Here is a 57,113-nt window from a genome sequence, read left to right as displayed (position 1 = left end):
CCCGGCAGGCGGGGGAGCTGAAGGATCGAAGCGATAGGCCTCGCCGTGATAGTCGGCAGCCCTCGCTGTAAAATCCGGGCCGTCAGAGCGCCGCCACGCCACCGCCGTGCCCAGCGCCAGCGGCATCGGCAGCACCAGCCCGTCATTGTAATCGACATGATCGCCGATCAGGTTGACCCGGCCCGGCGCAAAGGCGACGCCATCAGGCGCGTGGCCGAAAGCGGCGGCGAAGGCCTCGCGGGCGCGGCTGTTGGCGGGGCTGGGGGCGGGGCTCACGGCGTCACCGCCCGCAGCCGCTCGGCGGCCTGCTCGGGGGTGAGATCGCGCTGGGTCTCGGCCAGCAGTTCGAACCCGACCATGTGCTTCCTTACTGTTGCGCTCCGTAACAGGGGTGGGTGGAAATGCGCGTGGAGCCGCCAATGCGCGTGGTCCGCGCCAAGCCCATGCGGCGCGCCGTGCCAGCCCATCGAATAGGGAAAGTCGACCCCGAACAGCCCGTCATAACGCCGCAGCAAGCGCCCGAGAACCGCCGCCAGATCGGCGCGGGCGGCATCGCCGAGGTCTTCCATCCGGGCAAGGTCTCCGCGCGCGATCACCAGCGTCTCGAACGGCCACGCCGCCCAGTGCGGCACCACCGCGAGCCAGTGCTCGCTCGCCTCGACCACGCGCTCGCCCGCCGCCAGCTCGGCTTCCGCCACCGCCGCCAGCAGGGGCGTGCCGGTGCGCGCCAGATGCTCGCGCTGGCGGGTGTCCTCTTGGCTGACGATCTGCGGCACGAAGTCGCTCGCCCAGACCTGCCCGTGGGGATGGGGGGAGGAGGCACCCATCATCGCGCCCTTGTTCTCGAACAGCTGGACGTGCGCCCAGTCCCGCCCGAGGCTGGCCGAAAGGTCGGCCCAGCAATCGACCACCGCGCGCCGCCCGGCATCATCCATCCGCGCAAGGGTCTGCGAATGGTCGGGCGAATAGCAGATCACCTTCGCCTCACCGCGCGCCGGGGCGGTTTCGAACAGGTCGTGCGCGGAGTCCCCTTCGCCGATGCTCTCGTGCAGCAGTGCGGGAAAATCGTTCGGGAAGACAAAGGTCGCAGCGTAATCAGGGTTGGGCGTGCCGCTGGTGCGGGCATTGCCGGGGCACAGGTAGCACGCCGGATCATGGCGCGGCGCATCGGCGGGGGCAGGCTCGGCCTGTTCGCCCTGCCAGGGCCGCTTGGCGCGGTGGGGGGAGACGAGGATCCACTCGCCGGTCAACAGATTGCGCCTGCGGTGGGGGAAATCGCTGAGGCTCATGCCTGCGCCTCCAGCCGGAAAATGGCGACGCTTTCGGCCTTCTGCACCGGCATTGGCAGACCGGCATGGGCCAGCCAGCTACCGGCAAAGCCGACGGGTTCCTGCTTCATCTGCATGAACAGTTCGGCGCGCGGGATGCCGTGACCGCGCTGCTGGGCGATGGCGAGCAGGCTGACATCCCACTGCGCGCAGGCGGCGGCAAAGGGAAGGCGCAGCGGCTGCGGGCGGCGATCCTGCGGCGGCGCGGTGCGGATCGCGAACAGCAGGGTTTCGCCCTCGGCGCTATGCGCCTGCCAGCGCAAGCCATCCGCCCCTTCGCCCAGATCGATGCGGCTGCCATGCAGGACGTGCCGCCAGCGCTTGTAGAAGGCGATCCAATCCGCCAGTTCCTCTCGCTCGGCATCGGAAAGGGTGTCGGGATCAAGCTCCACGCCCAGATGGCCCATGCAGGCCACCGCCGCGCGGAAGGCCATGCCTTGCCCGCGCCCGGTGGCATGGGCGGGGCTGGCGCCGATATGCGATCCCATGATCTCGGGCGGGAGGAAGGCGAGGAACCCGCGCTGCATCCCCACGCGCGCGACCGCATCGATATTGTCGCTCGCCCAGAACCGGTGGACATAGGGCGCAAGCCCCGCATCGGAACGCCCGCCGCCCCCTGCGCAACCCTCGATCTCGACCGCGGGATGCGCGGCGCGAAGGCGCGCGAGCAGATCATAGGTGCCGCGCGTCTGAGCCATCCCGCCCGAGGGCGCGTGGTCGCGGTTCTGATCCCACTTGAGATAGGCAATCGGTGCATCGGCCAGCACCGCATCGAGCCGCGCGAACAAATGATCGCGCACGTCAGCGCGGCGCATATCGATCACCAACTGGTTGCGCGCCTCGGGCCGGTCGCGGCCGGGCAGGGCCAGCGCCCAATCGGGATGCGCGCGGTAAAGATCGCTGTCGGGGCTGATCATTTCGGGCTCGACCCACAGGCCGAACTCCATCCCCATGCCCTCGACCGCGCGGGCAAGCGGGGCGAGGCCATCGGGGTAGGTGACCGGATCGGGCTCCCAGTCGCCCAGCGCAGTGGTGTCGTCCCGGCGGCCCTTGAACCAGCCATCGTCGAGCACGAAACGCTCGATCCCGACGCTCGCACCCGCACGCGCGAGCCGTTCGATCCGGGCGACGTCGTGATCGAAATAGCACGCTTCCCAGCTGTTGAGGTGCACGGGGCGCGGGCGCATCGCACCGCCCGGCCATTGCAGCATCGCGCGCACCGCGGCGTGGTGCTGCTGCATCGCGCCGTTGCGGCCGTGCGTGGAAATGGCGAGGATCGCGGGCGGGGCGTCATAGGCCTGACCGGGGGCGAGGGTGACTTCCCCCGGCGCAAGGCTGGCTTCGGCAGCGAGCGTCCAGAAACCTTCGTCGTCGTGCTCGACGGTCAGGGCGCTGTCGCCCGACCACGCCAGTTGCACCGCGTAGACCAGCCCATTGTGCCAGCCTGCGTCACTATCGAGCACATAGGCACCCGGCGGCCCGCCATGGCCCGAAATTCCGCGCCGCGCGACACGCTGCCAGCTGTGGCGCGGCATGGGCTCGCGGCATTCGGCAAGCTCGGCATTGTGGCGACCCTGCCACGAGATCAGCGTCTCCGAGGTGGCGGGGAGGGGAAGTTGCAGGCTCGCCGCCGCGTCGATCAGCACAGGCGCGCTGCCGTGATTGACGACTTGCGCGGCAAAGCGGAAGGCACCGCCTGCCAAACGTTCGATGGTCAGCCGGTATGCAAGGCCCGAGGTGCTGTCCTGCGCGTTGGCGGTGATGGCGTTTGCGTCGCCTTCCACGTCAAAACTGTCCGCCACCAGCAGCACCGCCTCGCCCGATGGCGCGCGCGCCCTGACCACTGCCGGGCCGAACCAGCCGAGGCCAGCGGGCGGCACCAGCGGGGCGGTGATGTCATCATTCAGCGCAAAGCTCGCCGGACCGCGGCAATCGGCGAGCGGCGGCAGCGCGCCGGGGTCGACCCGCGCGCCGCAATGCCGCCACAGCAATCCGCGGCGCGGATCGTGTTCGAGCACGAGGCTCGCCTCGTCACTGTGCAGGCAGACAAGTTTCGCGGTCATCACGCCCCCGCCGGTTCGGTGTTCAGGGCATCGCCCGAGCGCCAGCCCTCGCGCACCCACAGCACGGCCAGCGCGGCGACGAACATACAGCCGCCCGACACCCGCAGCACATTGCGCGGATCGCCGCCCAGCACGCCGTCGTAAAAGCCGAGACCGATTTGCACGAAGCCGAGGTCGACCGCGCTCATCACGAAGGCGAACAGCAGCATCGGGACGACGATCATCATGTTGAAGATGCCCATATAGACCCCGACCCGTTCAGGCGGGATGGCGTTGGAGAGAATGACATAGGGATTGCCCATGATGCTGCCCCATGCAATCCCGATCCCGATCACGGCGGCAAACAGCATCGCCTTGTCGGTGATGCCGGGCAGCACGATCATGCTGATCCCGCCTGCCGCCAGCGCCAGCGCATGGAGCGGCCCCGCGCCGATCCGCCGCGCCACCGGCACCATCGCAAAGGCAGCGATGAAGGCCACCCCGTTGTAAAAGGCGGCCATTTCGCCATTGGTCAGCACCGCCTGCCGGAAGGCGGCGCTCGCGGGGTCGGCCGTGCCGTAGACGCTGCGGCCGATGGCATAGATGACATAGCCCCAGTATCCCGACATCGCGAACCACTGGAACAGCATCATGATGCCGAGCTTGCGCATCGGTGCGGGCATTTCGCGCAAGGCGCCGCCGATCTCGGCGAAAGTGGCGCCGATGCCCTTGGGCTGGCGCGCAATCCAGTCGCGCTGGCGCGCGGTCAGGGGGAGTTCGGGCACCCTTGTGACAGACCACAGGATCGTCGCCAGCGACAGCACCGCGCCCATCCAGAACACGGTGCGCACGGTGTAGGGAATATTGTGTTCGTCGACCCAGTCGCGGTCCATTCCCAACATCACCAGCGCGGTAGGGGTTAAGAAGGCAAACATCTGGGCAAGGCCGGTAAAGGCGCTCTGGGTGAGGAACCCGGTCTGGCACTGCTGCGGGTTGAGCCGGTCGGCAACATAGGCGCGGTAGGGCTCCATCGTGGTGTTGTTCCCCGCATCGAGGATCCACAGCCAGGCCACCGCCGACATGATCGAGGCCGACAGCGGCATGAAGAACAACCCCACCGCGCACATGATCGCTCCCACAAGGAAATAGGGCGTGCGCCGCCCAAAGCGGGACAGCGTGCGATCACTCAGCGCGCCGACGATTGGCTGGATGATCAGTCCGGTGATCGGCCCGGCCAGTTGCAGCAGCGGCAATTCGGCCTCGTTCGCCCCGAGGAACGAATAGATCGGCCCCATGTTGCCCTGCTGCAATCCGAAACTGAACTGCAGCCCGAAAAACCCCAGATTCATGCTCAGAATCTGACTCAAAGTCATATTCGGCTTGCTGTCGTGCTGCATTTTCCCTCTCCGTCCCGGCTTTTGCCTAGGTTATTCTGCAATCGATTGCAACAACTGTTGCAGGAGCCTCTCTTGCGCCTCTGCATGGGCGCGCGGGGGGCGGTTGCGGGGGTTACAGCGGGGTGAGCCGGATCGCTGCGCCGCCGCCGGGGGCGAGCCACAAGGTCATGCTGTCGGCGGCGGTGATGTCGCGGGTCTCGTAGGCGATTTCGTGGCGCGCTTCGGTGCGATAGTCGGCGGTGCGCGTGTCGCGGAAGATCGTAGCGCGATAGGTGCGGCCGGGTTCGAGGAAGCCGAAGCCGAGCGTCACCTCGCGCCCCGTCGCATCATTCACACCGCCGACGTACCAGTCAGCCGAATTGCGATCCTTGCGCGCGAAAATCGCATAGTCGCCCACCGCGCCGGCGATCAGCTTGCTCGCCTCCCAGTCGGCCGGAACCTTGCTGATGAAATCGAGCTCCTTGGGGAACTTCTCGAGGTTCTCGATCAGGTCGGCGGCCATCTGGATCGGAGAATAGATCGCGAGATACAGCCCCAGCTGCTTGGCGCGGGTCGAGGCGAGGTCGCTGCCGCTCGGGCTCCGCAGGGTGAGGACGCCAGGGGTGAAGTCCATCGGGCCGGACAGCATCCGGGTATAGACCAGCGTCGGTTCATGGTCGGGGCCGTTGGCGAACTGGCCCCAGGCGTTGTATTCCATCCCGCGCGCGCCTTCGCGGGCGACCCAGTTGGGCCAGGTGCGCCTGAGGCCGGTGTCCTTGACCGGCTCGTGCGGGTTGACCGCGATCCGGTACTTCGCCGCCGTTTCGACCACGCGCTGGTGGTGCTGCACCTGCCGCTGGCCATCGTGCCACTCCATCCGCACCTCGCCGGGCCCATCGCCGGGCGCGATGATCCCGCCTGCGTCCGCCACATAGCCGGTCTTGACCACCCGGATCCCGAGCCGGTCATAGAGCTTCATCGCATCGTCCAGCTGCGCCTCGTAGACCGCAATATTGCCGCCGGTTTCATGGTGTCCGATCAGTGCCACGCCCTTTGTCTTGGCATAGGCGGCAAGCGCTTCAAGGTCGAAATCGGGGGTCGCCTCGGTGAAGCTGAATTCATCGCCGTGGCCGAACCAGTTGCCGTTCCAGCCCTTGTTCCAGCCTTCCACCAGCACGCCCGAAAAGCCGTGCTTGGCCGCAAAGTCGATATGTTCCTTGGTGCGCTGCGTCGTTGCCCCGTGGCGCTCGCCCTCGGCCCAGGTCCATGTGTTGGCGATCATGCCCCACCAGATGCCGATATATTTCTGGGGCTTGAACCAGCTGACATCGGTGAGTTTGGAGGGCTCGTTGAGGTTGAGTTCGAGATCGCTCTCGACCAGCCCGGCGGCGCTGTCGGTGATCCGCATCGTGCGCCACGGGGTGACGAAGGGCGTTGCGCGCGTCACCTTGGGCCCGCGCGACGAGGGGGAGAGCATGGTGCGGAAGGTCTGCCCCTCGATCCGCTTGAGCCAATAGGCCGAATAGTCGACCAGCGCGGCTTCATGCAGCGACAGGTGGGTGCCATCCTCCAGCCGCATGGTGATCGGCGTGTGCGCGGTGGCGACCGCGTCGATCGGGGTCTGCTGATAGACCTGCTCGTACCGGTTCCAGTCGCCCCCGGTGATCCACCAGGCGGTGCCCTTGGGGGCGATGGAGAATTCGGTCAGCTCCTCGGCGATCTTCATGGTGAGAAGGCCGGACTGTTCGGGCAGTTCGTAGCGAAAGCCGATCCCGTCATTGAACAGGCGGAAGCGGACATTCATCAACCGGCTGCCATCCCCCTCGGCCTGACGGAAGCTGACGAGCACTTCATTGTGCTGGTCGACCACGAAGCGACGCTCGCCCCAGGGCTGTTCCCATCGGGTGTTCGATTGCGCGGTTGTTGAGCCGGTGAGGGTAAAGCCGCGCACCATCGGCAGGCCGTCGGTCAGCAGGAAGCCGAGCTTGGAGGGCGCAATCAACAGCTGCCCTTTACGCGAAAGCGACCACACGGGCCGCGCATCGCCATCGGTGGTAACGGTGAGGGTCAGCGAGGTGTCCGGCGAGGTCGCGGTGACGACCGGCGGGTTTTGCTGCGCATAGGCCGGCTGCGCCATCATCGCGCCGAGCATGGCCGCGGCGAGCAGTGTTTCGCGATACGCCATCATCGTCTCTCCCTGATCCCGCCCGAATGGTTTTCGGGTCGTGCAATGATTGCGTGATAACCCATGAAAACAACCCTTGCAATCGATTGCAATAACTCGTGCATACGGTTTCACCGCATAAGCGCGCTGTCGGGTTGGATGTGCGGCAAATTTAGATTGACAGTCATTCGCAATAGCAACAGATGCGACGCAGAATTCTGACCTGAACCGGAGCATCAATGTCCCGCCCCTTCATGCCGATTCGCCGCCTCGCTGCGACACTTCTCGCCACCGCTGCCGCGCCCGCGCTGGCGGCCGGAGACGCTGCGGCCCCTGATGCCGCCGATCCGCAGGCGTCCGGCACCACCACCAGTCAGGCGACCTCGATCATCGTCACCGCCAGCCGCGACAATGATCGCCTGCCTGACCAATCGGGCACGCTGATCTTTGCCGGCAAGCTGGGCGACATTGCGGTGATGGATCAAATCCCGCCGGTGCCCTCGCGCAACCTGCGCGTCGCCTTTGCCGACATTCCGGGCCTGCTGGTGTCGGAAGTGTCGAACGGGGCGTGGGCCTCGCTGTCCTATCGCGGGCTGGGCGAGCCGCATGAAAGCTGGAACGTCCTTACTTTGCAGGACGCGGTGCCTGCTGTGCCGGATATGTATTCCTACCCTGCCGGCTACTTCATCCCGCCGCTTGAGATGGTCGAGCGGGTCGAGTTCATCCGCGGCGCATCGGGCCTGCTCTATGGCCCGCAGCCGGGCGGGGCGATCAATTATGTGATGCGCGGGCCGCGGCGCGAGGCCGGGGTCGAGGGGCAGGCGCGCCTGACGCTGGGCAGCTGGGATGCGCGGCAGGGGCTTGCCAGCATCGCCGCCTCGGACGGCACTTTCGCCGCGGACGGCTTCATCCAGTATGCCGAGGGCGATGGCCCGCGCCGGGTCAATTCCGATCACGAACAGACCACCGCCCGCCTGCGCGGCCACTACATGGGCGAGACCGTCACCGCGACCCTTTCGCTCGATTACTATCAGGGCCGCTTCGGCGAGCCGGGCGGCCTGTCCCGCGCCCGCCTCGAAGCGGACAACCGCGACGGATCGACCGCGCGCGACCGCGCCCGGCTCGAACGCTTTGCCCCGACGCTGGCGATCGACTGGCAGGCGGGCGAGAACACCCAGGTCACCGCGCGCGCCTTCTACAGCCGGTTCGAGCGCGAAAGCTGGCGGCAGGCAGGCGGCAGCTTCGGGCAGGTGACGCCCGATGCCAATGTGCTGATCCGCCAGTTGCAGGTGTTCGACACCGCCGGGATCGACTTGCGCCTCGCCCATGATTTCGGTGCGAACAGCCAGCACAGCTTCACCCTCGGCGTGCTCGGCCACACCTCGGATGCGCCGGTGTTTGTCGACAAGGGCGCAAGCAATGCCGACTTCACCGGCAGCGCCGGCCCGCTCGCCCGTGCGCAGCGCAGCGGCGACACCGCGGCGGTGTTCGGCGAGTTGAAGCTGGGCTTTGGTGACGTCCAGATCGTCCCCGGCTTCCGGCTCGAACGTCTGCGCCAGCGGGTGGTGGAGACGCTCGATCTCGCGCAGGGCAGCGCCACTGGCGGCGCGCCCGGTGCCCCCAATGGCACGCTCGGCAATCGCGAGGACACGCAGACCGTGCCGCTTTATGGCATCGGCATCACCTGGGATGCATCCGACACCCTGCGCTTCGTCGCCAATGCCAGCCGCGCGTTCAAGCCGCTCCAGTATAATGACGGCGTGACCTTCCAGGCCGGGATCGATTCCGCGGGCACCTTCGATGCCTCCTACGCCTTCACCGTCGAGGCCGGGCTTCAGGCCGAACCTGTGCCCCCGCTCAGGATCGATGCGAGCCTGTTCCGGGTCGAGTTCGAAAATCAGGTCGGCTTCCTCGCAGGCCCCCTCCCGGCCGATCCCCCGCGCGGGGCGGTGGGCGCAGGCGGGGCGCGGCGGCAGAATGTCGGATCGATGCGCAATCAGGGGATCGATCTCGCCGTCCGGCTCGATCTGATCGGGCCCGAGGGCATCGCCAAGGGCGAGAACACCCTGCGCCTGTCGACCAACCTGCAACTGCTCGATGCCGAGTTTACCGCTGGCGTTGCGGACGGCTTCACCCCGCAATATGCCCCCGGCCACCTGCTCCGCTCGGTGCTCGCCTATATCGGCAAGGACGGCTCGCGCGCGGCGCTGACCTTTACCTCGGTCGGCGATCAGGAGGGCGCGGACAACAACGTGGCGGACTTCTTCCTGCCCGGATACGAAGTGCTCGATGCCTCGGTCGAATGGCCGGTGGCGGGCGGGTTCACCATCGGGGCGGGGGTGAACAACCTGCTCGACGAGGAATATGCCAGCCGCGTGCGCCCGGGCGGCGGCGGCGGGTTCGATCCCGGCGCGCCGCGTCATGTCTTCGTCTCGATCGGCTGGAAGGGCTGACCGGCCGGGCACCTGCCCCCCATCCCTGAAACAAGGGGTGGCGCGGCGCCTGCGTCAATGTTACGCGCCCGGCCTGATTGGGTTTGGGGGCTTTGCATGACAGGCAGAATGGGTGCAGGTGCGCGCGGATTTTCTTGCGCGCGGGCGGGGTTGCGCGCGGTGGCAGCGGCCCATCTCGCGCTGGCGGCGACCTCGCTCGCGGCCGCACCCTGCGGGCCGGTCGAGCCGATCGCGGTGTCGCAAGTCCTCACCGGCACGCCTGCGCCCGCCCAGTGTGACGAGCGGGCGATGGGCTGGATCACCAACGACGAATACACCATCTGGCGCTGCGGCTTGCGCGTGCCCGAGGGCGCGTCCGGCGATGAAGCCGAGAGCGCCGATGACGCGCTGATCGTGATGCGCGGCGATGTGCAGGTGCATCAGCAACCCGATTTCCCCTCGCTGTGGGGCGATGCCGGGCTGGTGGTGCTGCGCGTCGATCTGACGGGCGACGACGTGGGCGAAACCGTGATCGCGGCGCACAACACCTCGGGGCAGGGCATGGGGATCGAGCACTGGACGCTGACCGTGCTCGGCCCGGACGGCAGCGTGCTGGCGCGCGAGGAGGAGATCGCCGATTGGGGCCCCGCGGCCTTCGTTCCCCGCGCGCCGCAAGACGGCAAGCGCCCGGCAGGCTGCGCGCTGCTGTTGACCGAATGGCGCGATGTCGAGGAGGCTGACGGGACGCCCACCAAGCACCTCGTCGGCTGGCGCGCGGCGCTTGGCAGCGATGCGGCACCGCAGGGCGATTTCGTCACCCGCCGCTATGACCGCAAGTTCGAGCGGGAGCGCATCCGCGATATCGAGCGCACCAATGGGCCGGAGCGTGATCCGGCGCGCTGGCTCAAGCGCCAGATCGCTGCCGCGCTGGCGTCGGAAATGAAGCCGTAACCCGCTTGTCCCCCGCAGGAGTAACCCAACCGATGCACAATCTTGTTCGCAGCCTGATCGGCGGCGCGGCCCTGCTGGCGGCTGCTCCGGCCCTGGCGCAGACCGCCCCGGCACAGGCCGATCTCAACGCAAGGCTGGAACTGGCGCGCGAGGTGTTCCAGCTGTGCGGGCAGGGCAGCTATTTCGAGCGGCGGATGCTCGATCAGGCCGCGCGCCTCAGCTTCGAAGGATCGGCAGAAGCCGCGCGGATCAAGGATGAACGCTACCCCGGCGAGGCCCGCAACGCCTTGCGCGCCGCCCGGATCGAGGCCGCGCGCGGGCTCGGCTGCGGTGAGGCGGCTGGGCCGGTCATCAAGGAAGGCTCTGACTGGGCCTATCTCGAACTCGCCAGCCTGCTGCTGGTGCTGCAATCGCAGGTCAATGCCAAACAGACCGATCTGACCCCCGAGGGACATCAGCTTTACAAGCTGGGGGTGGCGCAGCTTGAAAAGGCCTATCCGGGCCAGCTCCAGCAGATCAGTGGCACGGCGCTGCAACTGGCGGCCCAGCGGCAGCAGGCGCGCGGTCTGGCGCCGGTCGAACAGGGCATCGCCGCCAATCTCTATCGCGACGAGATCGACGCGCTGCTGGCGGATCTGCGCTTTCAGGTGGTGATGCTGAAAGCGGGGATGCAGCCGGTCTTGCGGTTCGACCGGCACGACACCGGATCGCAAGCGACCGGATCGCGGTTGGCCGAGCGGATCGAGCTTCTGCCCACCGCCGCCGCCCCCGCATACCGCCAGCAGGCGCGCTGGCGCGTGCTGGGTTCGCCGCGCGACATCTTTGTGCCGGGGAATATCGCCGGCCACGCCGGGGCCATGCTGGTGCGCGACCGCAGCGGCGCGATGATGGTGATGGTCTACGGAGAAGATGCAAGGTCGCTGCCGCGCAGCGAGGCGGCGGCCAAGCTTGTCGTCAAGGGATCAGCCCTGCCGCTCACCGTCGAGAATGTCTGGACGGCGAGTGAATGCAGCGGCTTTGAAATCTGCCTGCGCTTTGCCCCTGAGGCTGACGCCATGCTGGAAGCGAACACAGACTGGCAGGTCGCGCAGTTGCGGCTGACGCTGACAAATGACAGCCGGACGGCCATTCCCATCGAGTTCGACCGCGCCCAGTGGAACTGGGCCCGCGGACAGTAACTCAGGCGCGGGCCGCCGCGGCGGCGATAACCGCCAGCGCCTCGGCCTCGCTGATGACTTCGGCATATTTGGCCTGGAGGTCGAACAGGTTCGCCTCGTGCGGGGCCGGGTGGCGGTCGGCGCAGGCGTCGCGCACGACCAGCGGCACGAAGCCATATTGCATCGCATCGAGCGCCGAGGCGCGCACGCAGCCCGAGGTCGAATAGCCGGTGATCAGCAGCGTATCGATGCTTGCCGCGTGCAGCACTTCGGCAAGCCCGGTGCCGAAGAAGGCGCTGGGGTATTGCTTGGTGAACACCCGTTCGCCTGTCAGCGGGGTCAGTTCCGGCGGGAAAGCACCCAGCGGCGAGCCTTCGATGAAGGCCTTCAAGACCGGCGCCTTCTTGTAGAACACCCCGCCGTCCGAGCCATCGGGCTTGTACTGGACATTGGTGAAGACCACCGGCACGCCCGCCGCCCGCGCTGCCTCTGCCAGCCGGGCGTTGCAATCGCGCGCCGCGGCTGCGGTTTCCATGAACAGCGCCGACCCTTCGGTCAGATAGGCCGCCACGACATCGACAATCAGCAGGGCAGGGCGGTTGCCGGGCTGGAGCCGCCCTTCATAGACCCCCGCATAATTGTCGGACGCCGAGGGGCTGGTCATCAGATGATGCCCGCCGCCGCCAACCGCTCCAACTCAGCCGCGTCAAGGCCGAGCCGTTCCGCAAAAACCTCGGCATTGTCCTGGCCCGGTGCGGCGGGCGCGGGGCGGCGGATGGTGCTGGGGGTCTTGGAGAGCTTGGGGAAGGCGTTCTGCATCTTGATCTTACCCCGGTTCTGGGTCTCGACCTCGATGATCGCCTCGCGCGCCTGAAAATGCGGATCGGCGAGCATCTCGGGCGCCCGATAGACCCGGCCTGCGGGGATCGAATACTCGGTCATCAGCGCATCGACCTCGTCGACGGTCAGCGTGCCCGTCCACGCGTTGATGAGGGCGTCCAGTTCGTCCTGATGAATGCCGCGGGCAATGTGGGTTGAATAGCGCTCGTCGCTCGACAGTTCGGGGCGACCCATCGCCTGGCACAGCCGGGTGAAGATCGCATCGCCATTGCCGCCGATCATGTAGACCCCGTCCTTGCAGGTGTAGACATTCGACGGCGCGATGCCCTTGAGCACCGAGCCCGAGCGTTCACGGATCACGCCGTTGCGGTCATATTCGGGCACCAAGCCCTCCATCACCTGCAACACCGCTTCATAGAGCGCGGAATCGACCACCTGCCCCTCGCCGGTCTTTTCCCGGTGGTGGAGCGCGGCGAGCACGCCCATGCAGCCATAGGTCGCGCATAGGGTATCGCCGATGGAAATGCCCATGCGGCTCGGCGGACGGTCAGGCTCGCCGACGATGTAGCGCCACCCGCCCATCGCCTCGCCGATCCCGCCAAAGCCGGCGCGTTCGGAGTAAGGCCCATCCTGTCCGTAGCCCGACATCCGGGCGATGATCAGGCCGGGGTTCACCGCGTGAAGCTCCGCCGGGCTCATGCCCCAGCGTTCGAGCGTGCCGGGCTTGAAGTTTTCGATCAGCACATCGGCCTCGGCAATCAGCCGCTTGGCGAGCGCCTGACCTTCGGGCACGCGCAGGTTGCAGGTGACCGAGCGCTTGTTGCGCGCGATCACTTCCCATTGCACCTTCTCGTCGCCCTGACCCCAGTTGCGCATCGGATCGCCCGCGCCCGGCGGCTCGATCTTGACCACATCCGCGCCCATGTCGCCGAGCAGCTGGCCGCAGAACGGGCCCGCCAGCAACTGGCCCATTTCGACGACCTTGATCCCTTGAAGCGCGCCGCTCATTCCGCCGCCTCCCGCAAGGTGGTCCACACCGGCTGGACAGGGGCGGGGAGGCCGGTTTCAGCCTCGCAGTTGGCGCGAAGGGCGTCGATACCCGGGCCATAGTCGAACAGCGGGAGTTCGCCGCGGCTGGCCGACATTTCAGCGCGCAGAGCCTCGGTTGCGGCCGTATCGACCACACCCGCGCTGTCCACCACCACGCCATAGGCGCGCGCGCCCTCGGGGGTGACGAGGCCTTGCCGGATTTCGAGGCCGACCAGCTCGGGATCGCGCGCCAGCGGGTCGCCCCAGCCGCCGCCGCCCCAGGTGATGAAGTGGAGGAGGTCGCCCGCCTTCACCTTGACGCTCTCGACCTTGTTGCCGACGATTTCCTGCGAGCCATCGGCGCGCTCGAGCACCTTCCTCGCCCGCGCGCCGGGGTGGCCGCCGTTGACGCCCCACGGCGGCACGAACCAGCGGTCGTCATGGATCGCGATCTCGCCATCGGCGAGGAAGCGGTAGGTCATGTGGATGCCGTTGCCCCCGCGATGGAGGCCCGCGCCGCCGCTGTCGGGCGCGGTGGAATAGCGCTCGATCCGCAGCGGGAAGTAACGTTCGAGGAACTCGTTGGGGACATTGGTGAAGCCCGGCCACAGCGAGTGGCCGTCCGGCCCGTCGCCGAGCGGCCTGCCCGGAATGCCGCCGAAACCGATCTGGAACAGCTGGAACCAGTCGCGCGTCCCGTCCTCGCGCGCGTCCCAGCCCGAATAGAACAGGTGCGGCGAGGAGGAGAAGCCGGCAGCGTTGAGGAACTCCGGCGTCTTCTGCCCGAGCAGCCCGCCGAGAATGTCGAAGATGCGGCCCAGCGCATGGGTGCGGCCCGAAAGCGCGGCGGGGAAGTGCGGCTTCAGCAGCGAGCCTTCCGGGATGCGCACCTCGATCAGATCGTAGAACCCGTCGTTGAACAGGATCTGCGGATCGAAGACCATGATCATGTAGATGCCGAAGAACATCTTGAACATGTTTTCATTGAGGAAGAAGTTGATCGAGGCGGCCGATTGCGGATCGGTGCCCTCGAAATCGAGGATCACCTTGTCGCCCTCGCGCCACATGGTGCAGCGGATCTTGTAGGGGCCGTAGCCCTTGCCGTCGTCGCAGATGTAGTCCTCGAAGCTCACCGGCTCCTCGGCCACCGCCATCGCCAGCAGCGCCTTCATCGCCCGGTGGTTGCGGGCCAGAAGCTCCTGCGTGGCCGAGACATAGACATCATCACCGAACCGGTCGGCCATTTCGATCACGCGGCGCGCGGCGACGCGGCAGCTGGCGATCAGCGCGTTGAGGTCCGCCTGGCACCAGTCGGGCTTGCGCGTCTGGTGCATCACCAGCTTCATCAGGTCTTCGTTGTATTCGCCCTTCTTCCAGATCTTGACGGGCGGGATGCGCACGCCCTCCTCGAAGATCGAGGACGCGCCGATCGGCATTGAGCCCGGGACCGATCCGCCGATGTCGCTCTGGTGGCCGAACATCGCGGTATAGGCGAGCAGGCGACCATCCTTGAACACCGGCAGCAGCACCAGCCAGTCGTTCGAGTGGCTGACCGCCCCGCCGCAGGAATAGGGATCGGACAGGAAGATCATGTCCCCGTCCTCGATCGTGCCATCATACTGCTTGAGGAAACCGTCGATAAAGCTGCCGAACTGGCCGACGATCATCTTGCCGGCCGGATCGGAGATCAGCGGAAAGGCGTCGCCCTGTTCGCGGATGCCCGGCGACATGGCGGTGCGCACGAGGGTCGCGTCCATCTCGATGCGTGCATTGCGCAGCGCGTTCTCGATGATGTCGAGCGTCACCGGGTCGATCGCGACCTTGGCAAAGGGGGTGGTGTTGGGTTCGATGATGCGAGCCGGCATGGTCTTAGCCCTCCGCCTTGAGAGTAATCAGGATGTTGCCGACCGCGTCGACAGTCGCGCGACAATCGTGTTCGACCAGCGTGGTCGAATCCATCTCGGTGATGATCGCCGGGCCTTGGATCACATCGCCCTGCCTGAGCTTGGCGCGGTCGTAGATCACCGCCGGCCGCTCCTCGCCGCCGATCCACATCACGTGGTCGCGGATCTTGGCGGCGGCGGGGTTGCCATCGCCCTTGGGCAGCTCGGCCGCGGGCAGGGCAGGGGCTTGCCCTTGGGCGACCGCGCGCAGGTTCACGATCTCGTGCGGGGTGTCCATGTTGAAGGTGAAGAGCCTGAGGTGCTCCTCGTCGAAGCGGGCGAGGATGCCTTCGATCCCGTCCTTTTCGAGAATGTCCTGCGTGATGGTCAGCGGCACCTCGAAGGCCTGGCCAGCATAGCGCACGTCGATTTCGAAGAGCGAGGTGATCTGCTCTTCCGGGATGCCGTCGGCGAGCAGTTCGCCGCGGGTCTGCGCCGCCATTTCGTCAAGCACGGCGACGAGATCGGCGATGGTGGTGTCCTTGGCGAGCCGCGAGAAGCTGCGCGCGGTTTCGGTGCGCATTCGGGTCGTCGCATCGCCCAGCGCGCAGAGCACGCCGGGGGAGACGGGCGAGATCGCGGGCCAGCTGCCCATCAACCGCGCCACCGCATTCACATGGAGCGGCCCTGCTCCGCCAAAGCCCATCAGCGCAAACTCGCGCGGGTCGTAGCCCTGCTGCACCGAGATCATGCGCAGCGCGCCGAACATATTCTCGTTGACGATGTCGATGATCCCGCGCGCGGCCTCCATCAGCGTCACGCCGAGCGCGTCTGCAATGGTCTGCACCGCGGCCTTCGCGCCCTCGCGATCAAGCTTGAAGCTGCCGCCGAGAAGGTCTTCGGGGAGGTAGCCGAGCACCACGTTGGCGTCGGTCACGGTGGGGAGCGTGCCGCCCTTGTTGTAGGCGACCGGCCCCGGCACTGCGCCCGCGCTCTCCGGCCCGACGCGCAGCGCGCCGGTCAGCTGGGGAACGTGGGCGATCGAGCCGCCGCCCGCGCCCACGGTCTTCACGTCCAATGCCGAGGCGCGCACGGACAGGTGCCCGACTTCGGTTGTGCGCTGGCGGCGCGGTTCCAAGCCCTGGATCAGCGCGACGTCGGTCGAGGTGCCGCCGACATCGAGCGTCAGGATGTTCTCGAAGCCTGCATTCTTCGCCACCCACAGCGCGCCGGTCACCCCGCCGGCGGGGCCGGACATGAGGATGTTGACCGGGTGTTCTTCCGCCTTCTGGCTCGACATAAGGCCGCCATCGGAACGCAGCAGCGAGAGGCGGCCCTTCAGCCCTTCGGCCTCCAGCTTGGTGCGCAGGTTGGAGACATATTTCGACACCACAGGACGCACCGCGGCATTGGCGACGGTCGAGAGGGTGCGTTCATATTCCTGCATTTCGGGCAGGACTTCGTGGGAGAGCGAAACGGGGATGCCGGGCAGTTCTTCCGCCGCGATTTCGCCGATCCGCGCTTCGTGCGCGCCGTTGAGATAGGCGTTCATCAGCGACACGGTGAGCGCCTCGATCCCGTCCGCCTTCAGCTTGCGCAAGGCGGTGCGCACCGCATCTTCATCCAGCGGGGCGACCTCGCGGCCTTTGGCGTCCATGCGGCCGGGCACCTCGACCGTGTGCTCGAGCCTAGCGAGCGGCTGCGGCTTGGGCCACACGATCCACGCAGCAAGCCCGCCGGGCACGAAGCTGCGGGCGATCTGCATGATGTCGCGGTAGCCCTGCGTGGTGACGAGGCCAACCTTCGCACCCTTGCCTTCCAGCACCGCGTTGGTGGCGACCGTGGTGCCGTGGAGGAAGTAGGTGATGTCCTCGGCCCCGATCCCGGCACTCGCCATGATCGCCTTCACCCCGTTGAGAATGCCTTCCGAGCTATCATGCGGGGTCGAGGGGGTCTTGTGCCGCCAGAAGGCGCCGCTCGCCTCGTCGAACAGAAGCAAGTCGGTGAAAGTCCCGCCGACATCGACACCAAGCCTGTACGTCATGCTATGTCCTCTAACTTAAGCTGCGCGCGCAACGGCCGAGGGGAGTTCCCGTCCCAGCACGCCTGCAAACCACTTGTTCGCTGCAATCGCAGCCTCGAGATCAACGCCCATCGCCACGCCCGAACGCTGCATCATGTAGACGAGGTCTTCGGTTGCGATGTTGCCGGTCGCGCGCGGGGCGAAGGGGCAGCCGCCGAGCCCGCCGAGCGAGGCGTCGAACACCTGCACGCCCGCCTTCCAGGCCTCCCACGCATTGGCGATGCCGGTGCCGCGGGTGTTGTGGAAGTGCGCGCGCATCGGGATCCGGCCTGCGAGCAATTCGCCGAGCTTGGCGAAAAGCTCGCCCGCTTCCCACGGGGTGCCCGCACCGATAGTGTCGGCGAGCGCGATTTCCTCCGGGCTTTCCTCGGCGATGGCCTCCGCGATGGCGAGGACGGTGTCATGCGCCACTGCACCCTCGAAGGGGCAGCCGAAGGCGGCGCTGATGGTGACCTGTGCGCGGATCCCCTCGGCGCGGGCGAAGCGCAGCATTTCGCGGGTCTCGGCGATGCCCTGTTCGATCGTCTGGCCCTGATTCTTCTGCCCGAAGGTGTCGCTCGCGACGACCACGCAGCCGACCTGATCGACGCCCCGCTTGCCGCCCTCGCGGGTGGCCAGTGCGCGCAGCACGCCGCGCTTGTTGAGCACGAGGCCGACATAGGTGCAGTCCTTGCGGTCGGGCAGGCCTGCGATCACCGCCTCGGCATCGGCCATCTGCGGCACACGGGCGGGATGGACGAAACTCGCCACCTCCAGCCGCCGCGCGCCATAGCCGATCATGCGGTTGATGAGATCGAGCTTGGTCTCGGTCGCGATGATGTCGGGCTCGTTCTGCAAGCCGTCACGCGCGCCGACCTCCACCAGTTCGATTGCGCCTTGGGAATGGGGGGCTGACATCGTGAATCGCCTGTTGCCGCTGTGGGGGTGTGGGTGGTCAATTACCGGGTTTGTATACAATTGCAATGATGCTTGGCGCGCCAGAATATGTCGGAACCAGCCGGTTCATGCAGCGTTGTTATGCATCTTCTGCAAGTCCGTCATTCGCTGCCGGGCCGACCGCGCGGGCGAAGGAGTGGAACGCCCGGCGCAGGTGGCTCCCCATCACGGCGCGCGCCCAATCGGGGTCGCGCGCGGCGAAGGCGGCGACCAGTTCGTCATGGTCGCGGGCCGATTGCAGCAGGTCATCGCGCGAATAGGTGCGCGCCGTGCGCAGCACCACCGGCGCCTCGACCAGCCGCGCCAGAAGTTGTGCGAGGCGCGGCGAATGGGCGGCGTCGATGATCACTTCATGGAACGCCCGGTTGGCATCGAGGAACCGCGCCACATCGGGCTGCGCCTGATCGACCGCGGCTGTCAGCTCGCGGTTGACCGCGTCCAGCGCGGCGATCTGCTCGCGGGAAAGACGCTCGGCGGCGCGTTCGGCGGCGTGACATTCGAGCATCTGGCGCAGCGTGAACATCTCTTCGATGTCGTCCCGGCTCCAGTCGGCCACGAACAGCCGCTTGGTATCGGATCGCACCAGCAGCAGCTCGTCCTCCAGCCGCCGCACCGCCTCGCGCACCGGGGTGCGGCTGACCCCGGTGATCTGCGCCAACTGGTCTTCGGTCAGCTGCTCGCCGGCCTTGACCGCACCGCTCAGAAGGTGGGCGCGGATCTTGGCATAGGCCTGTTCGGAGGCGCGACTCATGGCTGCGGGCCCGGATGGAAGGTGGATGAGGTGCGAGGGGCCATGGGGTTCCTTTGTGCGGCGTGCCGTTTGGCCCTGCAAGCCTGTGCGGTGAGAAAAACACACTTCCTCCGCACTTAGCACAGCATTTGTGCAAAGTGCTTGACGGCGGCGTTTTGTATACAATAACGACGCACGCACTGGCAACAGGGGAATGCCGTGAAGCGTATCAAGGTCATTGTGCCGATCGCGATGGATGAAGCAGGCGTGGCCAACCGCGCCCAGCAGCTTCCGGCCGATTTCGTGCGTCCCGGCTTCGCGCCAACCTTCGAGGCCGTGCGCTGGGGCGCGGCGCTGGGTGATTCCTATCACGATACCCTGCTGATGGACTGGACGGTGTTCCAGGCCGGGATCACAGCCGAAGAAGAGGGCTATGCCGGGGTGCTGATCGACACGGTCAGCGATTCTGGTCTGTGGCCGCTGCGCTCGGCGCTTGCCATTCCGGTGGTCGGGCCGGGCGAGGCGAGCTTTGCTGCCGCCATGATGCTCGGCAAGAAGTTCAGCGTCATCACCATGTGGCCGCAGTGGTTCCCGCTCTATGAAAAGGTCTTGAACCAGCACGGCTGGGAGCACCGCTGCGCCTCGGTGCGCTCGATCGACACCCGCCCCGATGTCACCGAACTGCTCGAAGGCAAGGAGGAGGTCGTCTTCGCCAAGCTCAAGGCCGAAGCGATGCGCGCGATCGAGGAGGACGGCGCGGATGTGATCGTGCTCGGCTCGACGACGATGCACCAGTCCGCCGCCTACCTCCAATCCGAACTGCCGGTGCCGGTGCTGAACCCCGGACAGGTCGCCTACAAGCAATTGGAAACGCTGATTGAACTGGGTCTGACCCATTCCAAGACCGCTTTCCCCGCACCCGAAGTGCCGATGCACGCCAACATCCGAAAGGGCTGGTACTGATGAGCGAAAGCTGGACTGAGGGCGGCCCCGGCCAGACGCCGCTGCCCTATCCCTTCTACGTCGATATCGTCACCAAGCGTTACTTCGACGGGGTCGACAACAAGGTGATGGATCAGGTGCTCGATTGCTTCACTCCCGATGCGATCCTGACCGAAGTGACCAGCAACACCGTCCACAAGGGCCGCGAGGCGATCCGGGCGATGTTCGTCAAGCTCTTCGCCGATTTCGAGAGCATCTGGCACGGCAATTTCGTCCACACCGCCGACCCGCAAACCAACGCGGTCTGCTCGCAGTTCACCGTGCTGATCACGCCCAACGGGGGTGAGGAGCTGCGGTATGAAAACTGCAACCGCTTCTACCTCAAGGACCGGCTGTTTCACCGGGTCTATGTCTATATGTCGGGTGACAACCTGCTGAAGGAGGGCGAGGCCTGATGCAGTATGAACCCACCCTGTCGCGCGCCGATCTCGTCGACTTCGCGCTGAACAAGTACTTCGCCCGCGTCGATGCCAAGGACCTGGAAGCCGCGCTCGATTGCTTCCACGATACCGCGCTGTTCTGCGTCCAGACCGCCTTTACCCGCCACAGCGGCAAGGCCGAGATCCGCCGGATGTTCGAGGATTTCTTCGCGGCCTACGAAACCATCATCCACCGCGATTTCACCTGCACCGTGGACGAGGCCAATGGGCGGATCACCGCCTGCTTCACCGCCGAACTGCACGACCATGAGGGCGGCATCACGCTGCTCTACAACACCAATTTCTGGCGTTTCCGGCCCGGCCCGGAAGGCCCGAAGTTCCAGGAAGTCTATGTCTACATGAGCGGGGCCAACCCGCTCGTCTGATCCCCAGTTCCCATCTCTCACCTCTCGATCCCAAACAGGAGAGCCGCCTTATGAATATCCGTCTGGTTCTTGCCTCTGGCGCGGCTCTTGGCGCCATTGCCATGTCCTCGCCCGCGCTTGCGCAAGATGTCGCATCCGCCGATCCGGTGGCCGAGGAGGAGGAAGGCGCGATCATCGTCACCGCCCGCCGCCAGTCGGAAACGCTGGCCGATGTGCCCGCCGCGGTCACGGTGTTCACCGCCGAGGCGCTGGCCAAGACCGGGGTGCAGCGCGCGGATGACTTCATCCAGCTCACCCCCGGCGTCACCATCGTCACCGGCACCGCCGAGGCGGGCGACACCCAGATCAACATTCGCGGCATCAACGGCGCGCGCGATGCGGAAAGCTCGGTTGCGCTGGTGGTCGACGGCATCCTCAAGACCAACACCGCGCAGCTGAACCAGAACCAGGGCACGCTGCGGCAGGTCGAAATCCTGAAGGGCCCGCAAGGCGCGCTCTATGGCCGCAACGCGGCAGCCGGCGCGATCGTGCTCCAGACCCTGAAGCCCGGCGACAGCCTTGAAGGCGGGGTGCTGGTGCGCGCGGCGCAGGACAACACCTATCTCGGCAATGCTTACATCTCGACCCCGATCGGCGAGACGGCAGGGCTGGTGCTGTCGGCCAATTACTCGACCACCGACGGCTTCTTCCGCAACCGGTTCCTGAACAATTCCAAGACCATCGACGATCAGGAAGTGTTCGGCCTCGATGCGCGGCTAGTGATGGAAGTCGGCCCCAATACCGAAATCGACGTGAAGGCCCGCTATGCCGACCTGAAGGGCGCCTCGATCAACTTCAACGCCGCCTTCCACCTGCCCAACTTCGCTGCGGTCGATCCGGCCTTCTTCGAGGATGTGAACGAGCATCCCTTCGGCTTCTATTCGAACATCCGCCCCACCAACGACCAGACCACCTTCGAGGCATCGGCCAAGGTCGAGCATGAATGGGATGCGATCTCGCTGACCGCATGGCTGCTTTACAGCGATGTCGACCAGTCGCTGACGGCGGACGGCACCTCGGCCGACTTCGCGCGCTTCACCTTCCCGGGCGCGACACCGGCCTCGGTCGCGGCGGCCAATGCCTGCGCGGCGTCGACCACGGCGCTCGCCGGCTTCCCGCTCAATGCGCCGACCTTCATCGGCACCAGCCCGATCCCGTTCATCTTCAACCCGGCGACCGGATCGACCTTCGGCCCCTATAGCCCGACCACCTGCGACGGCACCCAGTTCCAGATCCGCCAGCAGGAAGACATCAGCGGCGAAATCCGCCTGGCCTCCAACGGCGACGGGCCGGTGAACTGGCAGCTGGGCGCCTACTACCTCCACATCAACCGCGAAGTCGGCGTCAGCCTTGGCGCGGACCTGGGGCAGGGGGTGCTGCGTCAGCTCTACAACGCGCCGGGCACCAGCAACCCGACGACCCAGCTCTACCACGATGCCTTCACCACCGATGTCTATGCGCTGTTCGGCGCGGTCGATGCCGACCTGTCGGATCGCTTCAACATCAGCGTGGCCGGCCGTTACGACATCGAAGACCGCAATGTGGCGAGCCTTGTGCCCGCCGTGCGCGATCCGATCACCGGCGGGCCGATCAACCCGGGTCAGACCGTGGTGGCCGGCAACGTCCAGCCGATCGCGCCGCAATCGGCGAGCTTCAAGCAGTTCCAGCCCAAGATCTCGCTGCGCTATGAGCTGACGCCTGACGTCAACCTCTACGGCAACTGGGGCATCGGCTTCAAATCGGGCGGGTTCAACAACCAGGGCTCGGCCGCGATTGTCGATCAGGCGTTCAACCAGTTCATCGGCACAAATGTCGACATCGACGATCAGTACCGCAAGGAAGTCTCGAGCGCCTTCGAAGCCGGGATCAAGGGCACGCTTGGCGATGGCCTCGTCACCTTCGACCTTGCTGGCTATTACACCAATATCGAGGATATGCAGTTCTTCGAGTTCTTCGTCGGCGGCTTCGGCCTGCTGCGCGTCGTCTCGAACATTGACGAGGTCGAGGTTTACGGCGCGGAGCTCAACCTGTCGGTCGAGCCGGTCAAGGGCTGGACGCTGTTCGGCTCGGCCAACGTCACCGAAAGCGAGATCATCGAAAACGCCTCGCGCCCGGTGACGGTCGGCAACAAGTCGCCCTATACCGCCGACTACACCATCAACCTCGGCACCCAGATCGATCTGCCGGTGAGCGACAGCGTCAACTTCGTCACCCGCGCGGATTACCGCATCACAGGGCCGACGTGGTTCCACACCCTGCAGGACGATACCAACCCGACCCTGTTCAGCGGGCTGCTGCCGGGTTCGGCGCTGGCGCTGCCGGCGGTGGTGGGCGATGCGGACTATTCGGTCTCGCAGCGTGATACCTTTGCCGTGATGGATCTGCGCGTCGGTCTGGAGGGCGATAACTGGTCGCTCACCGCCTATGCCGAAAACCTGTTCAACGAGAAGTATCTGAACGAGGTGATCACCGCGGTCGAATTCGGCGGGTCGTTCATCTCGCCCGGCGGGCGTCAGCGCTTCGGGGTGGAGCTGGGTTACAAGTTCTGAGGCAAGTTTCTGGCGTCATCCGGCCCTTCGGGGATCGCACGGACCGTCAGGAGGGAAGCGCGCGGGGTTCTGCGACCCGCCCCGCGCGCTTTTCCTTTGTCTGGTGTCAGGGCGCAGGCGTTGGCGGAGCGGCAGGTGCGCTCCACCAGCTCAATGTCTGGTTGTCGTGGGCCGATGTCCACACGCCTTTGGGCGTCCAGCGCAGCGCGCCGCTGCCCACGGCTGCCCCCATGCGCGCGCGGATCGTGAGGCGCGCCGGGTCGATCACCACCATCGTCTGATCATCGGTCGTGCGCAGCCACACCGCGCCGCCCGCCGCGTCGATATCGCCCCATTTGAGATTATCGCCGACCTTGATGCGGCCCAGAACCGTCAGCGCGGCCGGATCGACCTTGGCGACCGTGCCATCGCCCTGTTCCTGCACCCACACCGCGCCTTCGCCTGCCGCAAGAAAGCCGGGGGTGTCACCCAGCGCGGTCGTATCGGTGACAGCCGTGCTGGCCGGGTCGATCTTCTGGAGCAGCTTGCCTTCGGAACTGACCGCCCACAGCGCATCGAAGCCATAGGCCAGATACCAGGTCTCGGGCGCCACGGTGACGGTGGCGGTGACGGCGTTGGTGGCCGGGTCGATCCGCGCGACCTTGCCTGCCGCATCGGACGGCACCCACACCGCGTCCGCGCCTGCGACCACGTTGGTCTCGCCCTTGGGGTTGGCAAGGCCGGTGGCGATCTTGGCCTCGACCTGCGCGGTGGCGAGGTTGATCCGCCACACCTCGCCGCCCTTGCAATTGGCGACCCACAGCGATCCCGCCGCAATCGCCATCGTGCCGCAGGGGCGCGGGACAGGCGTTTCGGCGAGCTTTCCGGCGGGGCTCCATTTCTCCACCCGCCCGTCATTCGTCACCCACACCGCATCGCCATCGACCGCGAGGAAATCGGCAAAGCCGGGCACTTTCAGCGCGGTCTCGACCAGATCGGGCTTGGGGCCGACGGCATCATCGGGCGGCGGGCTGCCTTTCGCGCAGGCACTCGCCGCGAGCGAGGCGGCGATGATCGTGGCGAGCGGGCGAGGGGCTTTGTCGGTCATGGGTGTCGGCCTCCATGCAAGGGCAGGGGAGAGAGACACGCCCGGAAGACGGGGCGCAAATCCTGCCATCATGGAACCAATTTCACCCATATTACTTTTCTAATCAATCGTAATAATTCCCCATGGACAAACCCGCGATTTGCGCGGATGCTGCGACTGCGAAAGGAACCGAATCATGCTCCATCTGCTTCGCCGCGCGGCCCGTTTTCTGCTCATTGCCTGCGCGCTTGCAGTGACGGCCTGTTCGGGGGGTGAGGAGGAGCCTGCCGCGCCCAAGACCGAGTTCAATATCGGCTGGTCGATCTATGCCGGATGGATGCCCTGGCCCTATGCCGAGCAGGCCGGGATCGTGAAGAAGTGGGGCGACAAATACGGCATCACGATCAAGTTCGTGCAGGTCAACGACTATGTCGAGAGCGTGAACCAGTACACCGCAGGCAAGCTTGACGGGGTGACGGTGGCGAACATGGATGCGCTGACCATCCCGGCGGCCGGCGGCAAGGACACCAGCGCGATCATCCTTGGCGACTATTCCAACGGCAATGATGCGGTGCTGCTGAAGGGCGCGGACAGCGTGGCGGCGATCAAGGGGCGGCAGGTCTATCTCGCCGAGCTGTCGGTGTCGCACTACCTGCTCGCCCGTGCGCTCGAGAAGAACGGGCTGAAGCTGACCGATGTGAAGACGGTCAACACCTCCGATGCCGATATTTCCGCCGCCTATGCCGCGCCCGATGTGACGGCGGCGGTGGCGTGGAACCCGCAGGTGACCACGATGAAGGGCGTCGCTGGCACCAAGGCGGTGTTCACCTCGGCCGATATTCCGGGCGAGATCCTCGACCTGATGGTGGTCGATACCAAGGTGCTGGCCGCCAATCCCAATCTGGGCAAGGCGCTCGCCGGGATCTGGTATGAAACCATGGCGCTGATGGCGAAGCAGGACGCGGAGGGCGCGGCTGCCCGCGCCGCGATGGCCAAGCTCGCGGGCACCGATGCCGCGGCCTTCGAGGGGCAGCTGGCGACGACCTTCCTCTACACCGATCCCAAGGCGGCGGTGGCGGCGATGGCTTCGGCCGACCTCATCACAACCATGACCCGCGTGCGCGACTTCTCCTTCGCGCAAGGGCTGTTCGGGCAGGGCGCGCAATCGGCGGACGCGGTGGGCATGAGCTTCCCGGGCGGCAAGACGCTGGGGGACGCGAACGCGATCACCCTGCGGTTTGACGACACCTATATGAAGCTCGCCGCGGACGGGAAACTCTAGAGCCTGTCCGGCTGGGGTGGAAGCATTGGCACGGAGCCGTTTTTGGCCCAGCGCAAGGAGCGAGGAGGGAGCCATGTTCTTGCATAGTGACCGACGAGAGACGCGGCGATGGGCCAAAAACGGCCCGCCCCTCCGGGGTCGCCTCAGGAAGCCCGCTGGCTGCGTCGCGGCCCTTGCAGGGGCAACCAAGCCCCTGCTGCGCACCACTCCTGTCCAGCGGGCTTGCTGAGGCGATGCGAATGTTTCCACCCCGGCCGGGCAGGCTCTCCTGATGCGCTGGGTCACGGCACAGCCGACCCGCAGGGCTACGCTGCTCTTGGGCGCGCTGCCGCTCCTGGTGCTGGCGCTGGCCTATATTGTCGCGGCGGCTGCGCGCCATGCCGATAACGCCGCCGACAAGATCCTGCCGCTCCCCGGCGCGATGGCCGCAGCGATGGCCGGGCTGCTGTTCGAGCCCGATCCGCTTTCGGGCCAATACCTGTTCTGGGCCGATACCATCGCCAGCCTTGGGCGGCTGGGTCTGGGTCTGGGCATCGCTACCGCCTCAACGCTGCTGGTGGGCGTTCTTGTCGGGTCTTTGCCGCCGCTTCGCGCGTTTTTGGGGCCGCTTGTCACCGCCATCGCCGTGATCCCGCCGATTGCGGTCCTGCCGATCCTGTTCATCGTCTTCGGCCTTGGCGAGGTTGCGAAGGTGGCGCTGATCGTGGTCGGGGTGGCGCCCTTCATGGTTCGCGACGTGGCCGGCCACATCGCCGCGCTGCCGCGAGAGCAGGTGGTCAAGGCTTTGACTTTAGGCGCGAATTCATGGGGCGTGGTGCTGCGCGTCACGCTGCCGCAAGCGCTGCCGCGGCTGCTGGAGGGCTTGCGATTGTCGCTTGGCCCGGCCTGGGTGTTCCTGATCTCGGCCGAGGCGATCGCGGCGGATGTGGGGCTGGGCTACCGCATCTTCCTCGTGCGCCGCTATCTCGCGATGGACGTGATCATTCCCTACGTCGCCTGGATCGCTCTGCTGGCGGTTGTGCTTGATTTTGCGCTCGTTTTTGCCAGCCGCCGGTTGTTCGGCTGGGCGCATCTCGGAGCGCGCTGAGCCATGTTGAGCCTCCGGAACATCTGGGTCGAATATGGCGAGAAGGTCGTCCTCGAACGCATTTCCCTCGACATCTCAGAGGGTTCCTTCGTCTCGATCATCGGGCCTTCGGGGGCGGGCAAGAGCAGCCTCTTGCGCGTGATCCTCGGGCAGGAGCGCCCTACACGCGGGACGATCACGCTCGACGGGGCGCCCCTGCCGCGCGAATGCGGGCCAGATCGCGGGGTCGTGTTCCAGCGCTATTCGGTGTTTCCGCATTTAACTGTGCTGGGTAACGTCTTGCTGGGATTGGAGTTTTCTGCTTCTCCCCTCACGACGCGCCTGTTCGGCAGCGCGCGCCGGGCGGCGGTCGCCGAGGCCGAGGCGATGCTGGGACAGGTCGGGCTGGCCGATGCCCGCGACCTCTACCCGGCACAGATGTCGGGCGGGATGCAGCAACGCCTCGCAATCGCCCAGGCCCTGATCAAGCGCCCGCGCATCCTGCTCCTCGACGAGCCTTTCGGCGCGCTCGATCCCGGCATCAGGGGCGATATGCACGCGCTCATCACCCGGCTGTGGCGCGAGCATGGGCTGACCATCATCATGGTGACACACGACATCAAGGAGGCCTTCGCGCTCGGTACGCGGGTGCTCACGCTCGACAAGCGCCGCCACGATCCGCACGCGCCGCAGCGCTACGGCGCAGGGGTGATCTACGACCTGGCGCTGACCCGCAAGCGGGCTCCGGAACCGGCCGAGGATGCACCCAGTATTACGATTGACACGAAAGTTAATACCTGAAATGGTCGGCCAATGAGTTCTCCCGAGCCCTCCCGCCTTGCACGCCTCAGCATGAGCCTGCCGGCCGAGCTGTTCCGCCAGCTCGACATGATGGTGGACGAACGCGGGCTGCCGTCGCGCTCGCAGCTGATTGCCGAACTGATCCGCCACGCGCTCGCCGAGCATGAGGCGCTGACCCGGCCGGACGAGACGCTCGCCGGAACGGTGACCATCGTCTATGCTGGAGGCGGTGGCAGGGTTCGCCAGCAACTTGCTGAAACACAGGTAGATTATCTCAAGGAGGTGATCTCCTCGCAGCACGTCTTCCTTGAGGAGGATCAGTCGCTCGAAGTGCTGCTGGTTCAGGGGCCGGCGGTGCGGCTGAAGCAGCTGTGCGATGCCTTGCGCGCGATCCGGGGCGTCCAGCAATTGCAGCTGGTCACGACCACCGCGCTGCTCCCGCCGCTGCACGAACAGGATGCTCCGCCCGCAAAGGAGGCCGCCGAATGAGCTGCACGGCAGATCCCAAGTCGGCCCGCGAACACGCCCGCGCGCAGGGCAATATCCGCGTCGAAACCATGCCGATCCTCCCGCCCGTTGCCGACGATCTGCCCGAGGGTGTCGCGCCTGACGATCTGGTGTGGGAAGAGACCGTTGCGCCGGGCGGATACACATCGCGCCGGATCGCGCGCGGCACGCGTCTCAGGCTGATCGACAAGGGCGGCGATGCCTGCGCCAGCCTCAACATCTTCAACGCCGAAATGCCGACCGAGCGGCTGAACGTTGCCGATACGGTCAAGGTGCAGTGGAACGCCTATCTGGGCGCAGGCAAGCTGCTCTTGTCCGACATGGGCCGGGTTCTGATGGCCATTCTTGAGGATGGGGCGGAGACTCATGATACCTTCTGCGGTGTCTCAAACGCTGCCTCTAACACACGGAAATACAGAGAGGGCCGTAATTCGGGCGCCTATCCCAACGGGCGTGATCGGCTGATCCTTGGTGCGGCCAAGCACGGGTTGACGCGGCGCGATGTCCATCCTTGCGTCAACCTATTCAAGGGCACCCGGATCGCAGCTGACGGCAGCATCACCCCGGTGATCGGCCCCTTCGCGCCGGGCCGCACCGTGCTGCTGCGCGCCGAGATGGAGGTGATCGTGGTGATCGCCAACTGCCCCCACGTCCTCGACCCTCGCGCCGAATACGCTTCGACCCCGTTGCGGATCACCGCATGGCGCGGGCCGGTGACGCCTGACGATGATCCTGTGCGCAATGCCACGCCAGAAGGGCAGCGCGCCTACCTCAATACCGAGGATAACTACCGCCGCTAACTCTCTCGTAATCAAGGCATAACATGACCAGCGATCCGGCCCTCTCCGGCCTCACCGGCTCTATCATCCACGACACAATCGTGCCCGCCCGTGCGCCGTGGCTGCATCATGTCGCCAAGGGCGAGGTGCTGCGGATCGTCGATCTGGAGGGCAATCAAGCGGTCGATTTCCTGATCTATTCCACCGCCGACGATGCCGAACGCTACTCCGCACAGGACACGGTCGCCGCACAGGGCAACCTGTTCCTGCGCACCGGCAGCGTGCTGCTGTCGAACGAGGGCAATGCGATGATGACCATCGTCGACTCCGCGGTCGAATATCACGATACAATCGGCGGGGCGTGCTCCTGTGAAAGCAACACCTTGCGCTACGGACATCACACGAGACATCAACACGCCTGTGTCGACAACTTCCTCGAGGCGAACCTCACCGAGGGGCGGGGCAAGCGCGACATCGTCTCCAACATCAACTTCTTCATGAACGTGCCTGTCGAGGAAGACGGAACCCTCGGGATCGTCGACGGGATTTCGGCGCCCGGCCTCACCGTCGATCTCAGGGCGGAGATGGACGTGATCGTGGTCGTCTCCAACTGCCCGCAGATCAACAACCCCTGCAACGGCTTCAACCCCACCCCGGTGCGGATGATCGTGGCGGCCGGATGAGCTTCGACACCATCCTCATCGCCAACCGGGGCGCGATCGCGACGCGGATCATCCGCACCGCGCGGGCGATGGGGCTCAAGACGGTGGCGGTCTATTCCGACGCCGACGCCGGCTCGCTCCATGTCAGCGCAGCGGATCAGGCGGTCTGCATCGGGCCGGGACCAGCGGCAGGGTCCTATCTGAATGTTGCAGCGATCCTTGCCGCCGCCAGGGCGACGGGGGCGGGCGCAATCCACCCCGGCTACGGTTTCCTCGCCGAGAATGCCGACTTCGCGGAAGGCTGCGCCGCAGCGGGCATCGCCTTCATCGGCCCGACGCCGGACAATATCCGCACCTTCGGCCTCAAGCACTCCGCCCGCGCGCTGGCCGCAGCGCACGGCCTCCCGCTCGCGCCGGGCACCGGGCTTTTGACCGGCGCGGACGAGGCGGCGGAAGCGGCAGCGCAGATCGGCTATCCCGTCATCCTCAAGGCGACCGCTGGCGGCGGCGGCATCGGGATGCGCATCTGCGAGAACGAGGCTCAGGTGCGCGAGGGCTTTGCTGCCGTCGTGCGGCAAGGCGAGGCGAGCTTCGGTGACGCGGGGGTGTTCCTTGAACGCTATGTCGCCCGCGCGCGGCATCTTGAGGTGCAGATCTTCGGCGATGGCACGGGCCGGGTGATGGCGCTGGGCGAGCGCGATTGCTCCCTGCAGCGTCGCAACCAGAAGGTGGTCGAAGAAGCCCCGGCACCCTGCCTCTCCGATACCACGCGGGCCGAGTTGATTGCCGCCGCCGTCAGGCTCGGCGAGGCGGCGCAATACCTCTCGGCGGGCACCGTCGAGTTCCTCTACGATGCGAGCCGCGAGGATTTCTTCTTCCTCGAGATGAACACCCGGCTTCAGGTGGAACACGGCGTCACCGAGGAGGTGACGGGTATTGATCTGGTGGAGTGGATGATCCGCGGCGCGGCGGGCGATTTCGCCATGCTTGATGCCCCCGCGCCGGTCACACAGGGGCATAGCGTGCAGGTGCGGCTCTATGCCGAAGACCCGGCGATGGACTATCGCCCGACCACCGGCACGCTCACCAACGTCCAGTTCCCCACCGACATCCGCGCCGAGACCTGGGTGATGGCGGGCAGCGAGGTCAGCGCCTTCTACGATCCGATGCTGGCCAAGCTCATCACGCGCGCAGAGACCCGCGAGGCGGCCATCGCCAAGATGCAGGCCGCGCTCGATGCCTCGCGGATTGACGGGATCGAGACCAACCTGCGCTGGCTGCGCGAGGTCGTGCGTGCGCCGGGCTTCACCAGCGGCGCGGTTTCGACACGGATGCTCGACGCGGTCGCCTACCACCGCCGCGCGATCCGGGTGATCGCGGGGGGCACGGCCAGCTCGGTGCAGGACTGGCCCGGACGGCTTGGCCTGTGGAACGTCGGCGTTCCCCCGAGCGGGCCGATGGATGACAAGAGCTTCCGGCTCGGCAATCTCATCCTCGGCAATCCCGAAGGCATGGCCGGGATCGAGATTACCGCCAGCGGCCCGACTCTGCTGTTCGAGGCACCGGCCAGAATCTGCCTCACCGGAGCCGAATTCGGCGCGACGATTGACGGTGCGCCAGCCCCGCGCGGCGAGGCGCTCGATGTCGCCGCCGGGCAGTCCCTCGCGATGGGCCGCGCGAGCGGCGGGGGGATGCGCGGCTACATCCTGATCGCAGGCGGGCTTGATGTGGTGCCCTATCTGGGGTCAGCGGCGACCTTCGCGCTCGGCCAGTTCGGCGGTCCTGCCGCGCGCGCGTTGGTGGCGGGCGATGTGCTGCATCTGGGGTCGGGCACGGTCGGCGAGGGGGTGGCAGCAAGCCTGCCTAAGCTGGGCCGGACATGGGAGCTGCGGGTGCTCTATGGCCCTCACGGCGCGCCCGATTTCTTCACGCCTGCCGATATCGACGCTTTCCTCGCGGCCGAATGGCAGGTGCATTACAACTCCAACCGCACCGGTGTGCGCCTTGTCGGCCCCAAGCCCGAATGGGCACGGCGCGACGGGGGCGAGGCGGGGCTGCATCCCTCGAACATCCACGACAATCCCTATGCGATCGGTGCGGTCGACTTCACCGGGGATATGCCGATCATCCTCGGGCCGGACGGGCCGTCGCTCGGGGGGTTCGTCTGCCCCTTCACGGTGATCGCGGCGGATCTGTGGAAGGTCGGCCAACTCGCGCCCGATGACCGCTTGCGCTTTGTGCCTGTCGGAATTGACGCGGCGATGGCAGCCGCGCGGGCAGGGGTGTGCCAGCACGATGATGCGGCTGCGCAGCCCGCCCCGGAGCTGCGTGCGGTGCTGGCTGAACTGCCTGAACAGGGCGCACGGCCCAAGACCACCTACCGCCAGCAGGGGGATCGCAACATCCTCGTCGAATACGGGCCGATCGTGCTCGACATCGAGCTGCGGATCCGCATCCACGCGCTGATGCAAGCGCTTGAAGCGATGGCACTGCCCGGCGTGATCGACATCACCCCCGGCATCCGCTCGCTGCAATTGCATTTCGACGGCGAACTGCTCGATCAGGCCGGTGCGCTCGCGGCGCTGATGGGGTGCGAGGAGGCGATGGGCGATCTGGCCGACTTCGAGGCACCCTCGCGCATCGTCCACCTGCCCTTGAGCTGGCGCGATCCGGCGACGCAGGAGACCATCGACAAATACATCGCCGCAGTGCGCGACGATGCGCCGTGGTGCCCGGACAACATCGAATTCATCCGCCGCATCAACGGCTTGGCGGACGTGCAGGCGGTCGAGGATTTGATCTTCGATGCGAGCTACCTGGTTCTAGGCTTGGGGGACGTCTATCTGGGTGCTCCGGTGGCGACCCCGGTCGATCCGCGCCACCGCCTGGTCACCACCAAATACAACCCCGCGCGCACCTGGACCCCGCCCAATGTGGTGGGGATCGGCGGGGCCTATATGTGCATCTATGGCATGGAAGGGCCGGGCGGTTACCAGCTGTTCGGGCGCACCATTCAGGTGTGGAACACGCACCGGCAAACAGACGCCTTCACGCAGGGCAAGCCTTGGCTGCTGCGGTTCTTCGACCAGATCCGCTTCTTCCCCGTCAGCGCGGAGGAACTGGCCGATTGGCGGCGCGATTTTCCTCATGGACGGCGGTCGATCCGGATCGAGGAGACGACCTTCCGCCTCGCCGATTACCGCGCCTTTCTCGCGGATAATGCGGCCAGCATCGCCGCCTTCGAAGCAACCCGTCAGGCCGCCTTCGATGCTGAACGCGCCGCGTGGGAAGCCAGCGGCGAGTTCGACCGGGTCAGCGCGCTGCTCGGCGCGGACAGCGGCGCCGGCGATGCAGCGGCCATCGAGGTGCCCGAAGGCGCGGATCTCATCGAAGCGCCCTTTGGCGGCTCCTTGTGGAAGCTGCTCGTCGGCCCCGGCGACAGCGTGACCGAGGGCGAGGTCATCGCGGTGATCGAGGCGATGAAGATGGAATGTCCATTCGAGGCGCCAGCCACTGGCACGGTGGAGGCGGTCTATATCGCGCAAGGCCAGTCGGTTTCCCCCGGCGCGCCGATGCTGGCGCTGCGGAGGGAGGCATGAGCGGCCTGACCCGTCAGAGCGCCGGTGCGATTGCGCAGGCTGTCAGTTGCGGCGCAGCCAGCGCGCTGGCGGTGATGGAGGAGACGCTCGCGCGGCTGGCCGCCTACGACGCGCATCAGCCACAGGTTTGGATTGCGCGCGCTGATCCGGCGGCCTTGCGCAAGGCGGCGGCGGCTATCGACGCGCGGATTGCAGCAGGTGAGCACCTGCCGCTTGCGGGTGTTCCTTTCGCGGCCAAGGACAATATCGATGTCGCCGGGTTGGAGACGACCGCTGCCTGCCCGGCCTTTGCCTATCAGCCCGAGCGCTCGGCCACCGTGATCGAGCGGCTGAAGGCGGCGGGTGCGATTTGCGTGGGCAAGACCAATCTCGATCAATTCGCGACCGGGCTGGTGGGCACCCGCAGCCCCTATGGCATCCCTCGCAACGCCTATAACCGCGATTATGTCAGCGGCGGATCGAGCTCGGGCAGCGCGGTGGCGGTCGCGGCGGGGCTGGTGGCCTTTGCGCTGGGCACGGATACGGCGGGGTCGGGGCGGGTGCCAGCGGCGTTCAATCATCTGGTGGGGCTGAAACCGACCAAGGGCCGGTGGAGCACGCAAGGGCTGGTTCCGGCCTGCCGCTCGCTCGATTGCATCACGGTGTTTGCCGACCGGCTTGAGGATGCAGCTCTGGTCGATGGCGTGCTGGCGGGCTTCGATGCGCAGGATGCCTGGTCGCGTCCGACTGCCAATATTCCGCTTGGGGGCAGGCGCATCGGTGTGCCGCGCCGCGACCAGCGGCAGTTCTTCGGCGATGTCGAAGCCGAGTATCTGTACGAAGGCGCGCTTGCCGCGCTGGCGCAGGATTACGAGATCGTCGCGATCGACATCGATCCGCTGCTCGAAGCGGCGCAACTGCTCTATGGCGGCCCTTGGGTGGCCGAACGCACCGCGGCCATCGCATCGCTGCTCGAGAGCAATCCGCTCGCGATCGACCCGGTGGTGCGCGAGGTGATCGCGCCGGGCCGAACGATGCTGGCGACCGAGCTGTGGAACGGGATCTATCGTCTGGCCGAACTGACGCGGGTCGCCGAGGCGATGTGGGACGCGGTCGATGCGCTCGCCTTCCCGACTACCGGCACGAGCTACCGGGTGGCCGAACTGCTGGAAGCGCCGATCGCGCTCAACAGCAATCTCGGTCGCTACACCAACTTCGTCAATCTGTTGGATATGGCCGCGGTTGCCGTGCCCGCCGGGGCGAAATCCAACAACACGGGCTTCGGCATCACCTTCATCGGCCCGGCCCATAGCGACAAAGCCCTGATCGCGCTCGCGGGTGCCTATCTGACCTCAGCCGCCTTGCCGCCCCCGCCACCGCTTGACCTTGGAGAGCACATGGACACCGTCAAACTCGCCGTCGTTGGCGCCCACCTCGAAGGGATGCCGCTGCACTGGCAGCTGACCAGCCGCAACGCGACCTTTGTGGGAGCGTTCGAGACCGCGCCCACCTACCGGCTCTATGCCATGGCCGATTCCGTGCCGCCCAAGCCCGCGCTGGTGCACGCCGAAGACGGCGCGGCCATCGCGCTGGAGGTCTATGAGCTCGACATGGCGAGCTTCGGCAGCTTCGTGGCCGAGGTTCCCCCACCACTCGCGATCGGCACGGTCACGCTTGCCGATGGTTCGAGCGTCAAGGGCTTCGTCGCCGAACCGCGCGCGCTGGCCGGTGCCGAGGACATCACCCACCTCGGCGGCTGGCGCGCCTATATCGCGTCGCGGTGAACCAATGGCGGGGCGGATCATCGACTGGCTGCGCAGCGGGGGCAGCGAGCCTGCCTCGGCTGATGCGGAGCTGATCGCGCGCTTGACCGCTGCCGAGGCGGCCAACGAGGCCAAGACCCGCTTCCTCGCCAGTGTCAGCCACGAGATCCGCTCGCCGCTCAATGCGATCTACGGCTATGCCCAGCTGATCGAACGCGGCGAGGGCAAGGACGCGCTCGCCGCTGCCCGCGTGATCCGCCGCAGCGCTGAACATCTGGCGCATCTGGTCGAAGGGCTGCTCGATATTGCGCAGGTCGAGGGCGGGGCGCTGAAGCTGAACCGCGAGGCGATGCGCTTCCCCGAGTTCCTGCGGCAACTGGTCGACATGATGCAGTTGCAGGCCGAGGCCAAGGGCATCGCTCTCGTGCTCGATCACCCGCCGGGCCTGCCCGAGTTCGTCCATGCCGATCCCAAGCGCCTGCGGCAGGTGCTGATCAACCTCATCGCCAATGCGATCAAGTTCACCGATCACGGGATGGTGACGCTCAAGGTCGAGTATCGCAACCAGCTGGCCACTTTCAGCGTGATCGACACCGGCATCGGCATCGCGCCCGAGGACGCGGCCCGCATCTTTGCTCCCTTCGAGCGCGTCGGTGGTGCCGCAGGAGAGCGCGCGGGCGTCGGGCTCGGGCTCGCCATCACGCAGGCGCTGGTGCACATCATGGGCGGCGAGATCACGCTTGAGAGCACCCCCGGCGCAGGGTCGCGCTTCACCGTGCGGCTGATGCTCTCGCAGCCGCTCACCCCGCCGACCGACCCTGCGCCCGAGGCAGGCGCGGTCACCGGCTATATCGGGCGCGAGCGCTGGATCGTGGTGATCGACGACGACACCGCGCATCTGGCGATGGTGCGCGGCCTGCTCGAACCGCTCGGCTTTCAAGTGCGCACCGCCACGGATGGCGAGACCGGTCTGGCTCTGGCAGCGCAGGTGCAGCCCGATCTGGTGCTGTGCGATGTGGCGCTGGGCGAGGAGTCCGGCTGGGACATTGCCGCACGCCTGCGCCGCCGTCACGGTGCGTTGCTCAAGATCGTCATGCTCTCGGGCGAGGCTCCTGACAGCGCAGCGCGGCGCGACGATGGCCCGGCGAACAACACCTTCGTGATGAAGCCTTTTGACTTTACCGTGCTGCTCGATGTGATTGCGGGCGAGCTCGGGCTCGAATGGTTGCGTGCTGGCAGCGCGGTGCCTCCACCTGCCAGCGCGGATGCCGCCGTGCCAAGCTTTCCGGTCGGCATTGTGCCCGACCTTTCCCGCCACTGTTCCGAGATCGAGCGACTGGTGCGTATCGGTCACGTGCGCGCGATCGAGGCCGAGATCGACGCGCTGGCCGCGCTCGCCCCGGAGACAGCGCCGCTGGCTGACCGAATGCGCGTCACGCTCGACAGCTTCGACTTGAAGGCGCTCGCACAACTTGCCAAGACGGCGGTCTCTCATGCGCGCTAAGGACTGCATCCTAGTCGTCGACGACAGCCCGGAATCGCTGCGGTTCCTGGTCGATACCCTGACGTCCGAAGACATGACCGTGCTGATCGCCCGGAGCGGCGCGGCGAGCCTTGAATTGCTTGCCGAGGTGCAGCCCGATCTGATCCTGATGGATGCCGTGATGCCCGGAATGACGGGGATCGAGACAACGCAGGCGATCAAGCGCAATCCGGCAACGGCGCATATCCCGGTGATCTTCATGACCGGCCTCACCGATCCCGAGCACGTGGTCGCCGCGCTGCAAACCGGCGGGGTCGATTATGTGCGCAAGCCGGTGGTGATCGAGGAACTGCTGGCGCGTATCCGCGTCCACCTCGCCAACGCTCGCACGACCTATCGCTCGCGCCTCGCGCTGGGGCTGGCTGGACGCAGCCTCGTCGCGCTGGATGCCGATGCAGCGCTGGTCTGGTGCACGCCGCAGGCCGAGGCGCTGTTTGTCGAGGTCGACCCAGCCTGGACACCCGAAAGCCGCGCGCTTCCCCTAGCCTTGGTGGGCGCGGCCCAGACCTTGCTGGCGGCCGATCCAGGTCAGCCCGGAGCGGGCCTGCGCGTTTCGGTGGGTGCCTTCGAAATCGATCTTGCACCGGTCGAAAGCGACCGCCCCGGCGAAGCGCTGATCCGGGTCAGCGAAGTGCGTGAGGATGGCAAGATCATCCAGCTCCAGAAGCATGGCGGCCTCACCCGGCGCGAGGCCGAAGTGCTGCTGTGGGTCAGCTATGGCAAGACCAACAAGACAATCAGCGAGATCCTTGGTATAAGCCCGCGCACGGTGAACAAGCACCTTGAACAGGTGTTCCGCAAACTCGGGGTCGAAACCCGCGCAGCGGCGACCGCAATCGCCGTTCGCCACATGACTGACTGATTGGTTTTTTCTCCACATTTCAAGTGCCTCGCATCGGGTCGCAGAACTCTACGTCATTTGCCCACTTCCTCGCGCGCGCGAGGTCGCCATGGCTTTCATGACGCAATTAACCGAGAGACTCTCGACTGGAGTGCACCATGGCCGGCGTACAGGTAGGCAAGCGGATCATCGGAGCAGATGCCCCCGTCACGGTGGGTTGGGAGAACATCGGCCGGGTTGAGGGCGGGCCGATCAAGCAGTTCGTCTTCACCTGGTTCCAGCCGGTGATGCTCTTCGCGGCGATCGGGTTCTGGTACTACGCACCCAACTGGCTCGCGGTCGCTTCGACCGCCATCGCCATCCGGCTCGGCTGGCTGATCCTGCTGCTCGCGCTCGAATGGGTGAACCCGCGCTATGAAAGCTGGCAGCTGACTTGGAAGGAGTTCGCCACCGACGCCTTTTATGTCGGCATGGGCATGACGCTGGTGGGCATGGTCGATGCCTATATCGGCGACGGCGCGATCATCCGTGCGGTGCAGGGCGCGTTCGATTGGGACAAGTTCAGCTGGTTCACCGGCCTGCCGCTGCTGGTGCAGGCGGTGCTGATCTCGATGATCTTCGACTTCGGCCAGTACTGGATGCACCGCGCGATGCACAACTGGTACCCGCTGTGGCTGACCCACGCGCCGCACCACTACATCACCCAATTGAACATCAACAAGGGCGCGGTCGGCAATCCGGTCGAGCTGTTTCTGATCGGACTGGGGATCGGCGGGCTGTTCGACTTCCTGCCGCGCGCCTTCCTGCTCGCGGGGGCCATCGGCATGACGGTGGGGATCTACCAGCACATCAACGTGCGCTTCAACACCCCGCGCTGGTGGCGCTTCATCTTCAACACCACCGAGCATCACTCGGTGCACCACTCGCGCGATTACGAGGCGACCCGCAGCAATTACTCCGGCACCTGGATCATCTGGGACCGGATGTTCGGCACCTGCGTCGATGGCGAGGCGGAACTGCTCGGGATGGAAGACGGGCGGCGGATGGATATTGCCGAGACGATGGTCTTCCCCTTCCGTGAAGGCTGGCGCTCGACCAAGGCAGCGCTGGCGCGGCGGTTCGGTGGGGGCGCTGGTGCTGCCCATCCGGAACCGGCCCGTCTGGAACCGGCCCATCTGGAACCGGCGGAGTGAGCGGGGTCGCGGGCAGCCTAGGGCCGGGGGTGCCGACAATGGCAGGCATCAAACTGCCGCTGATCGACAATATCTGGCGCGTGCGCGGCGCCGTGCCGATTGATCCGGCGCTTTCGGCCGAGGAAGCCTTTGCGCGGATCGATCCGCTGCTCCGCACCACCGGCACGACCATGTCGCAAGAGGCAGGGGCGCTCACCTATTCCAAGCACAACCCGGCGGCGCAGGACAAGCTGGCGACCTTCACCCGCGGGCGTTTGTGGGTCGAGCGGGCCGGAGCAGGCGCGGTGCTGCGGTTCGACCTGTTCAGCCATGCGCTGCTGGCGTGCTTTCTCGCGCCGCTGCTGTTCCTCGGCTTTGCGCAGGCGGCGATTGCATTGAATGCCTGGGATGCCGCGAGCGCCGAGGCATCGGAGAAGTCCGCCAAGAAGGAGGACGAGAAGCCCAAGCCGGTCAAGCAGCTCAACCCTGTCGACGTATTCCTCGGCGCGCCCGCGCCCGAGGACCCTTCGAAGAAGAAGGACGAGAAGAAGGACGAAGGCCGCCACTCGCCGGAAGAGGCCTACTTCATGGCCGGGCTGTTCGCGGTGATCTATCTGGTCGGCCGCTGGCTTGAACCCTGGTTGCTGCGTCGGCGATTGCGCGCGGCCCTGGCATTGCCGACGACCAGCTGAACCTCGATCAGACCCCGGTTTCCCAGCACTCGGGCGCCCTGGTGCAACCCTTTCGGGCCCAAACCGTATATCCGGTGCAGTGATTGCAATTGATCGCTGCGGCCAAGGGATTAGTTGCAAGTCATGTTGGAAAACCTCGACGCCTTGCTGCTCGCCCGGATCCAGTTTGCCTTTACGGTGAGCTTCCACTTCTTCTTCCCGGCCTTCTCGATCGGGTTGGCGAGCTATCTGGCGGTTCTCGAGGGCTTGTGGCTCAAGACCGGCAAGTCGGTCTACCTCGACCTGTTCAAGTACTGGCTCAAGATCTTCGCCATCGCCTTTGCGATGGGTGTCGTCTCAGGCATCGTCATGTCCTACCAGTTCGGCACCAATTGGTCGGTGTTCTCTGACAAGGCGGGGCCGGTGATCGGGCCGCTGATGGCCTACGAAGTTCTCACCGCCTTCTTCCTCGAAGCCGGGTTCCTTGGCGTGATGCTGTTCGGGATGAACAAGGTCGGCAAGAAGCTGCACTTTGCCGCGACGCTGATGGTGGCGCTGGGGACGTTCGTTTCGGCTTTCTGGATCCTCAGCGTCAACAGCTGGATGCAAACCCCGGCAGGCTATTTCATCGCCGAGAACGGCCAGTTCATGCCGGGCGAGAGCTGGATGGAGATCATCTTCAATCCCAGCTTCCCCTACCGGCTCGTCCATACGGTGATGGCGGCCTACCTCACCACTGCCTTTGTTGTCGGCGCGGTCGGGGCGTGGCACTTGCTCAAGGATCGCGCCAATCCGCACGCGCGCAAGATGTTCTCGATGGCGATGTGGATGGCGGCGATCGTCACCCCGGCGCAGATTTTTGCAGGCGATATGCATGGGCTCAACACGCTCGAACATCAGCCCGCAAAGGTCATGGCGATGGAAGGGCACTACCAGAGCCATCCCGAAGGCGCGCCGCTGATCCTGTTCGGAATCCCCGACAGCGAGGCGAAGACGGTGCGTTACGCGATCGAAATCCCCAAGGCCTCGTCCTTCATCCTCAAGCATGACTGGAACGCGCCTCTGAAGGGCCTCGACACCGTGCCCGATGAACTGGAGCCGCCGGTGGGAACCGTGTTCTGGAGCTTCCGCGTGATGGTCGGCATCGGCTTTGCGATGCTGGGGATCGGGCTGTGGAGCCTGTGGGGCCGGGTGCGCGGGCGGCTCTACGATATGCCCTGGCTGCACCGCGCGGCGGTGCTGATGGGGCCGAGCGGCTTTGCCGCCGTGCTGGCCGGGTGGATCACCACCGAAGTCGGCCGTCAGCCCTTCGTGGTCTATGGCCTGCTGCGCACCGCAGACGCGGCCAGCCCGCTCGATGCGCCTGCCGTGGCCGCCTCGCTGCTCGCCTTCGTGCTGGTCTATTTCACCGTCTTCGGGATCGGCGTCTGGTATATCCTCAAGCTGATGGGCAAGGCGCCGTATCCGGGCGAGTATGGCGTCAAGCGCGGCGATATCGGACCGATCCGCACCGCCGGGATCACGCCGGGGCCGACCCAGAACCCCGGTGGCGAGGAAACGCTCCCCACCCACGCGCCCGATGAAAAGGAGGGCGTGTGATGGATCTTACCGTCATCTGGGCCTTCATCATCGCCTTTGCGGTCTTCGCCTATGTCGTGATGGACGGCTTTGACCTTGGCATCGGCATCCTGTTCCCGACCTTCAAGGCCGGGCGCGAGCGTGACCGGGCGATGAACTCGATCGCGCCGGTGTGGGACGGGAACGAGACCTGGCTGGTGCTCGGCGGGGGAGGGCTCTTTGCCGCCTTTCCGCTGGCCTACGCAGTGATCCTTCCGGCGACCTATCCGCTGATCATCGCGATGCTGCTCGGCCTCGTGTTCCGCGGGGTCGCCTTCGAATATCGCTGGCGCGATCCGGGGCACCAGAAGTTCTGGGACATGGCCTTCACCGGCGGCAGCTTCGTCGCTGCGCTGGCGCAGGGCATGACCCTGGGCGCGCTTCTCCAGGGGATCGACGTGGTGAACCGCGCCTATGCGGGGAGCTGGTTCGACTGGCTGACGCCCTACACGCTCCTCACCGGCCTCGGGACAGTCGCGGGCTATGCTCTTCTGGGAAGCACCTGGCTGATCTGGAAGCTCGACGGCGAGGAGCAGGCCCATGCCCGCACGCTCGCCATTCGCTGGGGTGCGGCAACCATCGTGCTGATGGGGGCGGTGAGCCTCTACAACATTGCGCTCAACGCTGAATACGCCGCGCGCTGGCTCTCCGCGCCGGAGATCTACTACGTCGCCCCCGTGCCGATCCTCACCGCAATCGTCGCGCTGTCGATGCTGCGCGCGATCCTGAAAGACCGCAATTCCAAGCCGTTCTGGCTGGGGATCGCGCTGTTCTTCCTCGGCATGAGCGGGCTGGGGGTTACCATCTGGCCCTATGCCGTGCCCGAGAGCGTCACCATCTGGGAGGCCGCCGCGCCCTATCGCTCCCAGGCCTTCATGCTGGTGGGTGTGGCGCTGACCCTGCCGCTGATCATCGCCTATACCGCCTGGGCCTATTGGGTGTTCCGCGGCAAGGTTGCGGACGAAGGGTATCACTGATGTCCTTAAGTAGCGCAGTGATAGGACAACGATAATGCTCGCGCCGCCCGAGCAACCGCCGGAAGCGCCGCTCTGGCAGCGCCTGCTCTGGATGGCGGGCATCTGGGCGGCGAGTGTCGCGGTGCTGGGCGCAGTCGCCTATGTGATCCGGCTGTGGATCGCACCGTGAACCGCGTGAGGATCTGGTACGACGGCGCTTGCCCGCTGTGCTTGCGCGAAATTGCCGTCATGCGACGGCTCGACCGGGGCGGGCGCATCACCTTTGTTGATGTCGCAGCAGGTGCCGACCCGTCCTGCCCGATCGACCGCGCGCAGCTCCTCGCGCGCTTCCATGCCGAAGAGGACGGGGTGATCCACGATGGTGCGGCCGCCTTTGCAGCGATGTGGCGGGCGATCCCACTGCTGCGCCCGCTGGGGCTGGCGGCGCGGAACCCCACTGTCCTGCGCATTCTGGAAGGCGCCTATATCCGCTTCCTGCGCCTGCGCCCGCGGCTGCAACGCCTGTTCTAGCCTTTGGATGTCGCATCGCCTGAGCGGAAAACCGGTGCCCACTTTTCCGCGCGATGCTCAGGAAAACCGCTTGCCCTGAGCCGCCGCTTCGTCTGAATTCCCGTCAAACACAAACGGGAGAGACACGCCGCCATGACCTATTTCGGCGCGATGCAGAACGAGATCTACAACGCTGGCCTGCGCGGCACCCTGCCGACCTTCCCGGTCGACTTCGCCACCCTCGAAAAGCGCGCGCACGAGGCGCTGGGGCCGAGCCTCACCAACTATGTCGCGGGCGGTTGCGGGGACGAACACACGCAGGATCAGAACGCTGCCGCCTTCCACCATTGGGGGATGGTGCCGCGCATGATGGTCGATTGCTCGGTGCGCGACTTGTCGATCGAGTTGTTCGGTCACCGCTATCCGACCCCGCTGTTCATGGCCCCCATTGGCCTCAACGGCGAGGCTTCGCAGGATCGCCACGGCGACATGGCCGCCGCACGCGCCTCGGCCATGACAGGGGTGCCGTTCTGCGCCTCGACGCTTGCCAATGATCCGCTTGAGGATGTGAAGGCCGCTTGCGGCGATACGCCCGCATGGTTTCAGCTCTACACGCCCCGCAACCGCGAACTTGCCACCAGCCTGATCCGCCGCGCGGAAGAGGCTGGCTACACAGCGCTGGTGGTGACGCTCGATACCTGGGTGACAGGCTGGCGGCCGCGCGATCTCAACGCCTCGAACTTCCCGCAGCTGCGCGGAAAGGTGCTCCAAAACTACTTCACCGACCCCGTGTTCCGCTCGCTGCTGGCCAAGCCGCCCGAGGAAGACCCGCAGGCTGCGATCTTCACCTGGGCGGCCACATTCGGGCAGGTGCTGACGTGGGACGACATGGCGTGGTTCAAGTCTGTCACGAAATTGCCGATTGTTTTGAAGGGTATCTGCCACCCTGATGACGCGGCCCGCGCGGTCGATAGCGGGGCGGATGCGGTCTATTGCTCGAACCACGGCGGGCGGCAGGCGAATGGCGGGATCGCGACCATCGACCTGCTCGCCGATGTGGTGAAGGCAGCGGGCGACGTGCCGGTGCTGTTCGACAGCGGCGTCAGATCGGGCACCGATGCGGTCAAGGCGCTGGCGATGGGCGCACGCGCGGTCGGCGTGGGGCGGCCCTATACCTATGGCCTGGCACTGGGCGGCGCAGAGGGGGCGGCCTGGGTGCTGCGTTCAATCCTTGCCGAGGCCGACCTGTTGATGGCGGTCAACGGCTACCCGACGCTCGCCGATGTGCGCGCTGCCGGGGTGCGTCGCACAGCGCCCTGAGCGGGAAAGTCACACGCCGGAAACAATTTGCCCCGAACGGGCGGACGTCTCTTGACGTGCGCCTGAGAAATTTTGCGCAGGACAGCGTTTGGACTCGTTTTATCCACAGTTTTGGTGTTAGCTGGCGCAACATAACAACGCCCGATTCGGGGACGCGAAAAATGGAAAGACCAACCATCTGGTCGAGTCGGCCAGATCCCATGCGGCGTACGGTTTGCCTCCATGACGAACATTCGCGCCGCGCGCGCTATGGTCGGATTCAGCCGATGGAAACGCGCAAGTCGCTGTTTTCGCGGATCGCGCGCATCATCCCGCTGACCTAGCCACCCGCCTTCGCCATCATCACCAGCTTGGTGTCGGTAAAGGCGAGGTAGCCTTCCTCGCCCCCTTCCGATCCGAATCCGCTGTCGCCGACCCCGCCAAAGGGGGTTTCGGGCGAGGAGACGATCAGCTGATTGATCCCCACCATCCCGGCCCGCAAGGCTCGGCCGAGGTAATGCGCCTCGTCGAGATTGGCGGAAAAGGCATAGGCAGCAAGGCCATAGCGTAGCGAATTGGCGATCCCGACCGCGTCTTCGATTGCGTCGAAGGGCACGATCCCGGCGACGGGGCCGAACGGCTCCTCGGTCATGAAGCGGCTGTCGGGGGCGGGGTTGGCGATCACGGTCGGCTCGAAGAAGAACCCGCTGCCGGCGATTGCCTTGCCGCCTGCCACCACTTCGCCGCGGTTTCCGCCGGTATCGGCCACCACCTGCTCCATCGCGGCGATGCGCCGGGCGTGGGCGAGCGGGCCCATCTCGACGGTCTCGTCCGCGCCTGCATCGCCAACCTTCAACCCACTGGCGTAGCGCGCAAATTCGGCCACGAAGCGGTCATAGATCTCGCGCGCCACAAGGAACCGGGTGGGTGAGACGCAGACCTGTCCGGCGTTGCGGAACTTGGTCGATGCGCACATCATCACCGCCCGTTCGAGCTCGGCATTTTTGCTCACGATAACAGGGGCATGGCCGCCGAGTTCCGGGGTGAAGCGCTTCATGTGGCTGGCCGCCAGCGCGCCCAGTTGCTTGCCGATCGCGGTCGATCCGGTGAAGCTGACCTTGCGGGTGACGGGCGAGGCAATGAGGTGTTCGGCGACCGGGCCGGGGTCGCCATGGACGAGGTTCAGCACCCCTTTGGGAAGCCCGGCATCGACGAAGCACTGCACCAGCATCTGCGCGGAAGCCGGCGTGTTCTCGGCCGGCTTGAGGATTGCCGTGCACCCTGCCGCCAGCGCCCCGCCAATCTTCTTGGCGGGCAGATTGACCGGAAAATTCCACGGCGTCAGCAGCACGGCCGGCCCGATGGGTTCGTGGGTGACGATCTGGGCGATCAGCTGATTGCCGCGGGTGGGGATCAGCCTGCCGCCCCGGCGCTTGGCTTCTTCGCCAAGAAAATCAATTACATCAGCCGCTGAAGTAATCTCCCCCACCGCTTGCGCGCGGGGCTTGCCCATTTCGGCGGTGATGACCTTGGCGATGTCGCCAGCGCGCTCGCGCATCAGATCGGCCGCGCGGCGCAGAACCGCGTGACGCTCCGCGCCCGAGGTGCGGCTCCACCCGGGGAAGGCATCGCCCGCCGCCTTCAGCGCCCTGTCGAGCTGCGCGGGGGAGGCTTTGGGGCAGTGCCCGATCACGCCGCCCGTGGCCGGGTTCAGCACCGCCATCGTCCCGGCTTCGCCTTCGGCGATCCACTCGCCATCGATGAACATCTGGAGGGTTGCGGGGTAGCTGGTCATGGTCGAACGCATTCCTGATGAGGGGATGACCCCCGGTGAGGCTTGGCCTGCAGCGCCGTTGTTTCACGTGAAACAACGCTGCAAGGCGCGGGAGATGGGGGCGAGCAGCGGTCAGGCAAGGGCCAAAACACGTCAAGCGCGGTTTGAAACGCCCTAAACCGCGACAACCTGCTGTTCGATCGCGCCGAAGATCGAGTGGTTCGCCGCATCGCGCATTTCGATCCGCACCGTGTCACCGGCCTGCATGAACGGCGTCGCGGGTGCGCCATCGCGGATGGTCTCGATCATCCGGATTTCGGCGATGCACGAATAGCCCGCGCCGCCATCGGCGACCGGCTGGCCCGGCCCGCCATCGGCACCCTTGTTCGACACTGTTCCCGTGCCGATCACGGTGCCCGCACACAGATTGCGCGTCCGCGCAGCATGGGCGACCAGCTGGGCGAGGTTGAAGGTCGCATCGACCCCGGCATTCGCCCGGCCGAAAGGCTTGCCGTTATAATCGACCATCAGCGGCAGGTGGATCAGGCTGTCGGCCCAGGCCTCGCCCAGTTCATCGGGCGTCACCGCCACCGGAGAAAAGGCGCTGGCGGGCTTGGACTGGAAGAAGCCGAAGCCCTTTTCCAGTTCCGCCGGGATCAACCCGCGCAAGGATACGTCATTGACCAGCATCAGCAGCTTGATGTGCCCCGCCGCTTCCTCGACCGAAACGCCCATCGGCACGTCGCCGGTGATGCAGGCAATTTCGCCCTCCATGTCGCAGCCCCAGGCCGGATCGCCCAAGGGAATGTCCTGACGCGGGCGCAGGAAGCTGTCCGATCCGCCCTGATACATCAGTGGATCGTGGTAGAAGCTCTCCGGCACCTTGGCGCCGCGCGCCTGACGCACCAGCTCGACATGGTTGATATAGGCGCTGCCATCGGCCCACTGGTACGCGCGCGGCAGGGGCGAATGGGCCTGGCGTTCATGGAACCGCTCGCACGGCACGGTCTCGTGCTCGACATCGCGGGCGAGCACTTCAAGCTCGGGCGCGACCCGATCCCAATTGTCGAGCGCATATTGCAGCGTCGGCGCGATATAGCCAGCAGCACAGCAGCGGGTGAGGTCTTTCGACACCACCACCAGCCTGCCGTCGCGCGTGCCGTTGTCGAGGGTTGCGAGTTTCATTCTGGTGTCCTCCCGAGACGGTTTTCTAGTGTGGTGCGTCGATCTGGTTGTCAGGATGCGCCGCGACAAAGGCGGGGAGCGCAAGGCAGGCGGCCTCGATGCGGGTCATGTGGGGGCTGGCGCTGAGATCGTAGGCGAAGCGCCGGGCGTTGGCGAGTTGCGGCACGAGCACGATCTCGAACAGCCCCGGCGCATCGCCGTGCAGGAAATCGCCGGTCTTGAGCTGCGCGAGCCGCGCCTCCACCGGATCGAGCGTGCGCTTCAGCCAGTTGCGATACCAGACGTCGATCTCGTCCTGCGTGTGGCCGAGGGTGTCCTTGAGATATTTGAGCACCGGCAGATTGTTGACCGCGTGGATCTCGGTGGCGATGGCATAGGCCAGTTCGCGCACCGTGTAGCGCGCCTCGATATCGGCGGGCAGAAAGCGCGGCGTCGGGTAGGCCTCGTCGAGCCATTCGAGCAGCGCCATCGACTGCGCCCGGTCACGCCCGTCCGCTTCGAGCATCGGCAGCGAGCCGAAAGGGTTGCGGCTGGTGAAGGCGGCATCCTTGTTTTCGGCGGTGACGAGATTGACCGGGATATTCTCGAAGGCGAGACCCTTGAGGCCCAGGGCAATGCGCAGGCGGTAGGAGGTGGACGAGCGGAAATAGCCGTAGAGTTTCATCGAGCTCATGCGCCTGCCATTGCAGGGTTCAGGCGGGGGGGCAAGGGGATGCAGTCACGCCTTGCGGGAGGCGCACCTTGCGAGCACGGGGGCGGTCAGCTCGTCCGTAGGGATCGGCCCTTCGCCATAACGCCACTGGCCGTCGAGCACCGCCGAATTGCGTTTCAGAAAGTCACGGATGACAAGGCCGGCCCCATCACCGCCCCAGTGTTCGCCGAGCGAGAAAGTGCCCCCGCTCCGGCGAAAGGGGACGAATTGCGTGACCTTACCGCTCTTTTGGTCGAAGTCGGCGAAATATTGCATTCCCCCGGCGTCGACGAAAGCCACGCCGCCGCGCGTGCCATCGGCGTCGACTGTTTCGCAAAGGGTATAGAAATAGGGCCCGCGCGCGAGAATCTTCTGAAACGCGGGATCGACTACCGCAGCCACCGAATCTTCCGGCGTGGCCCCGTGAAGCACGGATCCTGCGGTGAACGGGACCAGCAAGACGGGCAGAAGGGTCTTCATCCTCGAAAGCATGAGCACCCGAGCCCCACCCTCAAGCAGGCGTCAGCACCCGGCTGACCGCATCAAGCAAATCGGCAGGCGGGCAGGGCTTGGCGAGGGTTGTCGCCTGCGGGAAGCGCGCGGCAAGTTCGCTCATGTCGGCGCGCTCCGAATGGAGGATCACCGGCACGCAAGCGTCGATCAGCTTCTGCGCGAGGTCATAGGTCAGCCCGTCGGACAGCTCGATATCGAGCAGCGCGCAATCGGGGCGGCCCTTCTGGCAGGCGAGCATGGCCGAGGAAATGCCCGCGTGCGGCCCTTCGACCTCGTAGCCGGCTTCTTCGAACGTGTCGCACAGGTCGAAGGCGGTAATGAACTCGTCTTCAGCCACAAGAATTCGCAATGCCATCGGTCATCCTCCCGCGTCCACGAATCCCATTGACGGGACTGTATCACGGTTTGGACGTCAAGCTTACGCCAATCTCAACCATTATTGCCGAATCTTGCGGCGAACCCGGCCTCGTCTGCGGCGGCGAGCAGGCGCGCCTGATCGACCCACTGGTCGCGGGTGATGCGCCCGGCAAAGCGGCCGAGCAGCGCGTCGATCCGGGCGATCTCGGCATCATCCCATGCGGCGATCTGGGCGAAGGTGGTGACGCCATGCTCGCCCAGCAGCGCAGCGATCTTGGGGCCGAGCCCCTTGATCCGGGTCAGGTCGTCCGCGCCGCTTGCCGCAGCGGGTGCGGGTGCGGGTGCGGGTGCGGGGGAAGGGGAAGGGGAAGGGGAAGGGGGCGCGGCGGCGGCGGGCTGCGTTGCCCCTGCGGGCATGGCCTCGGGCGCGGGGATGGGGGCCGGATCCGGCTTCACCACTGCGGGCGGGGCATCGATCAGCGCCTGATTGCGCGGGGCCGGGGCCGCGCCCTCTTCGAGCACGTCGCGCACCAGCGGCGCGGCGCTGTCATCGCGCACCACGCGCGCCTTGCGGTTCATGCGCGACAGCAGCCAGACGACCATGACCAGAGCGACCAGCCCCAGCAGGATCAGCGGCAGATAGGCGGTAAGATCGGGTGACATCCGGACAGTTGCTCCAGCGAGAATCGATACGGGCAAGGCAGCCCCCTAGCAGCCTTGCCCGTCAGTGCCCAAGCCCCTGACAGCAGGGACGGGAGGGCTCAGCCGCCCTTCATGCTGGCGGCAAGGGCGTTCAGCTGGAGGAATTCCTGCCGCCAGAAATTGTCCTGCGAGCCGGCGAGCTTGCCGATGTCGTCAAAGCCGAAGCCCATCATCATCTCGTCCCCGCGTAGCACCTGCCCATAGGCCGCGACCGCTGCGGCAAAGGCGAAGTCACCCTGCGGCGCGGCCGCGCGGGCGAGCTGGTCGGCTGAAACCACCCGCTCGATCAGCTTCGAGGTGTCGCCGTCCGGCAGCTTGTAGCGCAGCTTGACGGTGGCCGCCTCGGCGAGCCTTGCCGTGGCGGCGGCATCGGGCTTGTCCTCATAGCGGCGCGGAGCGATCCAGCCCTTGCCGCCGACGGGGACGACCTCGTAGATCGCGGTCACCTGATGGCCCGCGCCGATCTCGCCCGCGTCGACCAGATCATTGTCGAAATCCTCCTCGCGCAAGGCCCGGTTCTCATAGCCGACAAGGCGATACTGGCTGACGACGGCGGGGTTGAATTCGACCTGGATCTTCACATCCTTTGCGATGGTGAACAGGGTCGACTGCATCTCCTCGCCCAGCACTTTCTTCGCTTCCAGCGCGGTGTCGATATAGGCGTAGTTGCCGTTGCCCTTGTTGGCGACCTGCTCCATCAGGGCTTCGTTGTAATTGCCTTGCCCGAAGCCCAGCGTGGTCAGGGTGATGCCGGTTTCGCGCTTTTTCTCAATGAGTTCGATCAGCGCCTTGGTGTCCGACACGCCGACATTGAAATCGCCGTCGGTCGCCAGCAGCACGCGGTTGATCCCGCCTTTGATGAAGTTGTCCTCGGCGATGCGATAGGCGAGCTCGATCCCCGCGCCGCCCGCGGTCGATCCGCCTGCCGACAGCTGGTCGAGCGCGCGCTTGATCGCGGCTTCATCGTTGGTCGGTTGCAGCACCAGCCCGGCGGCGCCCGCATAGACCACGATCGCGACCGTGTCCTTCGGCCCCAGCTCGCCTGCCAGCCCGGCCAGCGCGGTTTTGACCAGCGGCAGCTTGTCGGGCGCGTTCATCGAGCCTGAGACATCCATCAGGAAGACAAGGTTCGCAGGCGGACGCTCGGCGGTGTCGATGTCGTATCCGCGCAGGCCAATGCGCATCAGATAGGTGCCTGCGTTCCACGGGCTCTTCGCCACATCGGTGGTCACCGTGAAGGGCTGCGCGCGGTCCTTGGGCTTGGCGTAGTCATAGCGGAAGTAATTGATCATCTCCTCGGTGCGCACCGCATCCTGCGGGGGCATCATGCCTTGGGTCAGGAACCGCCGGGCATTGGCATAGGCCCCGGTGTCGACATCGACCGCAAAGGTGGAGACCGGCTCGGCGCTGGTCAGCTTGACGGGGGAGACCTCCTTGCCGTCATATTGCTCGCGGCCCGGATCGGTCGCGACGACCACGGGCGGGGCGTACATGTAGCTGACATTGGCGGCCCGCTCGGCACTGACCGCGCCGGTGCGCAGCCGCCGCAGTTCGCCGCCCGAGACCCGGCTGCCGGTGACGACCACGGGCGCGGGCGCGGCGGGGGCATAGCCAGCGGGCGGCGGCGGGGGAGGTGGCGGCGGAGGCGGAGGCGGCGGTGCAGGGGGCGGAGCGGGGCTGAGCACCGCCACGTCTTCGGGTGCCTTGCTGGCACAACCCGCCAGCACCGCGCACAATGCTGCCACAGCAGCCGCTGTCTTGAACCCTCGCATCACCTGTCTCCCCGCATATCCCAGCGGCTGCGAAAATCCGGTGCGGGGCGTGAATAGCGACTGAACGTTCTTTGTTTGCGTGCCTGCCTCCGCAGGCACGTCCTCGCTGCTGTTTCCTCCTCTTCGCTACGGAGCAGCTGCGGCTCGCGCGCTTGCGCTCGCGGCCCGTCCTATGGCGGGCCGGGGTGTTCTCAGGCCGGGGGTCGGCCCTCCGCCTCCGCCTCCGGCACCACCTGCTTGCGGAACAGCACCTTGTCGGCCTCGTCAAAGCCGCGGCGCCAGATCACCAGCGCATAGGTGGCGAGCACCGCGGGCACGCCCACCACGAGCTCGACCCATTCGGGCGCCCAGGTGAAGGCATAGCCCACCACCACCGCTGCCGCAGCCGCATGGGCCAGCGGCCAGCGCCAGTTGCTGACCGGCGCGCCCAGCAGCTTCTTCAGCAGCAGCGCCTTCACAAGGCTCGATGTCGCCAGCGCGATCATCAGCGCGCCTGCCGCGCCGGCCGCCTCATAGCCCTTGCCCAGCGCAAAGCGGCCCGCTGCCTCGATCAGCGCAATCGTCAGCAGGCCCTGCAGCGCGATAACCCCGACAGAAATCGCCAGATTGCGCTTGCGGGCGATATAGACCAGCACGCTTTCCGATACGACCGCCATCGAGGCGACCACTTCGGCGGCCAGCAGGAACGCAAGCGCGGCGGTGCCTGCGACATAATCCGGCCCCCACAGGCCCATCACCGCCTCGCCCGGCACGCCCAGCACCAGAGCGATGCCGAGCTGGATGGCGATGATCCAGAACCCCACCTGCCGCACCTGCGCGGCGATGGCTTCCATGTTGCCGATCCGCAGGTTCTTGGTGATGACCGGCGAGAGGATCGGCTCGAAACTGGTCTTCAATTTCTGCGGCAGCGATGCGATCTGCTGCGCGGCGTAATAGATCCCCACCGCCTGCGGGGGCGCGAACAGGCCGAGGATGAAGATGTCGAGCAGCCGCGTGCCGCGTTCGATCGCGTCTGCGCCCACCAGCGGGAAGGCCCGCGCCGACATCCGCGCCATCATCGCCGGATGCGGCGCCCAGCCGCGGGGCAGGCCATAGGTGCGCAGGAATGGCCACAAGGCTGTCAGCAACCCGGCATAGATCGACGCGATATAGGCCAGCGCCAGCCCGCTGTCGCGCGTGGCGGGGATATAGAAGAACACGCCCGCCCCGATCGAGATCGTCCACGGCTCCACCACCGCCCGCGCGCGCACCGTGGTGGCGATGTCGAAGCGATAGGCCTGGGCGGCAAGCAAGATCTCGGTCACGGCAAAGGCGGGGATGGTCGCAACCAGCCAGATGTCCCATGCGCCGCTCATCCCGTTGGGGAACATCGGTTCGGGGAACACCAGCAGGATCGCGGCAGCGACGGCGGAATAGCCGAGCGCGAGCAGCAGGCCGTCATAGACGAGGTTGGTTTCGGCTGCCCGGTTCTCGCCCGCGCCTTCGGACAGGCGCTGCGCCAGCCCGCGCTTTTCGCCCAGCGCGCAGATCAGCGCGACAATCTCGATCAGCACCAGCGCCGAGGCAAAGCGCCCCAGCGCCTCGGCGCCGTAAAGGCGGGTGGCGATGACGAGGAAGGGGATTCGCGCGATCAGACGGACGACAAAGCCCAGCGTGTTCGTCCGCCCGCCCTTGGCGAGCGCGGCGAGATCGTCGTCAGGCGTGTCGGCCGCAGGCGCGCTCACACCTGCAAGTCCTTCGCGTCGCTTTCCAGCTCGGCGCGCAAGGGGCGGGCGAGCAGTTCGGCGACAACGCGGCGGGCTTCCGCGCCCTTGAGGATCGCGTCGACCGCAGCGACAATCGGCATGGCAATGCCGCGTTTGGCGGCAAGATCGGCCAGCACCGGGGCGGTGTGCGCGCCCTCGGCCACGGTGCGGCGGTCGGCCATCAGATCGGCGGCCGAAGCGCCCTCTCCCAGAGCCTTGCCCAGCGAGAAATTGCGGCTGGAGGTGCTGGAGCAAGTCAGCACCAGATCGCCAAGCCCGCACAGGCCCGCCAGCGTCTCGCCCTGCGCGCCCAGCGCCTCGCCAAAGCGCAGCATCTCGGCATAGCCGCGCGCGATCAGCGCCGCGCGCGCGTTCTGACCCAATGCGAGGCCGTCGACCACCCCGCAGGCAATCGCGAGCACGTTCTTCACCGCGCCGCCGATCTCTGCGCCGGTCACATCGTCGGAGTAATAGGGCCGGAAGGCGGGCCGGGCGATGGCGGGGGCGAGGCGCTCCCACTGTTCGCGCCCACCTTCGCAGGCCAGCGTGACCGCGGTGGGCAGGCCGCTTGCGACTTCATGCGCGAAGGTCGGGCCGGACAGCACCGCAATGGCACTGCCGGGCGAGGCTTCGCGCGCGGCGTGATTCATCAAGTGACCGGTGCCCGCTTCGATACCCTTGGAGCACAGCACCAGATCGCGCGGGGGGCGTGCAAGGCCCGACAGCACGCGCCCCAGCACCTGCGCCGGGGTGACGACCAGCACGGTGTCAATGTCTGCCAGATCGGCAAGCTCGCCGGTGGCGCGGATCGTGGGGGCGAGGGTCGCGGACGGCAGGTAGAGCGGGTTGCGACGTTCGGCGTTGATCGCCTGCACCACCTCGCTCTCATAGGCCCAGAGCACCACATCGCGCCCGTCGGAGCTGAGCATCTGTGCGAGCGCCGTGCCCCACGCGCCTGCGCCTATGACGCCGATGGTTTGCTTGTCGGTCATGCCCATCCCGCTCATGCCTTATACCCCGCTCCGCGCACCGCCTCGGCGCTCGGGTCGAGCGGCCAGCGCGGGCGCGCCACAAAATCGAGGCTGTCACCGGTGAAGCCTTCGCCTTCCAGCGCCAGCCGCTCGCACCCCGCCCAGGCGATCATCGCGGCATTATCGGTGCACAGCATCAGCGGCGGGGCGGTGAAGGTCATGGCGTGCTTGGCTGCCAGTGTTTCGAGCGCGGCGCGCACCGTCTTGTTGGCCGCAACCCCGCCCGCGACGACCAGCGCGGGGAAGGGGCCAGCGGCGGCCAATGCGCGTTCGAGCCGGTCGATCAGGCATTCCACGGCGGCCTGCTGGAAGCTGGCGGCGATATCGGCAGGCGTATGCGCGCCACTTTCCACCGCCCGCAGCACCGCGCTCTTGAGGCCTGCAAAGGAGAAATGCGGCTCCTTCGCGCCCTTCAGCGGGCGGGGGAGGGGCACGGCTTTCGGGTCGCCCTGCAAGGCCAGCCGCTCGACCGCAGGCCCGCCGGGATAGCCGAGCCCCAGAATCTTGGCGGTCTTGTCGAAGGCCTCACCCAACGCGTCGTCGATGGTGGTGGCAAGGCGGCGGTATTGGCCGACGCCCTCGACGGCGAGAATCTGGCAATGCCCGCCGGAGACCAGCAGCAGCAGATAGGGGAACGCCAGCGCGCGGTCGGCGAGGCGGGGGGAGAGGGCGTGGCCCTCCAGATGATTGACCGCCAGCAGCGGCTTGTCCGCCGCCATCGCCAAGGCCTTGGCGCTGACGAGACCCACCATCACCCCGCCGATCAGCCCCGGCCCGGCGGTGGCGGCGATGGCGTCGACATCGTCCAGCGCCACGCCTGCCTCACCCATCACCTTCGCCAGCATCGGCGCGAGGCGTTCGGCATGGGCGCGGGCGGCGATTTCGGGGACGACCCCGCCATAGGGCGCGTGTTCGGCCTCCTGGCTGGCGATTGCCTGCGCCACGATCGTCCCGTCGCCGCGCACCAGCGCGACCGCGGTTTCATCGCAGCTCGATTCGATGCCCAGAACGAGGGGGCCCAACACCAAAGGCGTGTCACAGGTGTGCGTTGACGATCCCATCCGGCTTCCATCTAGTCCTTGTGCCCGCTAGAGCAAGCGCGGCCATGACTGAACCTGAACGATCTGCCCCCCGCCTGAGGCTGGGCACCCGCAATTCCCCCCTCGCGATGGCGCAGGCGGTGGAGACCCGCGCCCGCCTGTGCGCGGCCCACGGCTGGAGCGAGGACGCGGTCGAACTCGTTCCGGTGCTGGCGAGCGGCGACAAGGTGATCGACCGGCCGCTGGCCGAAATCGGCGGCAAGGCGCTGTGGACCAAGGAACTCGATCAATGGCTCGGCGAGGGGCGCATCGACCTTTCGGTGCATTCCGCCAAGGATGTCGAGACGATCCGCCCGCGCGAGTTCCACTTCCCCGCCTTCCTGCCGCGCGCGGATCGGCGCGATTGTCTGGTGGGCGCGGCGAGCATTGCTGACATTCCGCAGGGAGCGGTGGTCGGCACCAGCGCCCCGCGCCGGGCCGCGCAGCTGCTCAACCTGCGCCCCGATTGCAAGGTGGTGACGTTCCGCGGCAATGTCGCCACCCGGCTGAAGAAGCTGGCCGAGGGCGAGGCCGATGTGACCTTTCTGGCGGCTGCGGGGCTTGAACGGCTGGGCCAGTCCGAGGTGGGCGCGCCGCTGGAATCCGCAGACTGGATTCCCGCTGCCGCTCAAGGCGTGATCGCGATCGAATGCCGCGCCGATGATGCGACCACCACCGCGCTCCTCGCCGCGATCGACCACGCGCCCACCCGCGCCGAACTGGAGGCGGAGCGTGCACTGCTCGCCGCGCTGGGCGGCACCTGCCATTCGCCGGTCGCAGTGCTGTGCGAAGGCGGCGACGGTGCGCTGGTGATGCGCGCCGCACTGTTTAGCCCCGACGGGGCCGAGCGGGTCGAAGGGACGGCCAGCTTTGCGCCGGGCGATACCGCCGCGGTTGAGGCGCTCGCCGCCGATCTGCTGGCGCGGGCCACTTCGGCCATCACCGAGCATTTCCGCGCGGGGTGATGGGGTTTCACCTCATCGCACTGCGCCCTGAGCCGGGCCTTGCCGCGACGCTGGAGAAGGCCCGCGCGCTGGGCCTTGTGGCGACCGGCCATGCCCTATCGGAGATCCGCCCGGTCGCGTGGCAATGCCCCGATCCTGCGCGGCTCGACGGGCTGTTGATCGGCAGCGCCAATGCCATCCTCCACGGCGGGCCGGGCCTTGAGCGCCTGCTCGATAAGCCGGTCTATGCCGTGGGCGAGGCTACCGCCGCCGCCGCGCGCGCTGCCGGGTTCACGGTCGCCATGGTGGGGAGTGGCAGCTTGCAAGGCGTGCTCGATTGCATCGCCGGCCCCATGCACCTGCTGCGCATCGCGGGGGAGGAGCACGTCCCGCTCGCCCCGCCGCCGGGGGTGACCTTTGACACGGTGATCGCCTATCGCTCGGCCGCGCTGCCGCTCGATCCCCTGACGGCGGCGCTGGCATCGGGCGAGGCGCTGGTGCTGCTCCATTCGGCTGCAACCGCACGCCAGTTTGCCGCGGAATGCGACCGGCTTGGCCTTGATCGTGCGACCATCACGCTCGCCGCGCTTGGCCCGCGGATTGCCGCGGGTGCCGGGGATGGCTGGGCCGCGATCCACGTTGCCGCACGCCCCGATGAGGCCGCCTTGCTGCAATTGGCATTTGACTTGTGCCGCGAGCCGCGCTCCATTCCGCCCACACCGTCCGGGCCGTCGTAACAGCGAGGCTGCGGACAGGCCAAAGCCAAGGTCGCAAAGAACGGATCACGATGGCATCACAGCCCAGCCCATCGCCATTGGAAGCCCCGCGCCGATCGCCTTCGGGTCGGATGATGCTGCTCGCCGCACTGCTTGCCTTTGTCGCAGGCGGAGCCTTGGTCGGGTGGGTGGTGTGGTACAACCTTGCCGCAGACCGTGCCGCTGCGCCGCGTGCGCAGGTCGCTGCGGTGCCCGGTGCCAAGCCGGGGGCGAGCCCTGCCGCAGCGCCGCAAGTTGCTGCCTCGCCGACCCCGCTGGCCGCGACCGAGACCGCCGTGGAGCGCGTGGCCGAGCAGCAGGGCGGGCTCGACCAGCGCCTTGCCGCCGCCGAACAGCGCCTCACCCAGCTCGACCTTCAGGCGCAGGCCGCCGCCGGCAATGCCGCGCGCGCGGAAAGCCTGCTGATCGCCTTTGCCACCCGCCGCGCGGTCGAACGCGGGGCGGAGCTTGGCTACTTGTCGGATCAGCTGCGGCTGCGCTTTGGCGACCAGTGGCCCAATGCGGTGAGCACGATCATCGAATTCTCGCGCAGCCCGATCCGGCTCGACAGCCTCGTGGCGCGGCTCGAAGGGCTTGGCCCGTCCTTGCGCCAGAGCGACGAGGGGCCATCCTGGGCGGCCTTCAAGCGCGAGTTGAAGCAGTTGTTCGTGTTCCGCCGCGAGACCACCCCTTCGCCCCAGCCCACCAAGCGCCTCGAACGCGCACGCTGGGCGCTGGAGCAAGGGCGCTATCAGGCGGCGATCGACGAAGTGCGCGGGATGCCGGGCGCCGCCAAGGCAGCGGCGTGGATCAAGGATGCCGAGCGCTACAAGAAGGCGATGGATGCGCTGGAAGTGATCGAGACCGCCGCGGTTCTCGACCAGCGCGGGCTTCGTGACGGCGCAGGCAATCCGGTGCGCCAGCTGACGAACCCGCTGGTGCGGCCTTAGTTTGCGATCGCGCTGGCGCGCGATGCAGACCTCCCGCCCCGCCTCCCCACCCGGCCACCAATAGTACCACTATGTTATGGTGGCCGGGTGGGGAGGCGGGGCGGGAGGTCTGCGCCCCCGCAAGGTGGGCGCCAAACACAACGCGCCACAACCCCC

The 57,113-nt window shown here is 66.6% G+C and carries 50 protein-coding genes (1 of these 50 running past the window's edge); 28 read left to right on the top strand and 22 right to left on the bottom strand.

All coding sequences use genetic code 11. The annotated features are described in order from the left end of the window. From galK to PS060_RS00230, 5 genes are all read right to left on the bottom strand, one after another. On the bottom strand, positions 1–276 hold the 5' portion of the coding sequence (gene galK / locus PS060_RS00250) for a galactokinase (protein ID WP_273984736.1). The gene continues 840 nt to the left of window position 1, outside the view; only the first 276 of its 1,116 coding nucleotides appear in the window; it begins with the start codon at positions 274–276; the stop codon falls past the left edge of the window. Beyond that, a complete protein-coding gene (locus PS060_RS00245; RefSeq protein WP_273984735.1) occupies positions 273–1,289 on the bottom strand; it encodes a UDP-glucose--hexose-1-phosphate uridylyltransferase in 1,017 nt (338 codons plus the stop codon). Before PS060_RS00245 ends, galK begins: the two co-directional genes overlap by 4 nt. Continuing rightward, on the bottom strand, positions 1,286–3,391 hold the full coding sequence (locus tag PS060_RS00240; RefSeq protein WP_273984734.1) for an alpha-galactosidase: 2,106 nt from the start codon (positions 3,389–3,391) through the stop codon (positions 1,286–1,288). Before PS060_RS00240 ends, PS060_RS00245 begins: the two co-directional genes overlap by 4 nt. Continuing rightward, on the bottom strand, positions 3,391–4,719 hold the full coding sequence (locus PS060_RS00235) for an MFS transporter (RefSeq protein ID WP_273984733.1): 1,329 nt from the start codon (positions 4,717–4,719) through the stop codon (positions 3,391–3,393). The genes PS060_RS00240 and PS060_RS00235 overlap by 1 nt, the downstream gene beginning before the upstream one ends. A 160-nt stretch (positions 4,720–4,879) precedes the next feature. Beyond that, entirely contained in the window at positions 4,880–6,934 is a 2,055-nt protein-coding gene (locus PS060_RS00230; protein WP_273984732.1) for a glycoside hydrolase family 97 protein, read from the bottom strand. Positions 6,935–7,149: 215 nt separating this feature from the next. Between PS060_RS00230 and PS060_RS00225 the strand changes: the two genes are divergently transcribed. From PS060_RS00225 to PS060_RS00215, 3 genes are all read left to right on the top strand, one after another. Then, positions 7,150–9,363 (top strand): TonB-dependent receptor family protein, encoded by a 2,214-nt coding sequence (locus PS060_RS00225; RefSeq protein WP_273984731.1) that lies wholly within the window; start codon positions 7,150–7,152, stop codon positions 9,361–9,363. A 96-nt stretch (positions 9,364–9,459) separates the two neighbouring features. Further along, positions 9,460–10,293: a hypothetical protein gene (locus PS060_RS00220; RefSeq protein WP_273984730.1), complete on the top strand. Its 834-nt coding sequence runs from the start codon at positions 9,460–9,462 to the stop codon at positions 10,291–10,293. 32 nt (positions 10,294–10,325) lie between these two features. Continuing rightward, complete coding sequence (locus PS060_RS00215) at positions 10,326–11,471, top strand: hypothetical protein (RefSeq protein WP_273984729.1); 1,146 nt, start codon at positions 10,326–10,328, stop codon at positions 11,469–11,471. 1 nt (position 11,472) lies between these two features. Here the strand turns inward: PS060_RS00215 and PS060_RS00210 are convergent, their stop codons facing one another. The 6 genes from PS060_RS00210 to PS060_RS00185 form a co-directional block, all read right to left on the bottom strand. After that, on the bottom strand, positions 11,473–12,114 hold the full coding sequence (locus PS060_RS00210; protein ID WP_273984728.1) for an isochorismatase family protein: 642 nt from the start codon (positions 12,112–12,114) through the stop codon (positions 11,473–11,475). Continuing rightward, positions 12,114–13,298, bottom strand: coding sequence for a CaiB/BaiF CoA transferase family protein (locus PS060_RS00205; protein WP_273984727.1), 1,185 nt, complete (start codon positions 13,296–13,298; stop codon positions 12,114–12,116). Before PS060_RS00205 ends, PS060_RS00210 begins: the two co-directional genes overlap by 1 nt. Beyond that, the gene (locus PS060_RS00200) at positions 13,295–15,184 is read right to left on the bottom strand and encodes a hydantoinase B/oxoprolinase family protein (protein ID WP_273984726.1); all 1,890 of its coding nucleotides are present in this window, start codon (positions 15,182–15,184) and stop codon (positions 13,295–13,297) included. The genes PS060_RS00205 and PS060_RS00200 overlap by 4 nt, the downstream gene beginning before the upstream one ends. Before the next feature lie 4 nt (positions 15,185–15,188). Beyond that, entirely contained in the window at positions 15,189–17,246 is a 2,058-nt protein-coding gene (locus PS060_RS00195; RefSeq protein ID WP_273984725.1) for a hydantoinase/oxoprolinase family protein, read from the bottom strand. A gap of 15 nt (positions 17,247–17,261) precedes the next feature. Then, on the bottom strand, positions 17,262–18,182 hold the full coding sequence (locus tag PS060_RS00190; protein ID WP_273984724.1) for a hydroxymethylglutaryl-CoA lyase: 921 nt from the start codon (positions 18,180–18,182) through the stop codon (positions 17,262–17,264). A 118-nt stretch (positions 18,183–18,300) separates the two neighbouring features. After that, positions 18,301–18,972: a GntR family transcriptional regulator gene (locus tag PS060_RS00185; RefSeq protein ID WP_273984723.1), complete on the bottom strand. Its 672-nt coding sequence runs from the start codon at positions 18,970–18,972 to the stop codon at positions 18,301–18,303. 198 nt (positions 18,973–19,170) lie between these two features. Between PS060_RS00185 and PS060_RS00180 the strand changes: the two genes are divergently transcribed. From PS060_RS00180 to PS060_RS00165, 4 genes are read left to right on the top strand one after another with little or no spacing between them, the layout of a single operon-like run. Further along, a complete protein-coding gene (locus PS060_RS00180) occupies positions 19,171–19,914 on the top strand; it encodes an aspartate/glutamate racemase family protein (protein ID WP_273984722.1) in 744 nt (247 codons plus the stop codon). Beyond that, positions 19,914–20,348 (top strand): nuclear transport factor 2 family protein, encoded by a 435-nt coding sequence (locus PS060_RS00175; protein WP_273984721.1) that lies wholly within the window; start codon positions 19,914–19,916, stop codon positions 20,346–20,348. The genes PS060_RS00180 and PS060_RS00175 overlap by 1 nt, the downstream gene beginning before the upstream one ends. Continuing rightward, positions 20,348–20,758: a nuclear transport factor 2 family protein gene (locus PS060_RS00170; RefSeq protein WP_273984720.1), complete on the top strand. Its 411-nt coding sequence runs from the start codon at positions 20,348–20,350 to the stop codon at positions 20,756–20,758. Before PS060_RS00175 ends, PS060_RS00170 begins: the two co-directional genes overlap by 1 nt. Before the next feature lie 50 nt (positions 20,759–20,808). Beyond that, on the top strand, positions 20,809–23,346 hold the full coding sequence (locus tag PS060_RS00165) for a TonB-dependent receptor (RefSeq protein ID WP_273984719.1): 2,538 nt from the start codon (positions 20,809–20,811) through the stop codon (positions 23,344–23,346). A gap of 106 nt (positions 23,347–23,452) precedes the next feature. Here the strand turns inward: PS060_RS00165 and PS060_RS00160 are convergent, their stop codons facing one another. Beyond that, positions 23,453–24,433: a Vgb family protein gene (locus PS060_RS00160; protein ID WP_273984718.1), complete on the bottom strand. Its 981-nt coding sequence runs from the start codon at positions 24,431–24,433 to the stop codon at positions 23,453–23,455. Between the two features lie 175 nt (positions 24,434–24,608). Here PS060_RS00160 and PS060_RS00155 point away from each other — a divergent pair, with 175 nt between their 5' ends. From PS060_RS00155 to PS060_RS00070, 18 genes are all read left to right on the top strand, one after another. Next, positions 24,609–25,694: a putative urea ABC transporter substrate-binding protein gene (locus PS060_RS00155; RefSeq protein ID WP_273984717.1), complete on the top strand. Its 1,086-nt coding sequence runs from the start codon at positions 24,609–24,611 to the stop codon at positions 25,692–25,694. Positions 25,695–25,965: 271 nt separating this feature from the next. Next, positions 25,966–26,781, top strand: coding sequence for an ABC transporter permease (locus PS060_RS00150; RefSeq protein ID WP_273984716.1), 816 nt, complete (start codon positions 25,966–25,968; stop codon positions 26,779–26,781). Positions 26,782–26,784: 3 nt separating this feature from the next. Further along, positions 26,785–27,561, top strand: a complete 777-nt coding sequence (locus PS060_RS00145; protein ID WP_273984715.1) for an ABC transporter ATP-binding protein — start codon at positions 26,785–26,787, stop codon at positions 27,559–27,561. Positions 27,562–27,573: 12 nt separating this feature from the next. Further along, a complete protein-coding gene (locus PS060_RS00140) occupies positions 27,574–28,050 on the top strand; it encodes a CopG family ribbon-helix-helix protein (RefSeq protein WP_273984714.1) in 477 nt (158 codons plus the stop codon). After that, complete coding sequence (locus tag PS060_RS00135) at positions 28,047–28,868, top strand: urea amidolyase associated protein UAAP1 (protein WP_273984713.1); 822 nt, start codon at positions 28,047–28,049, stop codon at positions 28,866–28,868. Before PS060_RS00140 ends, PS060_RS00135 begins: the two co-directional genes overlap by 4 nt. Before the next feature lie 23 nt (positions 28,869–28,891). After that, a complete protein-coding gene (locus PS060_RS00130; RefSeq protein WP_273984712.1) occupies positions 28,892–29,530 on the top strand; it encodes an urea amidolyase associated protein UAAP2 in 639 nt (212 codons plus the stop codon). Beyond that, positions 29,527–33,108, top strand: a complete 3,582-nt coding sequence (uca, locus tag PS060_RS00125; RefSeq protein ID WP_273984711.1) for an urea carboxylase — start codon at positions 29,527–29,529, stop codon at positions 33,106–33,108. The genes PS060_RS00130 and uca overlap by 4 nt, the downstream gene beginning before the upstream one ends. Next, on the top strand, positions 33,105–34,871 hold the full coding sequence (gene atzF, locus PS060_RS00120; RefSeq protein WP_273984710.1) for an allophanate hydrolase: 1,767 nt from the start codon (positions 33,105–33,107) through the stop codon (positions 34,869–34,871). Before uca ends, atzF begins: the two co-directional genes overlap by 4 nt. Positions 34,872–34,875: 4 nt before the next feature. After that, positions 34,876–36,354: an ATP-binding response regulator gene (locus PS060_RS00115; RefSeq protein WP_273984709.1), complete on the top strand. Its 1,479-nt coding sequence runs from the start codon at positions 34,876–34,878 to the stop codon at positions 36,352–36,354. Next, positions 36,344–37,255: a response regulator gene (locus PS060_RS00110; protein WP_273984708.1), complete on the top strand. Its 912-nt coding sequence runs from the start codon at positions 36,344–36,346 to the stop codon at positions 37,253–37,255. Before PS060_RS00115 ends, PS060_RS00110 begins: the two co-directional genes overlap by 11 nt. A 137-nt stretch (positions 37,256–37,392) precedes the next feature. Continuing rightward, positions 37,393–38,427, top strand: coding sequence for a sterol desaturase family protein (locus PS060_RS00105; RefSeq protein ID WP_273984707.1), 1,035 nt, complete (start codon positions 37,393–37,395; stop codon positions 38,425–38,427). A 38-nt stretch (positions 38,428–38,465) separates the two neighbouring features. Next, positions 38,466–39,098, top strand: a complete 633-nt coding sequence (locus PS060_RS00100) for a hypothetical protein (protein WP_273984706.1) — start codon at positions 38,466–38,468, stop codon at positions 39,096–39,098. Between the two features lie 123 nt (positions 39,099–39,221). Next, positions 39,222–40,676 carry a cytochrome ubiquinol oxidase subunit I gene (locus PS060_RS00095; RefSeq protein WP_273986969.1) on the top strand — a complete coding sequence of 485 codons (1,455 nt, stop codon included), beginning with the start codon at positions 39,222–39,224 and terminating at the stop codon, positions 40,674–40,676. Beyond that, positions 40,676–41,671, top strand: coding sequence for a cytochrome d ubiquinol oxidase subunit II (cydB, locus tag PS060_RS00090; protein WP_273984705.1), 996 nt, complete (start codon positions 40,676–40,678; stop codon positions 41,669–41,671). The genes PS060_RS00095 and cydB overlap by 1 nt, the downstream gene beginning before the upstream one ends. A 34-nt stretch (positions 41,672–41,705) precedes the next feature. Further along, positions 41,706–41,840, top strand: coding sequence for a DUF2474 family protein (locus PS060_RS00085; RefSeq protein WP_273984704.1), 135 nt, complete (start codon positions 41,706–41,708; stop codon positions 41,838–41,840). Further along, a complete protein-coding gene (locus PS060_RS00080; protein WP_273984703.1) occupies positions 41,837–42,181 on the top strand; it encodes a thiol-disulfide oxidoreductase DCC family protein in 345 nt (114 codons plus the stop codon). The genes PS060_RS00085 and PS060_RS00080 overlap by 4 nt, the downstream gene beginning before the upstream one ends. Positions 42,182–42,313: 132 nt before the next feature. Continuing rightward, positions 42,314–43,480 carry an alpha-hydroxy-acid oxidizing protein gene (locus PS060_RS00075; protein WP_273984702.1) on the top strand — a complete coding sequence of 389 codons (1,167 nt, stop codon included), beginning with the start codon at positions 42,314–42,316 and terminating at the stop codon, positions 43,478–43,480. A 200-nt stretch (positions 43,481–43,680) separates the two neighbouring features. Beyond that, positions 43,681–43,803, top strand: coding sequence for a hypothetical protein (locus tag PS060_RS00070; protein WP_273984701.1), 123 nt, complete (start codon positions 43,681–43,683; stop codon positions 43,801–43,803). Here the strand turns inward: PS060_RS00070 and PS060_RS00065 are convergent. From PS060_RS00065 to tsaD, 10 genes are all read right to left on the bottom strand, one after another. Beyond that, positions 43,800–45,254 (bottom strand): NAD-dependent succinate-semialdehyde dehydrogenase, encoded by a 1,455-nt coding sequence (locus PS060_RS00065; protein WP_273984700.1) that lies wholly within the window; start codon positions 45,252–45,254, stop codon positions 43,800–43,802. The two genes, PS060_RS00070 and PS060_RS00065, sit on opposite strands and share 4 nt — an antisense overlap. 153 nt (positions 45,255–45,407) lie before the next feature. Then, positions 45,408–46,418, bottom strand: a complete 1,011-nt coding sequence (locus tag PS060_RS00060) for a fumarylacetoacetate hydrolase family protein (protein ID WP_273984699.1) — start codon at positions 46,416–46,418, stop codon at positions 45,408–45,410. 25 nt (positions 46,419–46,443) lie between these two features. Then, complete coding sequence (gene maiA, locus PS060_RS00055; protein ID WP_273986967.1) at positions 46,444–47,082, bottom strand: maleylacetoacetate isomerase; 639 nt, start codon at positions 47,080–47,082, stop codon at positions 46,444–46,446. A 54-nt stretch (positions 47,083–47,136) separates the two neighbouring features. Further along, positions 47,137–47,589 (bottom strand): hypothetical protein, encoded by a 453-nt coding sequence (locus tag PS060_RS00050; RefSeq protein WP_273984698.1) that lies wholly within the window; start codon positions 47,587–47,589, stop codon positions 47,137–47,139. A gap of 31 nt (positions 47,590–47,620) precedes the next feature. Further along, positions 47,621–47,977, bottom strand: coding sequence for a response regulator (locus PS060_RS00045; RefSeq protein ID WP_273984697.1), 357 nt, complete (start codon positions 47,975–47,977; stop codon positions 47,621–47,623). 74 nt (positions 47,978–48,051) lie between these two features. Beyond that, on the bottom strand, positions 48,052–48,642 hold the full coding sequence (locus PS060_RS00040; RefSeq protein ID WP_273984696.1) for a helix-hairpin-helix domain-containing protein: 591 nt from the start codon (positions 48,640–48,642) through the stop codon (positions 48,052–48,054). 98 nt (positions 48,643–48,740) lie between these two features. Then, entirely contained in the window at positions 48,741–50,453 is a 1,713-nt protein-coding gene (locus PS060_RS00035) for a vWA domain-containing protein (RefSeq protein ID WP_273984695.1), read from the bottom strand. A 191-nt stretch (positions 50,454–50,644) separates the two neighbouring features. After that, positions 50,645–52,177 carry a lipopolysaccharide biosynthesis protein gene (locus tag PS060_RS00030; RefSeq protein ID WP_273984694.1) on the bottom strand — a complete coding sequence of 511 codons (1,533 nt, stop codon included), beginning with the start codon at positions 52,175–52,177 and terminating at the stop codon, positions 50,645–50,647. Continuing rightward, complete coding sequence (locus PS060_RS00025) at positions 52,174–53,190, bottom strand: NAD(P)H-dependent glycerol-3-phosphate dehydrogenase (protein ID WP_273984693.1); 1,017 nt, start codon at positions 53,188–53,190, stop codon at positions 52,174–52,176. The genes PS060_RS00030 and PS060_RS00025 overlap by 4 nt, the downstream gene beginning before the upstream one ends. 11 nt (positions 53,191–53,201) lie before the next feature. Beyond that, positions 53,202–54,290 carry a tRNA (adenosine(37)-N6)-threonylcarbamoyltransferase complex transferase subunit TsaD gene (tsaD, locus tag PS060_RS00020; protein WP_273984692.1) on the bottom strand — a complete coding sequence of 363 codons (1,089 nt, stop codon included), beginning with the start codon at positions 54,288–54,290 and terminating at the stop codon, positions 53,202–53,204. A gap of 44 nt (positions 54,291–54,334) precedes the next feature. Here tsaD and hemC point away from each other — a divergent pair, with 44 nt between their 5' ends. The 3 genes from hemC (at position 54,335) to PS060_RS00005 (ending at position 56,957) form a co-directional block, all read left to right on the top strand. Beyond that, complete coding sequence (gene hemC / locus PS060_RS00015) at positions 54,335–55,273, top strand: hydroxymethylbilane synthase (protein ID WP_273984691.1); 939 nt, start codon at positions 54,335–54,337, stop codon at positions 55,271–55,273. Further along, on the top strand, positions 55,273–55,989 hold the full coding sequence (locus PS060_RS00010; RefSeq protein ID WP_273984690.1) for a uroporphyrinogen-III synthase: 717 nt from the start codon (positions 55,273–55,275) through the stop codon (positions 55,987–55,989). Before hemC ends, PS060_RS00010 begins: the two co-directional genes overlap by 1 nt. A 110-nt stretch (positions 55,990–56,099) precedes the next feature. Beyond that, a complete protein-coding gene (locus PS060_RS00005; RefSeq protein ID WP_273984689.1) occupies positions 56,100–56,957 on the top strand; it encodes a hypothetical protein in 858 nt (285 codons plus the stop codon). Positions 56,958–57,113: the final 156 nt, after the last annotated feature.

The organism is Erythrobacter sp. BLCC-B19 (assembly GCF_028621955.1).
Lineage (GTDB): Bacteria > Pseudomonadota > Alphaproteobacteria > Sphingomonadales > Sphingomonadaceae > Erythrobacter.
Note: the sequence above shows the minus strand (reverse complement) of the source record. Positions and strands in the feature narration are given on the sequence as shown.

What these genes read in the sequence shown, in the direction of transcription:
- PS060_RS00070 (WP_273984701.1), top strand. Translation starts at nt 43,681, where the DNA reads ATGCGGCGTACGGTTTGCCTCCATGACGAACATTCGCGCCGCGCGCGC.
- hemC (WP_273984691.1), top strand. Translation starts at nt 54,335, where the DNA reads ATGACTGAACCTGAACGATCTGCCCCCCGCCTGAGGCTGGGCACCCGC.
- PS060_RS00215 (WP_273984729.1), top strand. Translation starts at nt 10,326, where the DNA reads ATGCACAATCTTGTTCGCAGCCTGATCGGCGGCGCGGCCCTGCTGGCG.
- tsaD (WP_273984692.1), bottom strand. Translation starts at nt 54,290, where the DNA reads ATGGGATCGTCAACGCACACCTGTGACACGCCTTTGGTGTTGGGCCCC.
- cydB (WP_273984705.1), top strand. Translation starts at nt 40,676, where the DNA reads ATGGATCTTACCGTCATCTGGGCCTTCATCATCGCCTTTGCGGTCTTC.
- PS060_RS00025 (WP_273984693.1), bottom strand. Translation starts at nt 53,190, where the DNA reads ATGACCGACAAGCAAACCATCGGCGTCATAGGCGCAGGCGCGTGGGGC.
- PS060_RS00160 (WP_273984718.1), bottom strand. Translation starts at nt 24,433, where the DNA reads ATGACCGACAAAGCCCCTCGCCCGCTCGCCACGATCATCGCCGCCTCG.
- uca (WP_273984711.1), top strand. Translation starts at nt 29,527, where the DNA reads ATGAGCTTCGACACCATCCTCATCGCCAACCGGGGCGCGATCGCGACG.
- PS060_RS00205 (WP_273984727.1), bottom strand. Translation starts at nt 13,298, where the DNA reads ATGAGCGGCGCGCTTCAAGGGATCAAGGTCGTCGAAATGGGCCAGTTG.
- PS060_RS00130 (WP_273984712.1), top strand. Translation starts at nt 28,892, where the DNA reads ATGACCAGCGATCCGGCCCTCTCCGGCCTCACCGGCTCTATCATCCAC.
- PS060_RS00235 (WP_273984733.1), bottom strand. Translation starts at nt 4,719, where the DNA reads ATGAATCTGGGGTTTTTCGGGCTGCAGTTCAGTTTCGGATTGCAGCAG.
- PS060_RS00085 (WP_273984704.1), top strand. Translation starts at nt 41,706, where the DNA reads ATGCTCGCGCCGCCCGAGCAACCGCCGGAAGCGCCGCTCTGGCAGCGC.
- atzF (WP_273984710.1), top strand. Translation starts at nt 33,105, where the DNA reads ATGAGCGGCCTGACCCGTCAGAGCGCCGGTGCGATTGCGCAGGCTGTC.
- PS060_RS00105 (WP_273984707.1), top strand. Translation starts at nt 37,393, where the DNA reads ATGGCCGGCGTACAGGTAGGCAAGCGGATCATCGGAGCAGATGCCCCC.
- PS060_RS00065 (WP_273984700.1), bottom strand. Translation starts at nt 45,254, where the DNA reads ATGACCAGCTACCCCGCAACCCTCCAGATGTTCATCGATGGCGAGTGG.
- PS060_RS00005 (WP_273984689.1), top strand. Translation starts at nt 56,100, where the DNA reads ATGATGCTGCTCGCCGCACTGCTTGCCTTTGTCGCAGGCGGAGCCTTG.
- PS060_RS00210 (WP_273984728.1), bottom strand. Translation starts at nt 12,114, where the DNA reads ATGACCAGCCCCTCGGCGTCCGACAATTATGCGGGGGTCTATGAAGGG.
- PS060_RS00155 (WP_273984717.1), top strand. Translation starts at nt 24,609, where the DNA reads ATGCTCCATCTGCTTCGCCGCGCGGCCCGTTTTCTGCTCATTGCCTGC.
- PS060_RS00110 (WP_273984708.1), top strand. Translation starts at nt 36,344, where the DNA reads ATGCGCGCTAAGGACTGCATCCTAGTCGTCGACGACAGCCCGGAATCG.
- PS060_RS00230 (WP_273984732.1), bottom strand. Translation starts at nt 6,934, where the DNA reads ATGATGGCGTATCGCGAAACACTGCTCGCCGCGGCCATGCTCGGCGCG.
- PS060_RS00240 (WP_273984734.1), bottom strand. Translation starts at nt 3,391, where the DNA reads ATGACCGCGAAACTTGTCTGCCTGCACAGTGACGAGGCGAGCCTCGTG.
- PS060_RS00200 (WP_273984726.1), bottom strand. Translation starts at nt 15,184, where the DNA reads ATGCCGGCTCGCATCATCGAACCCAACACCACCCCCTTTGCCAAGGTC.
- PS060_RS00195 (WP_273984725.1), bottom strand. Translation starts at nt 17,246, where the DNA reads ATGACGTACAGGCTTGGTGTCGATGTCGGCGGGACTTTCACCGACTTG.
- PS060_RS00075 (WP_273984702.1), top strand. Translation starts at nt 42,314, where the DNA reads ATGACCTATTTCGGCGCGATGCAGAACGAGATCTACAACGCTGGCCTG.
- PS060_RS00175 (WP_273984721.1), top strand. Translation starts at nt 19,914, where the DNA reads ATGAGCGAAAGCTGGACTGAGGGCGGCCCCGGCCAGACGCCGCTGCCC.
- PS060_RS00190 (WP_273984724.1), bottom strand. Translation starts at nt 18,182, where the DNA reads ATGTCAGCCCCCCATTCCCAAGGCGCAATCGAACTGGTGGAGGTCGGC.
- PS060_RS00145 (WP_273984715.1), top strand. Translation starts at nt 26,785, where the DNA reads ATGTTGAGCCTCCGGAACATCTGGGTCGAATATGGCGAGAAGGTCGTC.
- PS060_RS00115 (WP_273984709.1), top strand. Translation starts at nt 34,876, where the DNA reads ATGGCGGGGCGGATCATCGACTGGCTGCGCAGCGGGGGCAGCGAGCCT.
- PS060_RS00035 (WP_273984695.1), bottom strand. Translation starts at nt 50,453, where the DNA reads ATGCGAGGGTTCAAGACAGCGGCTGCTGTGGCAGCATTGTGCGCGGTG.
- PS060_RS00245 (WP_273984735.1), bottom strand. Translation starts at nt 1,289, where the DNA reads ATGAGCCTCAGCGATTTCCCCCACCGCAGGCGCAATCTGTTGACCGGC.
- PS060_RS00150 (WP_273984716.1), top strand. Translation starts at nt 25,966, where the DNA reads ATGCGCTGGGTCACGGCACAGCCGACCCGCAGGGCTACGCTGCTCTTG.
- PS060_RS00100 (WP_273984706.1), top strand. Translation starts at nt 38,466, where the DNA reads ATGGCAGGCATCAAACTGCCGCTGATCGACAATATCTGGCGCGTGCGC.
- PS060_RS00095 (WP_273986969.1), top strand. Translation starts at nt 39,222, where the DNA reads ATGTTGGAAAACCTCGACGCCTTGCTGCTCGCCCGGATCCAGTTTGCC.
- PS060_RS00060 (WP_273984699.1), bottom strand. Translation starts at nt 46,418, where the DNA reads ATGAAACTCGCAACCCTCGACAACGGCACGCGCGACGGCAGGCTGGTG.
- PS060_RS00165 (WP_273984719.1), top strand. Translation starts at nt 20,809, where the DNA reads ATGAATATCCGTCTGGTTCTTGCCTCTGGCGCGGCTCTTGGCGCCATT.
- PS060_RS00140 (WP_273984714.1), top strand. Translation starts at nt 27,574, where the DNA reads ATGAGTTCTCCCGAGCCCTCCCGCCTTGCACGCCTCAGCATGAGCCTG.
- PS060_RS00170 (WP_273984720.1), top strand. Translation starts at nt 20,348, where the DNA reads ATGCAGTATGAACCCACCCTGTCGCGCGCCGATCTCGTCGACTTCGCG.
- PS060_RS00185 (WP_273984723.1), bottom strand. Translation starts at nt 18,972, where the DNA reads ATGAGTCGCGCCTCCGAACAGGCCTATGCCAAGATCCGCGCCCACCTT.
- PS060_RS00220 (WP_273984730.1), top strand. Translation starts at nt 9,460, where the DNA reads ATGACAGGCAGAATGGGTGCAGGTGCGCGCGGATTTTCTTGCGCGCGG.
- PS060_RS00010 (WP_273984690.1), top strand. Translation starts at nt 55,273, where the DNA reads ATGGGGTTTCACCTCATCGCACTGCGCCCTGAGCCGGGCCTTGCCGCG.
- PS060_RS00040 (WP_273984696.1), bottom strand. Translation starts at nt 48,642, where the DNA reads ATGTCACCCGATCTTACCGCCTATCTGCCGCTGATCCTGCTGGGGCTG.
- PS060_RS00135 (WP_273984713.1), top strand. Translation starts at nt 28,047, where the DNA reads ATGAGCTGCACGGCAGATCCCAAGTCGGCCCGCGAACACGCCCGCGCG.
- PS060_RS00225 (WP_273984731.1), top strand. Translation starts at nt 7,150, where the DNA reads ATGTCCCGCCCCTTCATGCCGATTCGCCGCCTCGCTGCGACACTTCTC.
- maiA (WP_273986967.1), bottom strand. Translation starts at nt 47,082, where the DNA reads ATGAAACTCTACGGCTATTTCCGCTCGTCCACCTCCTACCGCCTGCGC.
- PS060_RS00050 (WP_273984698.1), bottom strand. Translation starts at nt 47,589, where the DNA reads ATGAAGACCCTTCTGCCCGTCTTGCTGGTCCCGTTCACCGCAGGATCC.
- PS060_RS00045 (WP_273984697.1), bottom strand. Translation starts at nt 47,977, where the DNA reads ATGGCATTGCGAATTCTTGTGGCTGAAGACGAGTTCATTACCGCCTTC.